Below are 57,671 nucleotides of genomic sequence, written 5' to 3'. Positions count from 1 at the left end.
TTGCAATGTAATGTTTGCACCATTTAACTGCACAGAGCCTGCACTGATACCACTCACATTCACTAGTGAGCCAGCTCGGAGTTGAATATCCCCAAATTTTGTAGTTGGAGTCATGCTCACAGTTGCAAGTTGATTGTTTTCTCCTAGTAACCATTCTCCATTGCTTAATGCCCCTAATTCAACTTTGCCAGAGTCAGCTATCAGTAAACCACCATCTAGAGTGACGTTACCCCCAACTAAAGAGAGTGTATTGCCAGATTTTACCTGTAACCCTGTAGTTGGGGTTGTGATGTTAAGTAGGGAAATTCCGATACGTTTGACATTATTACTATTGCCTGAACCTTCAACCCGAATATCTCCTGAACTTCCCCCCATTTGTAAACCGATGGGTACACTCATTGTCAGCAAAGGTGTACCCGCATCTTGTACAGCATTAAATTCTGTTCCATCAGCAAATTTAATGCTATTGGCTGTCGTTCCCACAAATGAACCACCAATATTCAACTTAGCATTTTGTCCAAAGATAATCCCGGCGGGGTTGATTAAAAATAAGTTGGCATTACCCTGGGTGATGATTTCACCATCAATGTGAGAAATATTACCACCAGTCACCCGACTAAAAATGTTTTGAATATCAGTAGCATTGTCAAATGATGCAGAACTGCCTTTAGGTAGGGAGAATTGACTAAAGCTATGAAATAAATTATTGCCGACACGAGTACCATTGGTGATATTGTAACTATTACTTCCACTTACAGAAGTATTGAGAGTATTATCGTGTATGACTTGCGCGTCAACACTGCTGTTGCAAACGGTAGATAAGCAAATTGCACCAATGAAGCACAGACCAGCAAAACTTACTTTCATTTACTTAGCCGTAATTTTTGACTCTGTGTTTATTCTGCCCAATAGATGTTTTTTTTAGTTCAGTAGTTTTGTAATTTTATTGTGATTTTTACTTAGTTTTTATAAAAACTAGCACAAGTTAATGATGATTTCCCGGAAGTAAGAGATTGATTAGCAACAAGCTCAATTTTGCCTTGGGCGTTACGTCGCCAGCCAGTTGCTTGCACAAGTGTTTCTGGTGATTTTGATATTTGGGTTTGTGCTGGTTTTGTGGTGTGGAATGCAGAGATGTCACGAGTGTCTGACCAAGGGCGATCGCTTCTGATTTCCTGCGTCGGATTTTGCGGTATCCCACCTCTACCTGTGGCGACAAAACTACTATCAGTATTACCAGAACAACTACTGGCTATTTGCTGAGATGGATCAGTAAAATTCGCTGGTAATGTAACTAAACCAGAATTGGGATCAACACCAATGTTATTAATTTCCACTGTGCCATTGACGTTAAATTCAGAACTAGCAGTAATGTCATTGGTCAGGTCAACTCTTGGAGCCAGGGTATTACGGAACTCTAGACCAATAATTCCTTGAGTTGTAATAGCAATATTGCCACCCTTTCCTTGTACGGCATTGGCAATAATATCACTATTTTCTAATCCCACCAGGATGGGTGCATTAACACTAATATTACCCCCATTTCCATTACCTTGGGCTGTTGCAGTAATTTGGCTACTCTCACGCAGTAGTAACAAATTTCCAACTTCTAAGTTGATATTACCGCCATTGCCAGATGCTGTCTTGGCATCGATTACCGCTTGATGTTTTAATTGGATAGTATTGGCAGTGATATTGATACTCCCACCATTGCCACTACCTTGATTGGTCACACTCAAAGTTCCACCATTCTTTAATGATAGGTAGGGTGTTGTAATGCTCACTGTACCTGCATCAGCAGTGAGATTATTATTGGGAATGCCGAATAATTTCTGTAATGCTGGGTTTAGACGCATACTAGAGGAGGCAATGGTGCTTGGATTTGTCTGATTGCGACCACTAACTTGAATAGATTCTGTGGCATTAATCCGAATATCTCCTGCATGACCAACAAAAAACGAACTTGTAGCAATTGCTCCCCCATCCAGTAGTTTTAGCCTAACAGTATCCAGCGTCAAGGTTTTAGCATTGCCAATGTTGAAGGTGGTTGAGCTAATTCTGGTGTTGAGGATGGAATTATTGTTGCCCTGCACAATAGTATCCTGGTTGCGAATCATCACCTCACCACTGGAACCAGTACCGCGCGATACTGAAGATAGTCCGCCACCATTGGATAATAGTAAACTATCGCCACTGACAGAGATATTACCAGCATTACCAGCACCTAATGTACTAGTGTTGATAAAACTACCATTTGAATTGAGGGGCGAGAAGCCAGTTATCTCTAGTTTTGTGGCATCGATCTGAATATTGCCAGTGGCAGATGTTCCATAAGTGATATTACTTAATATTCCTCCCTCCTGAATGCTTAATCGAGGAGTAATGACGCTGATATTCCCGCCAGTACCAGTGCCAAAGTTTTCACTCCGAATCCCACTGAATGCACCCCTCAGATCAATTCCGGCGGATGCTTGAAGATGCAAATTACCACCAGGAAGATTACCGGAATTTTTGGCTAATATCAGTGAGCGATCGCTAAATTGAATCTCTTTACCCCGAACTCGAACAGAACCGGAATTGAAACCACTGACATCCAAAAGAGATTTCTGTATGAGTTGAATGTCAGCAAAACTTTGATCATTCTCATACTTCAATGTATAGCCTAGAGTAGTGGGGACTAAACTAACTAATCCCGTACCGCCCAAACTACCTAATTCTATTTGCCCTTTTTCAGCACTCAAGGTAGCTCCATTGAAACTCAGATTACCACCCACCAGTGCCAGGGTTTTTCCTGGCTGTACTTGTAATTTGGTTGGGCTAGGAACGCGAATTACAGGAGTCTGACTATTAGTAAAATTTAAGGCATATCCTGTACCTTGAACAGTAATATCTGCGGGCATTTGTCCCATTTGCAACCCAACAGGTACACTCATCGTTAACAATGGTGTTGCCGTCGGGTTAACAGCACTAAATTCAATTCCATCGGCAAATTTAATACTATTGGCAGTTGTGGCTATAAATGAACCACCAATATTTAAGCTGGCATCTTTCCCAAAAAGAATCCCGGCTGGGTTGAGTAAAAATAAATTGGCACTATGCTGGGCGTGGATTTCACCATTAATGTTGGAAATATTACCACCAGTCACCCGACTAAAAATATTTTGAATATCAGTAGCATTTTGAAATGATGCAGAATCACCTCTAGGGATAGAGAATTGACTAAAGCTATGAAATAAATTGTTACCGACACGCTCGCCGTTGGTGATGGTGTAAAGATTACTTCCATTTATAGAATTAGTGGAAGTTACAGAAGTATTGAGGGTATTATCTTGAATTACCTGGGCGTGAACACCATTGTTGTCAACAGCAGATAAGCAGATTACACTCAACACAGCAAACCCAACAAAAGTTAATTTCATTAATCCAGTTCTGGTTTTTATTATGTGTCTATAGTTCCCCATCTAGTAAATTTTGTAACAGTAATTAATTTTGAGGTGTAGCAGCACAGGTTAAGGTTGGTGGTATCTGCGGAGGTGATTTAGCGGCAATTAATTCAATTTTGCCTTGGGGATTACGTCGCCAGCCAGTTGCTTGGACAAGTGTTGCGGGTGATTTTGGTGTTTGGACTGGTGATGTTTTTTTGGTATTGAATGCAGAGATGTCGCGGATATCTAACCAAGTGCGATCGCTCCAAACTTGCTGCATCGGATTTTGTGGCACACCACCCCTTCCTGTGGCGACAAAACTACTACCAGTATTGGCATCACAACCACTGGCAATTTGTTTTGATGAATCTGTAATATTTTCTGGTAATTCTACTAAACCAGAGTTGGGATCAACACCAAATTGATGAACATCTACTGTTCCGTTTAAGCCAAATTGCGAACTAGCAGTAATGTCACTTTCACTAGTGAGTTCGTTACGGTATTTCAAACCAAAAATTCCTTGAGTGGTAATGCTAATATTTCCCCCATTGCCTTGAACTGCATTGGCAACAATATCACTGTTTTCTAAGCCAAGAATCACGTCCGAGTTAATCGTTATATTGCCCCCATTACCAATACCACCTGCATTAGTCACAATTGAACTACCATGACGCAAAACTAGATCGTTGGAATTAATCAAAATATTCCCGCCTTCACCTTGAACTGTAGCGGCTGTAATGCTACCACCATTGTCCAGTCGGATAGAATTTGCATTAATTTCTAGTTGTCCCGCATCTCCAATCCCTTGATGATCAACTCCTACAATTGCCTGATTTGTGATTTGTAAGAGGTTGGTGTTGAGGGTGAGTTTACCGATATCACCTGTAATCACATCCGGTAATCCAAATAATTGCCGAATTGGTGGTGCAAGTAATTCTGCCCTCACACCAACGCGGCTAGGAAGACCAGAAATACTACCCACCCCACTCACCTCAACTTTGTCTGAGGCATTAATCACTAAATCACCAGCATTTCCTTGATTGACAGTCGAGACAACTATCCCTCCGCCATCTCGTACCCTCAGTTGAGAAGTTGTGATAGTTAATGAACCTGAATTGCCTTCGTCGAATGTGCCTACTACGATGACACTATCAGCCAAGTTTTGTGAATTTTCTCCGGCTACTTCGATAAAATCAGCTGCATTAATGGTGATGTCCCCTCCTATACCATTTGACCAAGGCGAACTACCAATGACAGCGCCATCTAAAACTTGCAATTTTTTGGTAAGTACTTGAATATCGCCACTTTTCCCAGAACCTCTAGTGATGGTATTCAAGGAACTAGCAAATCCGCTTACTGGTGATATTCCAGTTATTTGAATTAAATCCTGAGTTTCTACAAAAATATTACTTCCCGAACCTTCAGCAAAATTAATGCCATGCAGAGATCCGCCATTTTGAAGGAATACTTGCGAAGCTGAAACTATAATATTACCTCCACTGCCGCCACTGAAATTATCAGCACGCAATAGACTTTGGGGAAATCCTATAGTGCCGATTCCTCGAAGCGTTAAAGCTCCACTCGCATTAATATTGATATTGCCTGAATTGCCACTTCCTTCATTTACTAATAAAGCAGCAGAAGCATCATTCAAACTAATATTTTGTCCGACGAACCCAATAGAACCCGCAGGAGTACCACTTGCATCTGCTAGAGATTGATGAGATAGCTGAATATCACCAAATTGCTGAATATTACTATAGTCAAACCTCCAAATTGGAGAGGCGATGTTTAAATTAACTATCCCATTACTGGCGCTCCCAAGTTCAATATGTCCTGATGGTGCATTTAAAACTCCCCCATCTAAGGCAATTTCTCCCCCGATTAATGCCAAATTATTCCCATTAACATTTAACCCTTCAGGATTGTTGCTGCGATCTGGAGAAGAGACTAAGGGGTGAATCGGAAATGCCAACTGATGCCCAGTGTTCTGGACAGTAATTGCACCAGGGTTGCTTCCCATCTGCAAACCCACAGGTACACTCATAGTCAGCAAAGGAGTACCCGAAGCATTCACAGCACTGAATTCTATGCCATCAGCAAATTTGATACTGTTGGCAGTCGTCGCCACAAAGGAACCACTAATATTTAACGAAGCTTTCTCCCCAAAGATAATCCCGTTGGGATTCATTAAAAATAAACTGACGGGGTTACTGCTATTGAGCGTGCTAATCATCCCATTAATATGAGAAATATTTCCACCCGTTACACGGCTAAATATCGTTGTAATATCTGGAGTATTCTTTAAATCAAAGGTGGCTGTTTTACCTGTTTCTACAGAAAAGTTACTAAAACTGTGGAATAAATTATTACCTTTATTTATGCCATCGGTAATAGTATAGTCATTGCCATTAATGCTGACACTGGTATGAGTTGTGTTATCTTGTATGACCTGAGCCAAGGTTGGTGTTGATAGACCTGATGTTGCGATCGCCGTTGTGAATGCAGCTAAAAGCCACTGTTGATAGTGGCTTGTACTTCCATAGATTAATCTCATACCCAAAACCTAAACTTTGTCGCATGAATCTATAATTCCCATGACAGTATAATTAATAACTAAACTTAATTTTTCTTAACAGCAGTGATAATGACTATCTAGCAAAGAATTTGGTATTACAATGGCTATTTTTTTGAAGTGTAAGGAGAACTATTTTTAACATTAAAACGCGAGCATACGGGATGATTACTGAGAATTTGGACTTGAGCCATGACAAAACCTCCGCTTGTTTTGACTTTAGCATTCTGAGCAACCAAAGTGATTAGTTGGCTACGGCAGCACAAGTTAAATCCGGTTGTGTATAGCCACTGTGAATAGCAACTAACTCAATTTTGCCTTGGGCGTTACGTCGCCAGCCAGTTGCTTGCACAAGTGTTGTGGGTGATTTTGGTGTTTGGGCTTGTGCTGGTTTTGTGGTGTGGAATGCAGAGATGTCACGAGTGTCTGACCAAGTGCGATCGCTACTCAATTCCTCTGTGGGATTTTGCGGCACACCACCCCTTCCTGTAGCGACAAAACTACTACCAGTATTCGCAAAACAACCACTGGCAATTTGTTGAGAAGGATCGGTGACATTAGCTGGTAATTCGACTAAACCAGAATTGGGGTCAACACCAATGTTATTAATTTCCACTGTCCCATTCACCCCAAACTCGGAACTGGCGGTGATGTCATTTTCTGGTGTCAGTTGGGAACGGTATTCTAAACCAATAATTCCCTGAGTGGAGATGTTAATATTACCGCCTTTACCTCGCACAGCATTGGCAGTGATATCGCTGTTTTCTAAGCCGACAATAGTAGGTGAATTAATGGTAATATTACCGCCATTACCCGTACTGCCTGCGGTGGTTGTAATTTTACTGCGATCGCGCATTAGTAGCACATCTCCTACTTGCAAACTGATATCACCACCATTACCCGATTCTGTTTGCGCCTGAATTAAAGCTTGATTTTTCAATTGGATCTGATCAGCAATAATTTGCAGATTTCCGGCATTCCCTGTACCTTGACTAGTAACTGTGACTGTTCCGCCGTCGGTGAGTGTGAGTTTTGGTGTAGTGATACTCACACTACCTGCATTTGCTGATAGTATATTTGGCAACTTAAACAATTGACGTAATTGTGGACTTAAACGCACAACCGAAGAATTGATATTACTGTTATTATTACTACTGCTACCACTAATGGCGATCGCTTCACTAGCATTGATTTGGACATTACCGCCATTACCGATAAAGAATGCAGATGAACCAATAGTGCCACCATTGAGTATTTGCAAAGTCCCTGTATTTAAGATTAAATCTTTGGCATTTCCATTGGCAAATGAAGTAATACTAATGTTGCTGTATAGTCCAAAAGGGTTTTCACCCATGACGGTGGTATTTTGATTGTGAACTATCACCTGACCACTAGAGCCACTACCAAATGTCACTGATGATAATGAACCTCCCCCAGAGATGAGTAAATTATTCCCATTCACTACGATATCTCCAGCCGCTCCTTTTCCATAAGTACTAGTAGCAATGGAGGTTACACCAGTGGGATTGAGGGGTGAAAAACCTGATACTTCTATATCTGCGGCTTGAATCTGAATGTTACCACCGTGAGCAGTTCCATAGGTTAAAGCATTAATTCCTGAACCTTCTTGCATGATCAAGCGGGGAGTAATAACGCTGATATTGGCACTAGATCCAGTTCCCAAAGCTTCCGCACGAATCCAACTACGAATTTTAGCATCGGGTGTAGTGCCAATAATGGCGATCGCTTCTGATGCTTGCAAATTAATTTCCCCCGCCGCCAGATTGCCATAATTCTGCGAGAAAATCAACGAACCATCGGTAAATTTTATATTTCTTCCCCGGAGTTGAACTGCACCGGAGTTAAACCCACTCACATCTAATAGTGACTTCTGCGCTAGTTGAATATCAGCAAAACTTTGTCCTTGCTCATACTCCAACTTATAGCCTTGGGTGATTGGTACTAAACTAACTAATCCTGCTCCTTCCAGACTCCCTAATTCTATTTGACCTTTTGCCGCGCTCAGAGTCGCACCATCCAAACTGATATTTCCACCCACTAATGCCAAAGTTTTTCCTGACGGCACTTGTAATTTTGTAGAGCTAGAATTGGAAATTACAGGAGAAAAAGTATTAAGACTATTTAGGCTATGTCCTGTACCTTGGACTTGTATTGGTGCGGGATAATTACCCATTTGCAACCCAATGGGTACAGTCATTGTTAATAATGGTTTAGCGGCAGTATCCACAGCACTAAACTCTTGCCCATCAGCAAATTTAATACTGTTAGCTGTTGTTGCTACAAATGAACCACCAATATTTAAGCTGGCATTTGCCCCAAAAATAATCCCGGCTGGGTTAATTAAAAATAAGTTGGCACTACCATTGGCAATAATTTTACCATCTATATTGGAAACATTACCACCAGTTACCCGACTAAAAATATTCTGAATATCAGCGTCATTATTAAATGATGCAGAACCATTTGTCGGGATAGAGAATTGACTAAAGCTATGAAATAAATTGTTGCCTACACGAGTGCCATCCTTGATACTGTAACTATTGCCACTACTTTCTACAAGCGTTTTGAGGGTGTTATCGGGAGTTACTTGTGCGTGAACACTATTGTTATAAACAGCAAATAAGCTGATTACACTTAGCACACCAAACCCGACAAAAGTTAATTTCATTGATCCAGTTCTTGTTTCTGATTCTGCAATTTATTGTTCCCAATAGAGTCAGTTTTGTAACGGTAATTAATTTTCGGCTACAGATGCACAGGTTAAGGCTGATTTTATCTGCGAAGAAGATTTAGCAGCAATTAATTCAATTTTGCCTTGGGCATTACGTCGCCAAGAAGTGGCTTGGACAAGTGTTTCTGGTGATTTTGGTGTTTGGGCTTGTGCTGGTTGTGTTTGATGGAATGCAGTCAGATTGCGGGTGTCTGACCAAGGGCGATCGCTCCTCACTTCTTGCATCGGATTTTGCGGTACACCACCCCTACCTGTAGCAACAAAACTACTACCAGTATTGGCATTACAACCACTAGCAATTTTTTGGGAAGGATCAGTGATATTTGTAGGTAATTCTACTAGCACAGAATTGGGATTAACACCAACATTTTTAATTTCCACTGTGCCATTAACACCAAATTGAGAACTTGCAGTGATGTCGTTTTCTGATGTGAGTCCGGGACGATATTCTAAGCCGATAATTCCCTGAGTAGTGATGTTAATATTGCCACCACGACCTTGCACTGCATTGGCGATAATATCACTATTTTCTAACCCAATAATCACAGGTGAGTTAATCGACAAATTACCACCATTACCTGTCCCCGCAGAATTGGCAGAAATTAAGCTATCGTGCCGCATCAGCAGGTAATCTTGCAGATTCAAGTGAATATTTCCCCCGTTACCAGAGGCGGTTGAGGCTGAGATACTACCTTGGTTGTTGAGAAAAATTGAGTTGGCGTTAATTTGTATATCTCCAGCTTTACCTGGGCCATCATTTTTCACCGTGACTAATGCGCCATCCTTAACCCGTAATGATGGGGTGTTAATCGTCAAAGCACCTGCATCACCAGTGGGAATGGCTGGTAGCCCATAAATGGCTTGAAAAACAGGGTCGAGAATTTCCGAGGTGGAAGCAATGCGACTCGATGTGATTGATCCAGGTGCGCGACCACTCACCTCGATAAAATCTGAAGCATTAATCGTCACACTTGCTGCTGAACCCTGACCGAGAGTGCTAGATCCGAGAAATCCTCCGTCTCGAATAATTAATCTGGATGTGTTGACCACGGTGTTATTTGCATTACCCATAAAAAGCGTTGACGAAGTAATTGAGCTGGGTAATTTTGAAATAGGGTGATTGCCAGCAATTTCGATCAGGTCTTTGGTATTGACCTGTACTTTTCCAGTTTGTCCAGACGCTACACTAGAAGAACCAATACTACCCCCATTCCCTATTCTGAGGTTAGTGGTAGAAACAAGAATATCACCTGCATTACTAGAGCTAGTGGTGATTGTGACAATCGAAGAGGGGATAGACGGATTACCAGGGACAAAGCCATTCAAGTCCATCAAGCCTTCAACATTGAAAGTAATATTCCCACTAACTGCTTTGGTAAAGATCGAATGCCAAATTTGCCCCCCATCTGCCAGGGAAAGTTGATTAGCTCCAATCAAAATATCTCCGGATGAACCTGTTCCCAAATTCTCAATTTTGATTATGCTGCCTAGTCTTTGGTCTGAAGTATTACCTGTTAAACTCAAAGACTCTGTGGCGTGGACAGTAATTCCTTGTGATTGTTCCCCCAAGTTTTGCAGCACGACAGCCGAGCCTGCGCTCAAGTTGATGTTTTTTCCTTGGATTTGAATTGAGCCATTGCTACCACTAGCATCTAGCAGAGATTGTTGCCCTAGATGGATATTATTAAATTTCTCAACTTGGGAGTAATCTCCTACCCATCCTGTCCGAGTAGGATTGAGCCTGACTTTACCCTGTTCCACACTCCCTAGTTCTAGATGTCCACCTCCATTGATTGCCACAATACCACCTGAGAAATTCACCTCATTACCTATTAGTGCTAAGGTATTGCCTGCCTTAACTTGTAAACCTGTAGGATTCTGAGTGCGATCTAAAGGTGTAAAAACATCACCAGTTATCCGATGCCCTAAACCCTCGACAGTAATCCCCCCGGAATTTTGACCCATTTGCAAACCCACGGGTACACTCATTGTCAGCAAAGGTTTATCTGCACCTTGCACCGCACTAAATTCTGTGCCATCGGCAAATTTGATGCTATTGGCTGTAGTTGCGACAAATGAACCACCAATATTTAAGCTGGCATTCTTACCAAAAATAATCCCGGCAGGGTTGAGTAAGAATAAGTTGGCACTACCATTGGCACTAATAGAACCATCTATGTTGGAAATATTACCACCAGTCACTCGACCAAATATATTTTGAATATCGGTAGCATGATCAAATGATGCTGAACCACCTGTAGGTACAGAAAATTCACTGAAACTATGAAATAAATTGTTACCGATACGAGTGCCATTGGTGATAGTGTAATTATTACTGCCAGTCACCAAGGTATTTAGGGTGTTATCTTGAGTTACTTGGGCGTGAACACTATTGTTGTCAATAGCAGATATGCAGATTGCACTCAGAACACCAAACCCAACAAATGTTAATTTCATTCACCGATTTCTGATTTTTTGTTACGTATTAATTGTTCCCAAATTAGTATAGTTTATAACATTTATTAGTTTTCAGCTACAGCAGCACAGGTTAAGCCTACTTGCACCTGACTAGGAGATTGATAGGCAAATAACTCAATTTTGCCTAGGGCGTTACGTCGCCAGCCAGTGGCTTCTACTAGAACTTCTGAGGATTTTGGTATTTGTGCTTGTGCTGGTTTTGTGGTGTGGAATGCAGAGATATCGCGGACATCAGACCAAGTGCGATCGCTCCTAATATCCTGTGTCGGATTTTGCGGTATGCCACCTCTGCCTGTGGCGACAAAACTACTACCATTGGTATTATTACAACTACTTGCTATTAGCTGCGATTGATCAGTGACGTTTCCCGGTAATTTCACTAACCCAGAGTTGGGATCAACGCCAATACTACTAACTTCAACTGTGCCGTTTACTCCAAATTGGGAACTGGCGGTAATATCGCTGTCGAGAGTTAGCTGATCACTAAATTTTAGTCCCAAGATACCGCCAGTAGTGATTTGAATATTGCCACCACTTCCCAAGACAGCGTTAGCGGAAATATCGCTGTTTTCTTTTGGTACAGTCACAATCAAGCCTGCATTGATATTGATGTTACCTCCTGTAGACAGGCCGCGAGCATTGGTAGTAATATTACTGCCCTGGCGTAATAACAGGACTTCATTGGCCTGAAGTTGGATATTACCTTGATCGCCTTCATTTACTTCGGAACGCAGACTTGCGCCATTCTTAAGGAAAATTCTGTTGGCGGAAATATTCAGATTACCAGCATCACCATTACCTATATTACTGACGGTTATTTCTCCATCATTGCGAACATTTACCGTATCAGATTTGATATTAATTGACCCCGCCGCAGAGTTAGTTGTTGAAGATGCGGCGATCGCACTATACAGGTAATTACCGTTAACTGTGGTGGGGGAAATTCCTTGGACATCAATCTCTTTCACTTGTAGGTTAATATTACCTGCATTTCCCCGCCCTTGAGTAGAAGCGGTAATCTGTCCACCTTTGGAAACTTGGAGACGATCTGCGGTCAAGTTAATTGTCCCACCAGTACCTATGACATTCTTACCCACAGAAACCGTAATGCCACTGGCTAGTTGACTCAATTGATCCAATACTGGTTCACTGACAATTACTTCTGTAGCTTGAATATTAATATCTCCCGATGTCCCATTTCCAGCTGCGGCACTGCTAATAATTCCCCCGTTGCTGAGTTGTAATCTTCCAGCCGTAATTGTAATGTCTCCAGCCTGACCTCCCCCAGAAGGTTGAAGCGCGGTGGTTACTCCAGAGCGCAAACCACTGGGTGTTCCTCCAGAAATTTCAAAACTCTCATTAGCGCGGATAGAGACATTACCACCATTCCCGGTAGCAATGAGATTATTCAAGCCCAGAGTTTGCCGCAAGTTAAATATACTGCCACTGATCAATCCACCATCAACAGTACGCAAGCGATTGGTTTCAATGATAATATCGCCACCTTGATTGTTTGTTCCCGCCATAATCAAGGTAGTAATATCGGTAGGCACAAAAATACCAGCCGCATTCGGCAGAGGATTAGCCCCGATTACTTCTACATCTGAGGCTCGAATAGTCAAATTTCCGGTTCTGGAGTTGCTACCAAAGGTGGTAGATTGCAACCAAGCTCCATTATTCATGTATAGCTTGCCAGTTTCAATTAATACATCTCCGGCTCGCCCGGTGGCTGGTGGCCCGAATACAGCCCCTACCGAAGTTCCAATTCCTGGATTGAAAATAGGTCTGGGGCTTGAAGCTCCCAACAAATTAATAAATTCCGTGGTTTTGACAACAATACCTTTTCCGACTCCAGACTGGGTAACAGAAGTAATATTTGAGTTTTCTTTAACCGTTAATCCCCGCCCTTGAATTTGGATTGCACCGCCGTTAGTGCCATTAACATTAATCAATGAGCCTTGCTGCAAAGTAATTGTACCCCAGTCAGCCGCAGCCGCAGAACTCCCTAATTGCCATCCTGTTTGATTGTCCATCTTGATGTCAGCATTTCTGACCGCCCACAACTCCACCCGACCATCTGCGGCTCTCAGGGTGGCTTGTGTCATGTCAATTTGACTACCAACCAAAGCCAAAGTTTTGCCAGTAGGAACTTGTAGTGTTCCTTGAACTTGGACAGATCCGGCATCACTTCCCAGTTGCAAACCAATCGGTATCTTCATGGTTAACAAAGGGGATTGAGTTATGTCAGTGCTGAACACATTACCATCATCAAATTTAATCCCATTGGCAGTTGTACCGACAAAAGAACCACCTATTCTCAAACTGGCATTTTTGCCAAAAATAATCCCGGCAGGGTTGAGTAAAAATAAGTTGGCATTACCATTGGCACTGATTCGACCATCAATATGGGAAACCTGACCACCAGTCACCCGGCTAAAAATATTTTCTACAGTAGGATCATTACCGAATGATACGGAGACACCTGTAGGGATAGAGAACTGACTAAAGCTATGAAATAAATTGTTGCCGATGCGAGTGCCTTTTGTAATGCTGTAACTATTAACATCTGTGTTGAGAGTCCCATCAGGAGTTACTTGGGCGTGAACACTATTGTTATAAACAACGGATATGCAAAAGACACTCAGCAAACCAAACCCAGCAAAATTTACTTTCATTAGTCAGTTTTTGTGTTTATTACGTATATATTGTTCCCAGTTGGGTAAGTTTTGTAACGGGAATTAATTTTTGGCAACAGCAGCACAGGTTAAGGCTGATGGTATCGGTGAATTAGTATTAGCTGCAACAAGCTCAATTTTGCCTTGGGCGTTACGTCGCCAGCCAGTCGCTTGCACTAATACTTCTGGAGACTTTGATATTTGGGCTTGTGTTGGTTGTGTGGTGTGGAGTGCAGAGATATCACGAGTATCTGACCAGGTGCGATCGCTCCAAAGTTGTTGCGTCGGATTTTGTGGTATTCCACCCCTACCCGTAGCGACAAAACTACTACCATTCGTATTAGAACAACCACTTGCTATTTGCTGTGATGAATCACTCACATTTGCTGGTAATTCCACTAAACCAGAGTTGGGGTCAATACCAACATTATTTACTTGTACCGTACCATTTACCCCAAACTCGGAACTGGCGGTGATATTGTTTTCTGCTGTCAGTTGGGAACTGTATTCTAAACCAATAATTCCTTGAGTGGTGATGTTAATATTACCGCCTTTACCTTGAAAAGCATTAGCAGTGATATCGCTATTTTCTAAGCCGACAATGATAGGTGAATTAATGGTAATATTACCGCCATTACCTGTACTGCCTGCGGTGGTTGTAATTTTACTGCGATCGCGCATCAGTAGTACATCTCCTACTTGCAAACTGATATCACCACCATTACCCGATTCTGTTTGCGCCTGAATCAAAGCTTGATTTTTCAACTGGATCTGATCGGCAGTAATTTTCAGATTTCCCGCATTCCCAGTACCTTGACTAGTAACTGTGACTGTTCCACCATCTGTAAGTGTGAGTTTTGGTGTCGTAATACTCACACTCCCTGCATTTGCTGTGAGGATATCTGGCAAACCGAACAATTGACGTATTTGCGGACTTAAACGCACAACAGCAGAGCGAATGTTACTATTATAACTAATACCACGACCACTAATGGCGATCAACTCACTAGCAGTGATTTGGACATTGCCACCATTACCAACAAATAACGCAGATGAACCAATTACTCCACCATTTAATATTTGCAAGTTTCTAGTATCTAATCTCAAATCTTGGGAATTGCCGTTAGCAAAGGCAGTCATACCAATAAAACTAGCAAGCCCAAAAGGATTCTCACCAATGACGCTGGTATTTTGATTACGAATCATAATCTGACCAGTAGAACCGCTACCAAATGATACCGACGATAATGGAGATCCTCCAGAGACTAATAAATTATTCCCATTAACCGAGATATCTCCCGCAGATCCTTTTCCAAAAGTGCTAGTGTTAATGGCTGTGACTCCAGTGGGATTGAGGGGTGAAAAACCTGATAATTCTATATCTCCTGCTTGAATCTGGATGTTACCACCCTTAGCTGTTCCAAAAGTTAAAGTACCTATTCCTGAACCTTCTTGGAGCGTCAAACGGGGGGCAATTATATTGATATTGGCACTAGATCCAGTTCTCAAAGATTCCGCACGAATACCACTGCGAATTTTTACATCGGGTGTGGTGCCAATAATAGCGATCGCTTCTGATGCTTGCAAATTAATTTCACCCGCCGCCAGATTGCCGTAATTCTGGGACAAAATCAACGAACCATCGGTAAATTTGATATTTCTTCCCTGGAGTTGAACTGCACCGGAGTTAAACCCACTCACATCTAATAGTGACTTCTGCACTAGTTGAATATCAGCAAAACTTTGTCCCTGTTCATACTTCAATTTATAACCCTGTGTAATTGGTACTAAACTCACTACTCCTGCTCCTCCCAGACTACCTAGTTCTATTTGACCTTTTGCTGCATTCAGAGTCGCACCATCTAAACTGATATTTCCACCCACCAATGCTAAGGTTTTTCCTGGCTGTACTTGTAATTTTGTCAAGCTAGGATTGGGAATTACAGGGGAAAAACTATTGGTTATATCTAAGCTATGTCCTGTACCTTGGAGTTGTATCGATGCAGGATTCTGCCCCATTTGCAAACCAATGGGGACATTCATTGTTAATAATGATTTAGCAGCAGTATCCACAGCACTAAATTCTGACCCATCAGCAAATTTAATACTATTGGCTGTTGTCGCTACAAATGAACCACCAATATTTAAGCTGGCATTTTTACCAAAAATAATCCCGGCTGGGTTGAGTAAGAATAAGTTAGCACTACCATTGGCACTTATTCGACCATCTATATTGGAAATATTACCACCAGTCACTCGACTAAAAATGTTTTGAATATCAGTTGCATTATCAAATGATGCAAAGCCATTACTAGGAATAGAGAATTGACTGAAACTATGAAATAAATTATTGCCGACCCTAGTGCCGCCAGTAATGTTGTAACTACTACTTCCAGACACAGCAGTGCCGAGAGTACTATCGGGTGTCACTTGTGCCTGAACATGGCTGTTACCAATACCCAAGATGTAGACTGCACCAATTAAACCAAAGTTAGCAAAAGTTACTTTCATCATCCAAAGTTGTAATTATCTACCTTGTGTCTAGTCTTCCCAAGATAAATTTTGCTATTTGGGTGGCTGTGTAATTTTATGGTGAGTTTTTTCAGCTTTTATGAACAGCAGCACAAGTTAATGATGGTGCTAAATTTACAGAAGATATATCGGCAATTAATTCAATTTTGCCGTTGGTGTTACGTCGCCAGCCAGTCGCTTGCACAAGTGTTTCTGGAAATTTAGAGATTTGGGCTTGTGCGGGTTTTGTGGTGTGGAATGCAGAGATGTCACGCACATCAGACCAGGTGCGATCGCCCCAAAGTTGTTGCGTCGGATTTTGTGGTATTCCACCCCTACCCGTAGCGACAAAACTACTACCATTCGTATTAGAACAACCACTTGCTATTTGCTGTGATGAATCACTCACATTTGCTGGTAATTCCACTAAACCAGAGTTGGGGTCAATACCAACATTATTTACTTGTACCGTACCATTCACCCCAAACTCGGAACTGGCGGTGATATTGTTTTCTGCTGTCAGTTGGGAACTGTATTCTAAACCAATAATTCCTTGAGTGGTGATGTTAATATTACCGCCTTTACCTTGGAAAGCATTAGCAGTGATATCGCTGTTTTCTAAGCCGACAATGATAGGTGAATTAATGGTAATATTACCGCCATTGCCTTTACTACCTGCGGTGGTTGTAATTTGGCTCTGATCGCGCATCAGTAACACATCTTTTACTTGCAGGCTAATATCACCACCATTACCTGATTCTGTTTGCGCTTGAATTAAAGCTTGATTTTTCAACTGGATCTGATCGGCAATAATTTGCAGATTTCCGGCATTCCCAGTACCTTGACTAGTAACTGTGACTGTTCCGCCGTCGGTGAGTGTGAGTTTTGGTGTGGTAATACTGAGACTACCGGCATTCGCTGTGAGTATATCTGGCAAACCAAACAATTGGCTTAATTGTGGACTTAAACGCACAGCAGAAGAATTGATATTACTGTTATTAGCACTACCACGACCACTAATGGCGATCGCCTCACTAGCATTGATTTGGACGTTACCGCCATTACCAACAAATAACGCAGATGAACCAATTACTCCCCCATTTAATACTTGCAAGTTTCCAGTATCTAATCTCAAATCTTTGGCATTGCCATTAGCAAAGGTAGTGATACTCATATTGCTATACACTCCAAAGGGATTTTCACCCATGACGGTGGTATTTTTGTTGCGAATTATGACCTTACCAGTGGAGCCACTACCAAATGTTATTGATACTAAGGATGCTCCGCCAGACATTAGTAAATTATTCCCATTCACCACGATATCTCCAGCCGCTCCTTTTCCAAAAGTGCCAGTGGTAATGGCTGTGACTCCCGTGGGATTCAGGGGTGAAAAACCTGATAACTCTATATCTCCTGCTTGAATCTGGGTGTTACCACCCTTAGCTGTTCCATAAGTTAAATTACTGATTCCTGAACCTTCTTGGAGCGTTAAACGGGGACTAATAATACTGATATTTGCACTATCTCCAGTTCCCAAAGCATCAGCACGAATCCAACTGGGAATTTTTGCATCAGGTGTGGTACCAATAAGTGCGATCGCTGCTGATGCTTGTAAGTTAATATCTCCACTAGGAAGATTGCCGTAATTCTGGGACAAAATCAACGAACCATCGGTAAATTTGATATTTCTTCCCTGGAGTTGAACTGCACCGGAGTTAAACCCACTCACATCTAATAGTGACTTCTGCACTAGTTGAATATCAGCAAAACTTTGTCCCTGTTCATACTTCAATTTATAACCCTGTGTAATCGGTACTAAACTCACTACCCCTGCTCCTCCCAGACTCCCTAGTTCTATTTGACCTTTTGCTGCACTCAGAGTCGCACCATTCAAACTGATATTTCCACCTACTAACGCTAAGGTTTTTCCTGACTGTACTTGTAATTTTGTGGAGCTAGAATTGGGAATTACAGGGGAAAAACTATCGGTTGCATCTAAGCTATGTCCTGTCCCTTGGACTTGTATCGATACGGGATGATTACCCATTTGCAACCCAATGGGTACAGTCATGGTTAATAATGGTTTAGCGGTAGTATCCACAGCACTAAACTCTGACCCATCAGCAAATTTAATACTATTAGCCGTAGTTCCGATGAAGGAACCACCAATATTTAAGCTGGCATTTTTGCCAAAAATAATCCCAGATGGGTTGAGTAAAAATAAGTTGGCACTACCATTGGCTTGAATTAAACCATCAATATAGGAAACATTACCGCCTGTGACACGGCTAAATATATTTTGGATATCTGCGGCATTGTTAAAGACTGCGGAACCATTACTGGGAACTGAGAATTGGCTGAAGCTATGAAATAAATTATTACCGACACGAGCGCCATTAGTGATGCTGTAATGATTACTCCCACTCACAGCAGTATTGAGAGTCCCATCAGGAGTGACTTGTGCCTGAACACCACGAGCGCAAACGGTAGAGATGCCGATCGCACCAACAACGGCAAACCCAATAAAAGCTAATTTCATGAGAATATATTTTAATCTTGTATTTTATTCTGTATAAATTCTTCCCTTTTTTGTAGCTTATCTAACATTGAGTCTTTTAAGTAAATTAATTTTGAGGTATTGCTGCACAGGTTAATGCGGTTTGTCCCTGACTAGGAGATTGATCAGCAATTAATTCAATTTTGCCTTGGGCATTACGTCGCCAAGAGGTAGCTTGGACAAGAGGCTGTGGTGGTTTTGGTATTTGGGCTTGTGCAGGTTGTGTTTTGTGAAATGCAGAGATGTCACGAGTATCAGACCAAGTGCGATCGCCCCAAATCTGCTGTGTGGGATTTTGCGGTATGCCACCTCTACCTGTGGCGACAAAACTACTACCACTGGTATCTGCACAACCACTAGCAATTTGCTGCGATGAGTCAGTAATATTTGCAGGTAATTCCACTAAACCAGAATTGGGATCAACACTGACATTGTTAATATCGACTGTACCGTTCACACCAAATTGCGAACTGGCGCTGATGTCGTTTTCTGGAGTGAGTTGATTACGGAATTTTAGCCCAAATATACCTTGAGTAGTAATGTTAATGTTCCCACCACGACCACGGACAGCGTTGGCAATAATATCACTATTACCAGTGCCGATGATCAAGGGGGTATTGATAGTAATGTTACCACCATTGCCTGTAGTGCCAGCTTCGGCGTTGAGGAGACTGCGATCGCTCACTCGCAACAATTCAGACAGATTTAACACTAAGTTACCGCCATCACTAGAGACTGTAGAGGCGTTGATTTGAGCATTTTCCTTGAGAATCAATGATCGCCCGGTAATCTCAACCGTCCCACCATTACCAGTTCCGGTACTGCGACTGGTAATTTGTGCGCCAGTTTGCAAGTTAATGCGATCGCCTGCGGTAATATTTAAGTTACCCGCTTTTCCTGATTGGGATGAGGCGGTGGAAACAATCGCATTGTCAATCAAATCTAAAGTCCCAGTGTTAAATTTCACCGTACCACTGTCACCACTACCCGAAGATTGACTACTAATGGTGCTTTGATTGAGTGCGATCGCCGAAGCTTTAACATCAATTGCGCCTGCATTACCAATACCTGCGGTGTTACTGGAGATGATACTTTGATTGCTGAGTTGTAAAGTGCCTGTATCCAGTGTAATTTCACCACCCTTACCACTACCACTGGTACTGGCTGAGATTATACCATTGTTAAGTTCTACGGTGTTAGTTGCCTGAAGCTTGATATTTCCCGCATCGCCACTTTCAGATAAGGATTGACTAGTAATGTTGCTTTGATTGAGTGCGATCGCTTTAGCTATGACATCGATTGCACCTGCATTACCAATACCTGTGGTGTTACTGGATATAATACTTTGATTGTTGAGTCGTAAATTACCTGTATTGAGTGCAATTTCACCACCCTTACCACTACCACTGGTACTAGCTGAGATTGTACCATTGTTAAGTTCTACGGTGTTAGCTGCCTGAAGCTTGATATTTCCCGCATCGCCACTTTCAGATAAGGATTGACTAGTAATGTTGCTTTGATTAAGTGCGATCGCGTTAGCTTTGACATCAATTGCACCGGCATTACCAATACCTGTGGTGTTGCTGGAGATGATACTTTGATTGTTGAGTTGTAAAGTACCTGTATTCAGGGCAATTTCTCCACCCTTGCCACTACCACTTGTATTAGCTGAGATTTTACCATTGTCAAGTTCTACAGTGTTAGGCACATTAAATATAATATCTCCCGCATTGCCACTGGCAGATGTTGAGGAGTTAATGGAACTGCCATTGAGGAAGGAGAGGCGATTTGTGGTGACATTGACATCTCCAGCTTGTCCAGTACTTTTTGTAGTGGTGAAAATTTGACTGTTATTCAATGTCGTTAAACCAGGACTGGTGAGGGTGACATTACCGGCGGAGTCCCTACCTTTGGTATCGCTTTCAATTAGGGTGTTAGTTAGAGTAAGGTTCCCCGCACTACTAATGTTGACATCACCTGATCGCCCTTTGCCATCAGCCGGAATGTTGATTGTGCCTGTTAATGCGGTTCTGATGGTGATTGGTTTACTTGTTTGGATGGCCAGATCAGCGATCGCCAAATCGCCCTGTCCCAAAATCGACACCATCCCTGCCTCAGCAGCAGAAGATGTTGTTACTACTGTCAATCCAGATATCTGGTTTAGAGCATCTAATCTTACAGAACCACCATTGTTTGCAGTTCCTTGGGGCGCAACGCTAAAACTATACAAGTTACTGCCGTTGCCCAAAATATCCCCGTTTTGTGCAGTCAGGGCGATATCACCACCCTGACCGCTATTCCCTACTGCTGAGTATGAGAATGAGTTTAAATTGCTCTGGTTAGAGAGGTTGCCATTGATTGCTGTCAGGGTGATATCGCCGCCATTACCACTATTACCCGTTAAGGAGTAGGACAGGGATGACAACTCGGCTTGGTTAGAGAGGTTGCCATTGATTGCAGTGAGAGTGATATCGCCGCCATTGCTACCATTCCTCGCCGTTGATTCCATTCGGCCCTGGCTGGAGAGGTTGCCATTGGTTGCAGTGAGGGCGATATCGCCGCCATTACCACTCTTCCCGAATATTGAGCTGGAAAAAGACAATAAACTGCGCTGGCTGGAGAGGTTGCCATTGGTCGTGGAAAGAATTATCTTGCCGCCATTGCCACTTGTACCATAAAAGGTCAACAGGGATGAAGATGCGCCATTGACAGAAAGATTGCCGTTAGTGGTAGTGAGGGTAATATCGCCGCCATTCCCTCCTTGATCGAGTCCAAATACTGATGAATCTAGACCGCCATTGACAGAAAGATTGCCGTTAGTGGTAGTGAGGGTAATATCGCCGCCACTCCCACTTGTAAGGAATGAAAGAGAAGATGAGTTCACATTGCCATTAATCGAGATATTGCCATTAGCGAACAGCTTGATATCGCCACCATTGCCACTATTCCCAAAATACAACAAAGCCGAGGAATCTAAGTTTCCTGTGACAATATCCCCAGCAGCATTCAGGGTAATTGCACCACCATTTCCCCCTGTTGTATTTGATGTCTTGATACTGCTTACCCTAATACTTCCCGGTGGCAAACCTGCCACTGTCCCCGTCGTGAAGCCTAATTGTGGCAAATTCGATGTCGGTACTGATGCCACCCCTGCCCGCAAAATCGCCGCCGGCTCAGTTGTGAGTATCAGATAATCCGGGTCAGTGCTGGGAACGCTCACATCAGGGCCGGTAATCACAATATTACCCCCCTCAATGCTCCCTGTGGCTTCCACCTTCAATGCCACCCCTGTGTAATCACCAAACACTACATCCCCATTGGCATAAATTATCGGGTCAAACAAACTCACAAACTTCCCTGGAGTCCCTGCTAAAGTCTCAAATGAGAGATTACCACCACTCAGGAAATGTGCATCTCCAGAAATATTCCCGTTGCTGATCAAACTCAAATTCCCCCCACTTTGAAGGGCGGCTACTGGATGATTCAATGCCAGGATATCAATGTTTTGATTTCCTTGAATTGTTAAGTTTCTGCCTGCTTGGGCAAGAAATGGAGTTGTGGCATGATCCCTAATTTTCACAGTATCTTGGGCTTTGAGGCTTAAATCTCTCCCTGCTACCAGTTCTCCCTGTAAGTCTAGGCTACCTGCTTCTAGTGTTAAATCTTGTCCGGTGGTGAGATGACTCTCGACTCGAATCGGTGCGGAATTCTGCCCCATTTGTAAGCCAATTGGTACACTCATGGTTAACAATGGTGTATTACTGGGATTTGTGGCACTAAATTCTGTACCATCGGCAAACTTTATACTATTGGCTGTTGTAGCGATAAATGAACCGCCAATATTTAAGCTGGCATTTGACCCAAAAATCATCCCGGATGGGTTGAGTAAGAATAAGTTGGCACTACCATTGGCTTGAATTAAACCATCAATATAGGAAACATGACCGCCCGTGACACGACTAAATATATTTTGGATGTCTGCGGCATTGTTAAAGACTGCGGAACCATTACTGGGAACGGAGAATTGGCTGAAGCTATGAAATAAATTATTGCCGATACGGGTGCCATTGGTGATGCTGTAATGATTACTCCCACTTACAGCAGTGTTGAGAGTCCCATCAGGAGTTACCTGAGCGTTTACACTACTGTTGCAAATAGCAGATGTCACAATTGCACCAATTAAGCCCAAACCAGCAATAGTTATTTTCATTAATCTATTTCTTGTGTTCTATTCCATATTTATCTTTCCCCAGACAATAATCTTTTTAACAGTAGTTAATTTTCGGCTACAGCTGCACAGGTTAAGGCTGATGGTATCGGTGAATTAGTATTAGCTGCAACAAGCTCAATTTTGCCTTGGGCGTTACGTCGCCAGCCAGTTGCTTGCACCAGTACTTCTGGTGATTTTGGCATTTGGGCTTGTACTGATTGTGTTTTATGGAATGCAGATATATCGCGGATGTCTGACCAGGTGCGATCGCTATTCAACCCTTGTGTCGGATTTTGTGGTATTCCACCTCTGCCAACGGCAACAAAACTACTACTAGTATTAGCATTGCAACCACTAGCAATTTGCTGAGATGGATCAGTGACATTTCCGGGTAATTCCACTAAACCCGAATTGGGATCAACACCAACATTATTAATTTCCACTGTGCCATTCAAATTAAACGCAGAACTGGCTGTAATATCATTGGTTAAATCTTCTCTTGGAGTCAGAGTATCGCGGAATTTTAGACCGATAATGCCTTGAGTTGTAATGGCAATATTACCGCCCTTTCCTTGCACGGCATTGGCAATAATGTCACTGTTTTCTAGCCCTACAATTACTGGTGCATTAATACTAATATTGCCACCATTGCCACTACCACCGGCTTCTGCACTAATAAAGCCACCATCACGCATTAGTAATAAATCTCGCAGTTGCAGGTTAATGTTTCCGCCTTCGCCTGCTTTTGTCGAGGCTAAAAGGTTTCCACCATTTTTAAGTGTGAGGGTGTTTGCATTAATTTCCAGATTACCTGCTGTCCCAGAGCCAGTATTTTGAACAAAAATTGTCGCACCATCAGAAACGTTAACAATGGGGGCGTTAATAGTAGTGTTGCCGGCATTGGCACGGGAAATTATACTAAAAGCACCAACAGGCAGAACAGCAGTACCAACATAACTGGGGGTTTCGCCAGGTTTTATACCACTCACATCAATTGATTCTGAGGCATTGATAGTCAGTGAACCTGCATTGCCTAAAATTATGCTAGAAGCCGATACTCTCCCACCATCTTGAACAGATAATTTACGGGTGTCAATGTTCAAATTGCCTGCATCACCAGGCCCAAAGGTAGCGGCCGAAACTAAAGTAAAATAACTACCTTTTGGCGCACCTGCACCTAATACCTGGATTGTATCTGCTTTGATATTTAGATCACCGCCCTTACCTGAAGAATAAGGTCTAGCTGCTATATTAGCTCCGGCTGAAACAGATAAATCTTGAGTGGAAATAGCAATATCCCCGCCCTTTCCCTTACCAAAAGAAGCAGCTAGTATTTGACTGACGGCTCGAAAAGCAAGCGGATCGCCTGATGCAAACCCATTGATATCTATTGCATCACTATTGATGATAATGTTACCCCCAGAGCCGGTACTAAATGTGCGGTTTAAGATGTAACCGCCTTGATCAATATTTAACTTCGGGGTATTAACGATGATCTGCCCCGCCGCCGCAGAAGATACGGTGTCATTAACTAAACTGCTAGAACTTATAAACCTAGGGGATTTACCGCTAATATTCAGTGATTCTGTAGCATTTACAACAATATCACCAGCAGCTTGGTTACTTCGATTTTGGACTAACACCAAAGAACCATCACGGATACTTACTTGTTTCCCTTGAATGTTTACAGAGCCGCCATTTCCTCGGCTGAGATCGCGTGTAGATGCTAAAGCGCGTTGGGTAAGGGTAATATCACCAAAACTCGTTATGTTGGGATAACTCAGGGTAAATCCTTGGGAAGTGGAATTGAGAGTAACGTTAGCGTTACTGATGCTACCCAATTCTATTTTTCCTCCCGGTGCAGAAAGTAAACCGCCATCCAAGGCAATATTCCCACCCACTAATGCTAGGGTTTTGCCAGATTGTACTTGTAATCCTCTGGTGCCAATATTGAGTCCAGATATTGAAGATGATGCAAGAAAATTGGCATTGTGTCCGGCTCCTTGAACGGTAATCGCTCCTGGATTACTACCAAGTTGCAAACCAACAGGGACACTCATCGTTAATAAAGCTGGCGATGTGGTATTTGTGGCGCTAAACTTCAACCCATCGGCAAATACTATGCTATCGGCAGTTGTGCCGACAAAAGAACCACTGATGCTTAACTTAGCATTAGCTCCAAATACAATCCCGGCTGGATTTAGCAAGAATAAATTAGCACTACCTTGGGTGCTGATTGTGCCATCGATATTCGATACACTACCACCTGTAACACGAGCAAAGATATTTTGGACAGTAGTGGGATTATTGAATACAACAGAGCCACCTGTAGGTATGGAAAATTGGCTAAAGCTATGAAATAAATTATTGCCGACAAGAGTGCCATTAGTGATGGTGTAATTACCATTCACATCCGTCTTGAGAGTGTTATCGGAAACTACTTGGGCGTGAACACTACTGTTATAAACAGCAGCTATACAGATTGCACCGAGAAAGCCAAATCTACCAAAAGCTAATGTCATGAACCCAGTTCTTGTTTTTGATTCCGTGTTTATTGTTCCCAATGCAGTCAGATCAATTCACTTGATGGATATATAGATATAGCAGTCCTATTTGAGAGATGAACAAAAGAGACAAGGGAGACAAGGTAGACCCGAATTTCTCACGTATGGGTAGCGGGTGTGGAGAGAGGGGAGTGTGGGGGGAAAGATTTTTTCACCATCCTCCCACACTTCCCGGATTTCTCACACCCCTGGATTTCTCACAAGAGAGAAATCCAGGGTAGAGAGATGTTTGTATATCATAGGACTTACGCAGTGAGACGAAAAACCAAGGGTTTTGGGAAGGGTGTAAGAGTTTATGGGTATAGAGGTGTATGTGTCCAAAACTCTTACACCCCATACCCTTTAACCCTTACACCCAGTCTCCGCAGAAAATTTTTGTGCGTAAGTCCTGAATCTATATGCGTCAATCTTGATGGCTATTAAAATAGCGAATACTGCATAGAGAAGTACAATCCGTTTTCTTGGAGCGATCGCTTGTCGCCCTCAACAGAGATAATTGGAATACCCCAATCTAAACGGGCTGAGAAGTTATTCCCTTGTTTCCATAACAACCCAAACCCAGCACCGACTAAGGTATTGGTGGAGGGATTGTCACCTTTACTATTCCAGCCTTGGCCGACATCAACAAATGGTGCTAGTTGTAAGACTCCTTGGATTTTTTTCGCCCGCACAATGGGAAAGCGAAATTCTGAGGAAAACAAGAAGCCGTTATCTGTGAGTAATGTATCTTGGCGATAACCCCGCACGCTTAACTGTCCACCTAATCCAAATTGCTCTAAAGGTACTAAGTTATTGGCGGCTAGTTGTAAATCAGCCCTAGTTAAAAACAAGGTATCTGGAGCAAATTGTCTTACCCACTGTGCTTGTCCTCGCCAACTAAAGAAGCGGCTATCGGGAGCCTCTTCACTCACACTTGCTCCCAACCAATCAACTCCCAAACTAAATTGCGATCGCGCGGCGAAAACTTGTGTGTTGCTGCGCTGGGTATACTCTTGGGTGAAGCGCAAGGCAGAAATTTTCGTTCTGCCATTATCATCGGCTCCAGGAGATAAGGGAAAGCCACCTATATTATCTAAACCAATGATTGTTTGACTTTCTTGGCGGGAGAATGATACCCCTACAGCTAACTCTTGAGTGGGCTTTTGCAGTAATGGTTGACGAAATCCGAATTCGTAGGCGGTGCTATTTGACTGAATATCTAGAACGCTGAAAGGGTCTTCTATAACGTTGTTCCAGCCTTGGTTAACACTAAAAGATACAGCGCCGTTGTGGGCATTCACAGGCAATGTGTAACTAGCGGCAATTGTATTACTACCATTGGTATTGGTATAGCCCACATTCAAGGTATCCCCTAAACCTAATAGATTGGCCTCTTGGATATCTATACCCCGGCGGAAACTACCAACACTAGGCGATCGCCCATTATCCAAGCTGAGTGAGCCTGTGAAGGTGTCGGCTTCTTGAACTTCGACACGTAAGATATTGCGTCCGGGAGTTGTACCGGTTTGCAATTCCGCAGAGAGATTTTTAATGCGTGGATCGAGTCGGAGTAGTTGCAGTTTTTCCAGTAATCGCGGCACATTCAGGGGTTTTCCTGCACCTAGACGAATGCGATCGCGAATGTAGTTGCTATTCAATCGTCGATTACCCACGATTTTGATTTCTTGCAAACTACCTTCTACTACCTGAATTGTCACAACTCCTGCATCTAGTGTTTGGGGTGAAATTAAAGCCCCAGTGGTGACGTAGCCTTTATCGGTGTAGAACTTGCTGATGGCTTCTTTGACTTGTAATAACTCTGCAAAAGATGCTTCGCGCCCAATAAAAGGATCTGTAATCGGCGCAAAATCTTTTGGTGTAAATACTGTGCTACCAATAACTTCAATGCGTTCCACCCGGAATTTAACATTAGGATCATCCTCTCCTGTCGTTGGCTGATCAGGTAATTCCACAGGCGGAAGTAATGGCTCTTTTTCTGATGGCTGTGGTAGCGCATCTGATGGTAAGGGCGTAACCGGAATTTCTTCTATCCTTCCTGGTGGTAAACCTTGCTGGTTGGTTGTTTGGGCGTATACCTGATGATAATTACACAATACTGCGGCAATAACAAACCCGAATGTAAAAGGTTTTAGTATTGTTATGCGCGGCTTACAAATCATTTGATGCTTGTGTGTATGGCTAATTATAAATTTTGTCTTCACACTAAATACCCACGCATAAATATTGAGTCATTTTTCTCGGCAATTATCAAAGTTACTTTTATATTTCAACTGATCAAAGTTGCCTTGCTTCAGTGATGTAAGGAGTATCATATATATATAAGATTACGCTTTATTTTTTACAAATGTACCCAGTGTAAATACTGTTTTTTCTTGATGAAGAAATTTGATTCCGCATGATTACAGATAATCATCAGAAGAACTCTTATCGCGGTATTCCAGCATAACTTTTGTGATCCCGAACAACCCCTTTTAATCTGCCATGTCACAGACTGACTTGAGTTTTATCCTGGGAGTATGGTACATTTAGAATGAGGTTATTTGCTGTAAAAATTGGTTATGGTTATTTTGGCTAAAATTAACGTTTAACCATCAAACTATTAAAGATATCAATACAATTTATCGAATTCTTAGCCAGTCATTCAAAAAACATTGTTATTGATTAGCTATTTTTTAACAGAGATTAACCTAAAATTAACTTCTAGACTGCTGATAAAAAATAGTTACTCTTCAATGAAGGGTAAACTATCTTACTTACCGGGTTAATCTCTAAATTAGAAATAATACTAAAATTTATTAAAATAGTAAAAAAAATATAAACATCTAGTGTTTAAGAGTTTAATTATAGTAATGTTTATATTGATAAAATCAAAATCCAAAGTTATTAAATTAATATAAAAAACCAGAATTATTGCTGGAAAAAGTTTTGAACTTAGGATTAATGATTATAAAAAAATATTAACTTCTGCAACAGGCATATATGAGCAAAGCCAATGGTAAAACAAGTTTGTTGCAAAAACAATTATGGCAGCGCGAAAGACGAGCGATCGCATTTTTATCTTGTTTGAACTATCGCTCTGGAGAATTATCTAGCTACCTGCAAAGCATTGCCTGTGGAGTCAGCGAGTTATTAGAAATTGATTGGTCAGTCGTGACTGTTTGCCAAAAAGGATTTGAGAAAGTACTAGCCAGTAGTATGGATATGGGCGAGGGTGAGCATGTCTATTCACTACATGGTTTACTCACCGGCACAGTCATCGAAATTGGTCGCCCTTTGGCGGTAGAAGATGCAGTCAAAAATCCAGAGTATGGGCAGATTCCCGAAGGTTACTGTGCTTATTTAGGCATACCTTTAAAAACAGCAGAAGGAAAAGTCATTGGTACAATCTGCTCTTTTCACCGCCAGCACAGAGAATTTACACCAGAAGAAATTCAAGTAGCCGAAGTATTTGCCGAACGTGCAGCTACAGCTATAGATAATTATTATCTCTACCAACAACAGTGTGAATTTAATCAAATTTTAGAATCAGAAGTAGAAAAACGTACCATTGAACTGCGAACCGCCCAAGCTAAACTCGTAGAACAAGAACGCCTCGCAGCAATTGGTGAATTTGCTGCCATGATTGTCCATGAAATTCGCAATCCTTTGACAACAATGCTCATGGGATTAAAGTATTTCCAAAAGACTAATTTAAACCCAGCCGCACAAGAGCGATTATCGTTAGCATTAGGTGAAGCTTCTCGCTTAGAAAATCTGTTGAGTGAAATTTTGCTTTATGCGAAACCTCAAGTGTTGCAACTGGATGAGTTAGAGATAAATGACTTGATTCGAGAGTTGCTGAAATTAATTTGGGAAATGCCAGAAGCCTTAGAACGGGAAATCAAATTTATCCCTAGCCCAAACCCAATCAAAGTTTTAGGGGATCAAGACAAGCTCAAACAAGTATTTATTAATATTGTGCGTAATGCTTGTGAGGCAGTGTCTCCTGGAGATGTGATTATTTGGGAAGTCAAAAATTCATCTTTAGATCAAGTTAGCATTAATGTTTGTAATGGTGGCGAGCCAATACCAGCCGAAATTCTTGCACAACTAACGCAGCCGTTCTTTTCTACTAAATCTAACGGAACTGGTTTGGGATTAGCCATTTCTAAACGCATTGTTCATGCTCATGGTGGAGAATTATCTATTCATTCTGATGCGGTATCTGGTACTACTGTTACAGTGCAATTACCTGTAGCAACGGTACGGAAAACGGGTGGAAATTAAGTCAAAAGTTAAAAGTTAAAAGTCAAAAATTCTCTGATTTTTGACTTCCTCGTAGGGGTGTAGGTGTTCAAAATTCTGATACCCCATCTCAACAACTCAATTTGTGTCAGTCCTCAGAGTCATTTCATACTTTGGTGATGTGGTTTATGATTACGCAAGGGTGGGGAAGTCAATAACCCCTACACCTGAAAATCTTACGTAAGTCTTATTTTTAAGTATCTAGTTTGAGGTGAGGACAATTGGTGCAACAACCAGAACTGCGGCAAAATTCGCCGATGCGATCAATTGGGCGCGTGTTGAAGAGTTTAGGCAATTACCGTTGGATTTCTGTGGGAGCTTTGATTAGTGTCTTACTATTAACAGTTGCCAATGCTGTGACACCGCAATTATTTCGTTGGGGAATTGATCAAGGTATTGCACCGCGTAACTTACAAATAGTACTTTATAGTGCAGCTTGGATGGTAGTAGCTGCGATCGCACGGGGTTTATTTAACTTTGGTCAAAGCTATTTAGCTGAAGCTGCATCTCAAGGTGTGGCTTATGATTTACGCAACAAGATTTTCAGCAAAATTCAAAATTTAAGTTTTAGCTATCATGATCAGTCGCAGACTTCTCAATTATTAACCCGTGTCACCAATGACATTGAGCAAATCCGCACTTTTGTGGGGACTAGCTTGATTCAGGTGATTGGGGGATTAGTGACATTGGTAAGTATTGCCGTGATTTTGCTAGTGATGAATTGGCAACTGGCTTTAATTACCTTGTCGGTAGTGCCGATATCTGCATGGTTAATGGCAAGGTTTGTGAATCGGAATAACCGACTGTTTGGGCAAATCCAACAGCAATTGGGTAATTTGAATGCGGTTTTGCAAGAGAATTTGTTAGGGATACGGGTAGTGAAAGCCTTTGTGCGTGAGTCGGCGGAAAAGTCGCGTTACACCACCTTAAATGATGCCCTCGTCAGCGCAAATATGCAGACGATTATGGCTATTCGTAATACATTTCCGTTTATCTTTTTACTGAGTAATTTGGTGACACTGGCAGTCTTTGGCTATGGAGGTATGCTGGTAATTGGTGATAGCTTTTCGATTGGGGAATTAGTAGCATTTAACTCATACTTAGTGTTAATTTTTCAACCCATATTATTAATTGGGTTTGCTGCCCCAGCGATCGCCCAAGCCGCAGCCTCGGCTACACGAGTGTTTGAAATAGTTGATGCGGCTGTGGAAATCCGCGATCACCCGAATGCGATGTTATTTGATACTTGCGGTGGCCGCATTACCTTTGAAAACGTTTCCTTTCGCTATCCGGGAGCCACCACAGAAGCTCTAAAAAATGTATCTTTTGAAACTAAGCCCAAAGAACTGATCGCGGTTCTAGGAATGACAGGTTCTGGCAAAAGCACAATTATGAACTTGATTCCCCGCTTTTATGATGTGACTGGGGGAGCGATTCGCATTGATGGGCGGGATGTGCGAGATTTTACACTCCAAAGTTTGCGATCGCATATTGGCATAGTCTTTCAAGAAAGCACCTTATTCTCTGGAACCATCCACGATAATATTACCTACGCTAAACCAAATAGCAGTTTAGAACAAGTAATAGAAGTGGCGAAAACTGCCCAGATTCATGATTTTATTATCAGCTTGCCCGATGGCTACAACACAATTGTCGGCGAACGGGGTGTGGGTTTATCTGGTGGACAAAAACAACGGATTGCGATCGCCCGTACCTTACTCACCGATTACAGTATTCTGATTTTGGATGATAGTACCTCTGCGGTGGATGCTAAAACAGCCACCCAAATTCAAGCCGAACTAGATAATTTAATGCAGCAAAAAGCTTGTGTCACCTTTGTGGTAGCCCAACGCATTAGTACAGTCAAAAATGCTGATCGCATTTTATTAATCGATCAAGGTCAATTGGTAGCCCAAGGAACCCATGAAGAATTGATGCGAATTAGTCCACTTTATGGGGCAATTCTCGAATCTCAAATTCAACATCATCAAGTAAAATCTTGATTTATAGCGTTTCTGATTCTAGTGAAGTACAAGCAAGAATAATTAACCGCAGATGGACACAGATGGACGCTGATAAATTTGTACCTCAGTAGACTAAGAAAGGCTATATCGCACCAAGCAGAGTAACAATTTTACCTCCTGCCTCAACCGCGTAGCGGTAAGTCAAAAGGCAAAAGTAAAAAGGCAAAAATCAAGAATACTTTTGACTTTTGGTTTTTTACTTTTGACTTCTCCGGCTTTGCCGGATTGCCTTCTACTACAGCATAATTAAACCCAGCCTGACACCAGCCGTCACCGCTTCGGTACGGGAAGAAACAGCCAGCTTTTGAAAGATGGATGAAACATGAAATTTCACTGTATGTTCGGAAATTTGTAGACGTTTTGCGATCGCTTTATTACCCAACCCAGAACCTAGCATTCCCAAAACCTCAATTTCTCTGGGTGTCAAAGTTTGCACAGGGTTAGCCACAACTTTTTCACGGATGGGGAGTAATTCTAAATAATCTGGGTGCAGTACTATCAAACCCGATGCGATCGCTTCGATCGCCGCAGTGATTTCCGCTTCTGTGCTAGTACTGGGTAATATTCCCCGCACACCAGAACGTAAGCTATTTTCTAGGTCAAGACTCTCGATATCTTCTGTAATCAGTAGAATTTGTTGTTCTGATATCAGTTGCAATTTTGTCCAAGTTGATGAAAGATTACTGCTGAAATCTAACAGCAATACATCTGGTTGGAGTTGTTCAAATTCCTTGGTGAATGTCTCTAAATCTGATGTTGTTCCCACTACAGTTAGTTGGGGATGTTGATTGATCAGTGATGACAAACCCACCTGCACCACCACAGAAGCAGCAATGACCACCACTCGGATCATGTCGCCTCCACAGAGGTTTTCTGGGCAATGTCAACAATAAATTGCTTTCTCCTCCGTCGCACTTGTAATGGTATAGACTCTTGGTTGTGATGCAGATATTTAGCCAAGTCATTAGGTCGAGTAAATAACCGTCCTGCAACCCCAATTAACACATCGCCAATTTGTAAACCAACAGTTTCTGCCACACTACCAGGAACTATAGATAATACCAATAAACCGAGACTGAGCCTGTCTAAAACCACAGGTTGCAATGTGACTCCAAGTTGCCAACGAGGACTACCACTCAGAAAGCGGGTAACCTTGTGGCTGGGAATCGCCACCGCCAAACCGTTGACAATCATGGTATTAATCCCAACAACTCGCCCCAGACAATCAGCCAAACATCCACCAGAATTACCAGGATAAAGCTGTAAATCTGCGATGACGGCTGATTGATGATTGCTGTGAACCATCCCCATTGTGAATGCACCATCATCACCTAAAGGATTACCCACAGCCAAAACCAATTCACCAACTCGCAATGTATCAGAATTACCGATGGTAGCAGGATGTAAGTTAGTTGCAGTAATTTTGAGTGCGGCTAAATCTTGCTGGGGGTCAAAGTGCGATCGCACAGCCGCAAATACCCGACCATCAGATAATTCTACAGTTGGCTGCTGACTGGTCGCTACATGAGCATTCGTAATAATCAACCCGTCTGCTTGCCAAATCACCCCAGAACCAACTCCCAACCCACCGCTTTTAACTTTGACTGTGCTTTGACGCAGTTTAGCGGCAACTACGGACAGTTCATCATTGAATTGTGTCATCATATTTGCTTGGAATTATGAGAAATTACTTACTCAACGGTACGTTCGCCAACCACAATATCTAACTCAACTAATGTCCCACCCCGGACAAGCTGCACTTTAATGAGTTTACCAATGCGATCGCTATTATTTAGGAGTGCCAAGACATCGCCTGTATCACTTACGGCGACATTATCCAACCTTACCAACACATCCCCCAGCAATACACCTGCATTGTCAGCCGGACTAGATGATTCCACATTGACAACAATTACCCCCGTTGTCGTTGGTAAATTCAGAAGATTTTTCAAGTTATGCGGTAAGCGTACAGGCTGCATACCTACACCCAAATAACCGCGAGAAATGTGTCCTTTAGTAAGTAATTGATTGACTACACGCTCAATTGTACTAGCCGGAATTGTCAAAGCTGTACCACGCCTTCCAGATGTATTCATTCCCACCACGTAACCAGCCGCATCAACTAGCGCCCCGCCAGCAAAACCAGGGTAAAGCGTGATATCTGGGCGAATAAATTGGTCAATATTGCCACCACTCATACTCCGCCAAGCCCCACTAACTACACTCACCGCCCCCATTGCCGCCCGTATATCACCTTCGCTACTTCTGGCTAATCCCAAAACTAAATGACCAACTTTGAGTTTTGTGATATCACCAATTTGTGCAACTGGAATTGCTGAATTTTGTAGTTGAAAAACAGCTATATCAGTACTAGGGTCATGACCGAGAAATGACAATGGTACAGTGTTTCCATCTGCAAGAGTCGCAGTGATTTCGTCATAACGCCCCAGAGATTCATCAGAAGTCACAATAATATTATTACGCCAGTGAATACCACTGGAGGAAAGACGTTTACCAGCATTAACAGCAACTACAGCATTTCCAGCCTGTTCTACAATGTCCGCTAAACTGTTGGAAAAATCTTGCAATGAAGACATAAAATTATTCGCCAATATTTTGTGATGCTTCTATCTTGTCGCTTTATATCCAGCAATAGCATCGGAAAAATGGGGAGAATGTCACCTAGAAAAATGGCTAGTACAAACAAGGTAAAAGGCAAAAGTCAAAAGGAAAAAGAAAGAAGGTCACTGAGCGTACTTGTACTAAGCGACTTGCCTTGGGCGTTCGCGCAGCTTCTCCGTCAGGAGAAGTCGAAGTGTGGTCTGTTTATTTATGCCGACCTGTACTAGTTAAACATGATATGAAAAATATACTGATTATCATTTTCGTTAGCTAATACGTAGCTAGATTAACTAGGTTGTCAATCAGCCAAAAATGAACTAAGGTAGGACTGAATTTTTATAAGGTAAATTAATATAAACTTTTCCGAAATTTAGTCTTAATAATTGGTAACTGCTGAATGTAAGTCATTGATTTGGCGGATAAATAGCAGATTCGCCGTTTATGATTTACAGCAACTGATTGAAAAAATTAATGAGTAATGAATAATGAGTAATGAGTCAAAAATTTACTTATTAATAACTACTTATTACTCATTACTTAATACTCAGTTGTAAAAACATCTATATATGCAACAAAGCTTAATAAAGTATTTAGGAAATATCCTGTAAAAGAGCTTGAAGAAATAGCATAATCGTTATTAAAAGGAAGTATCATTTAGCCCTGCTAGTTCTGTGGATAATTGTGATTGATTTGTGTAACCACTAAGGCTAAAATTACAGGTTTTAAGTTTTGTGACTCACTATTATAGATGCTGGACGAACATATCCAAAAACTAGTAGAAAAGTCAATAAAAATTATTTCTAGAGGATATGTTGATTGCATGAATTAGCATAGCGATCGCGTAGTTTTTTTGAAGGAGAATATCTTATATGGCGCGTAAGAAAAAATCATCAGGTTTTCAATTTCAGCATTCAATTGACACAAGATGTCCTATTTGTTGTATTTTGCCACCTCACATGCTAGAGCATGTCGCTGTGAATGGTAATCCGCAGCAACGTTCTTGGGCGTTTCATACGTTAAACGTTTCCGCGCAGTTCCGTGGGCGACGGAATGTTGTCGGGAATATTTTCTTCTCTCCTTCTCCGGGTGAGAAGCGACGCACTATCTACGATGCGAAAAATGGACAGCAACTTCCCGGTACTTTAGTACGTAGTGAAGGTGATCCGCCAAGCATTGATGAAGCAGTGAATGAAGCTTATGATGCTGCTGGTGCTACTTATGACTTGTATTATGAAGTATTTGAACGCAACTCGATTGATGATAAGGGTTTGCGGTTAGACTCTAGCGTTCATTATGGTGTCAAATATGACAACGCCTTTTGGAACGGGGATCAAATGGTCTATGGTGATGGCGATGGCGAACTGTTCCAACGCTTCACAAAATGTATTGATATTATTGGGCATGAGTTAACACATGGAGTAACTCAATACGAAGCTGGTTTGCAATATTATGGTGAACCAGGGGCTTTGAACGAATCCTTTTCAGATGTTTTTGGTTCCTTGGTCAAACAAAGATTAAAAAATCAAACAGCCGACCAAGCAGACTGGATTATTGGTGAAGGTCTTTTAGCGCCCGGTGTGAAAGGTATTGGTATTCGCTCGATGAAAGCCCCAGGAACCGCCTATGATGATCCTGTGTTGGGCAAAGATCCGCAACCAGCACACATGCGGAATAAGTTTATGGGTTGGGAAGATAACGCGGGTGTGCATATCAATTCTGGTATTCCCAACTATGCCTTTTATTTAGCCGCAGTGGAAATTGGCGGTTATGCTTGGGAAAAAGCCGGGAAAATCTGGTACATTGCTTTACGCGATCGCTTGCGTAACCAAGCACAATTTAAAACCGCCGCTAATGTCACCATCCAAGTAGCGGGAGAACTCTACGGTACAGATAGTCTAGAACAAAAAGCTGTACAGAATGCTTGGCAAAAAGTAGGAGTAATTTAAGCAGAATTCAGGAGTCAGAAGCCAGAATACAGAACGGACTGTGCAGATAGTAAGACGAAAAATTAAGGTTTCTCGATAGGGTGTAAGAGTATAGGGTGTAAGGGTGTAAGTGTTCAAAACCCTTACACCCTATACCCATTCACCCCTACACCCAGTCTCAACAGACAATCTTCTTGCGTCACTCCTGTTCTGACTTCTTTTCATTGTTGCTAAACTGGGGGAAGATAGTTTCTTCTCCCAGCTTTTATATACAACGGAGAGCAAAACAATGCGGATCACATTTGAACGCACAGGTGGCTTTGCTGGAATAACAAAGAAAACAACCCTAGACACCAACAATCTTCCACCAAAGGAAGCTAAAGAACTACCATTATTAGTCCAAGCGGCGGATTTATTTCGCTTACCTGCACAAATTCCCTCGCCAAATCCCCAGAGCGATCGCTTTCAGTATAGGTTAACTGTAGAAGATAACGATAAACAGCACACAGTCATTGTTAGTGAAGCAGCCTTACCCGGAACTTTAAGACCTTTAATTGAATGGCTCAATCATTTGGCTATTCAGAGGGGGTAGGATTAGGGGGACAAGGGGGACAAGGGAGACACGGTTGACAAGGGAGATAGAGGTTTGTTGAGTTAATCAAAAATATTCAATTTGTTTTTTAGACTAACGAAAAAATCATTACTCAGCACTCAGCACTCAGCACTTAGCACTTAGCACTTTTACAAAACTTCCCAAGCAGTACCTTGATAACCATAGTCAAAAATTTCTGGATGCAAAATTTCTGCGAGAATTTCTAAGGAATCAACTAATCTGGGGCCGGGACGGTTAAAGTAAGAATTCCCATCAGTAATATAAACTCTACTTGTTTGGCTGGCATGGAGTTTTTGCCATTCTGAACGTTGAATTAGTAACTCAGCTTCTTGGCGAGTGCGAATTAAATCAAAGCCACAAGGCATAAATACAATCACATCTGGATTACTGGCGATGAATGTTTGCCATTCCAAAGTTGCAGAAGGTTTACCGGGATGGCTAAATAGCGATTGTCCACCTGCAAAGTTGACTAATTCTGGAATCCAATTAGCTCCTGTCATCAAAGGATCTGTCCACTCGATACAAGCAACTTTGGGCAGTTCGTTGAGTGCTAACCCTTGGATTTTTTGTTGGACGATTTTAACTCTGGCTTCTAAGTTTTCCAGTAATTTTACTGAGTCCACATCAAAGATATGAGCAACTTGTTCAATATCAGTCCAAACATCTTGTAGAAGATTAGGTTGTAAAGAAATAATTTTTGGCGAAGTTGAGATGAAATTACTAACAGCTTTTTCCACTTCTGGTAAGCTGACGGCACAAACATCACATTGGTCTTGGGTGAGAATGTGAGTCGGTTGTAACTGTTCTAAAACATCGGTTTTGATGTGATAAATACTCAATGCTGATTGCAATAAATCATTGACTTTAGTGTGAATGTCGCCGCTAGGAACATCAATATTAAAGCGTGCTTCTGTGCATACAGGAACATTTTGAATATGTGGCGGATAATCACATTCATGCGATCGCCCTACAATTGCATCAGTTAACCCCAGTGTGGCTAAAATCTCTGTTGCACTTGGTATTAAAGAGACAATTCTGAGATTGCTATTAGTCATTGTTTTATTTCCCGAATATCTGCTACCAGTTAAATTTTTACAAACTTCAAATAATTAAGTATCTTTCTGTAGGAGAATGCCGCAAGTTATGAGCCTCATAATTAACTGGGCAAATTGACTATTTGATAAAGTTAAAGTGCCATAAATCAAAATATTCTTATACCTAATTATCTTTCATTTTAGGAGATATCGTCTTCAGGAGTGATGCTATTCTCTTGCCTTCTATGGTATTAGTTATGAGACATCAATCATCAAGTTGCTAATAAAAAGCATTTTGTAACTGTATGAGCTGGTTAATAGCATAGTAGCTATATGGAAATGATCTCTGCAAATCATAAAATTTTTAACAAACAGTCATTCCGTACGTAGTTATATACCGGAGGATTGCCAAAGTTGCATAACTAATAATAATGTAATTTTAGTAATAAGTATTGCACTGTACCTAAAGAGTTTAATGAAAAAAAATATACTATCCTGTTCTGAAAAATCCTCTGGAGTATTTGTAGTTATAAAAGATAGTTTTGTTTTTGTGATAACTCCCTCAGACATGGTAATTACTTAACAGGTGTAGTTAGATGCAGTTAGCAGTGGTTAATGATGGTCAAGCAGAGATTGTGCCGATTAGAGACAACGAACAGCGTAAGCAAATTCAATCCTTAGTGCAGTTAGCCAGGAGTCAGACATTCCAAACTGGCAATCTCCAGGCAACACTCCAAGAAATTACAGAGGTAGCAGCAAAAACACTGTTGGTTGAGCGAGTGGGTGTATGGTTATACACTGCGGACAACACTGCTATAGAGTGTAGTAATTTGTATGATGTGCGGAAAAACATACATATATCAGGTCAGACTTTATTAAAAGCTAGTTATCCTAATTATTTTCAAAGTTTGGAAATGGAACGTAGTCTGGCTGTAAATGATGCGATTAACGATAAGAGAACCCAAGAATTAGCTGCATCTTATTTAAAAATACTTGGCATTACATCATTCTTGGATGCGCCTATTTGGTTAGGAGGACGTGTAGTGGGAGTAGTTTGTCATGAACACTGTGGTGAAATGCGCCAATGGACTGTTGAAGAAGAAAATTTTGCTAGTTCAATTGCCGATTTTGTAGCTTTAGCAATAGAAGCCAGCGATCGCCACATTGTACAAGAAGCTCTGAGCAAAAGTGAAGCACAATTTCGCGCTATTTTTGAGCGTTCATCAATTGGGATTGGAATTGCAGATATCAAAGCCCAAATAGTAGATATTAATCCGGCGCTATCTCAAATGCTGGGATATAGCCGGGAAGAACTTTACGGGAAGTATTTTATTGATTATATTTCCCCCCAAAAAGGAGATTTAGAGCTATATAAACAACTCGTAGCAGGAATGTGCGATCGCATTGAAATCGAAAAACACTTCCGCCACAAAAATGGTCAGTTAGTGTGGACGAAACTTTCGATTTCGATGATTCCTGGGAGTAATGGAACACCAGAGTTTTTTTTAGCAATTATTGAAGACATTACAGAACGCAAACAAACAGAATTAAAACTGCGTGCGTCTCAAGCAGCCGCAGAAGCAGGTAATCGTGCCAAAAACGAATTTTTAGCGACAATGAGCCATGAATTGCGAACTCCTTTAAATGCAATTATGGGCTTATCACAATTATTACAACAAGATATGGTTGGCTCTTTAAATGAGAAACAACAAGAATATGTTAGTTGTATCTATAGTAGCGGCGAACATTTATTAGCAATCATCAACGATATTCTGGATTTATCAAAAGTAGAATCAGGCAAAGAAGAATTACATTTATCAACTGTATCGGTCTTAGATTTATGTAATTATGCCCTTTCGACAGTACGTGACCAAGCTCAAGAAAAAGGTTTAAAACTAATCAGCAAAATTGACCCAGAAGCAGAAATTTGTCGAGTTGATATTCGGCGCTGCAAACAAATGCTAATTAACTTAATGACCAATGCAATTAAATTTACACCAGCAGGTCAGGTAAGTTTAGAAATCAAAAAAGTTCCTGAAGGTATTACATTTACTGTTGCTGATACTGGTATTGGTATAGATAATAGTCAATTTCATTTGCTGTTTGAACCATTTAAACAGCTAGATAGTCAACTAAATCGTCAGTATGAAGGTACAGGACTAGGATTAGCTTTAACACGTAAATTAGCGCGATTACATGGGGGAGATGTCACCGTCGAATCAAAATTAGGAGAAGGTAGCCGCTTTACTTTATTTATTCCAGAACCAGCAGATTTAATCACAGAGATAGATATGAGCGATGAAGATAGTAATCAGTTATCTTTGTCAGCCAGTCCATTAGGTCAAAAACGCATTTTAATTGCCGAACCAGAAGAGAATATTGGGATATTTTTACAAGACTATCTACAAATCATTGGCTACCAGGTGGAATGGATCAATAATCAAGAGCAAATTTTAGCAACTATCAAAATTTTTCAGCCAAGTTTACTTTTACTAGATACGCAATTTTTGGCAAATCATAGTTTTAGATTAATGCCAGCTTTAAAGCAAAAATCTCAATTGCTCAATATGGCTGTGGTATTTATGGGCGTTCAGGGAAATGATTGGCCAGAATTAAATAATCTACCACTAGAAAAGTATGACTATCTTGTCAAGCCAATTCGGATTATGCAGCTTGAATCGATTTTGCTGCGATATTTAGGCAGTTGAGGCTAATCCTGGGTGATTTGCGCTTGTTCAACACAAATGACTAATGATGAAAAAATATTCAAATTGAATGTCTAAAATTTCACAGTAAAATTATACTCAATTTGTCCAGGATAAATTGTTCAGTGTAGCCGAAAAACAGGCTGTTTTTGGCTTTTTAGAAGAAAAATATTGCTATAACTAGTGTTTAAGCTCTGGGTGTAGTCCGTAGATGGAATTGCGGGTTTCTAAAAAGACCTTTCTAGCCTCAGTGTGAGGATCATAGAAAATATTGACTCTTGGCTAAGGAATAAATGAAAAATTGCTACTGACAATCCACTGAGTGAGCGAAGTAAACTAGAAGGAATCTTATGAGTCCTTTGGTACAAAACCAACCTATGTCGCTAAAAATAGATCGTGGATTGTTTAAATATGACTTTATAGATCATCACGCAGTCTTATGCGTTACTGTGGATGCGGACGTGAAAGACATTCGGAAGCGTTATTTGCAAATTGCGCGGCGGTTGCATCCAGATAGTAATGCTTCTGCTACGCCTGGGGAAAAGAAGTTGGCTAGTGAATTATTATCTAAGTTGGTGAACCCAGCTTATGAAGCACTATCTAACGATCGCACCCGCACAGAATATATGGTAATTTTGTCCCAAATGGGTAAGCGTTTGGTGCAAGAGTCAAGCTCGATAGAACTTACCACTGATTTAGGCAGACAATTGGCAGCTACACCCAATATTGATCATGCCTATAAAACTGCGATCGCTAAAATTGCTGAAACTCAATTTACTTCCTTACAGCAAGTCATCCCTATCGTTGCTCAAATTAGCGAGTTGAACTTGGTTTATTTAATGCGGAGTGCTGGTAAAGCGTTCTCTAACCAAGCGTCTGCACAAAAATCTCCCGCACCAACAGCTAACACAGCCTCAAATACAGCTGCTGCACCCCCACCACCAGCGCCACCCAAAGAAGACGCAGCCGTCGAACAATATATTCGGCGGGCGCAAACTTTAATTGATAAAAACCAATTTGCTCAAGCCAAGGTCGAATTGCAAGACGCGCTGAAACTGTCTCCCAAGAGTAGCCGTTGTCATAGCATGATTGGCTTGGTCTATTTAAAGCAAAATCAACTCAAAATGGCCAAGATTCATTTTGACAATGCTTTAAAATTAGACCCGAATGACCAAACAGCGAGCGCATGGAAACCTAAAATAGATAAAGCTTTGGGTCAACAATCCGGTGGTTCTAAAGCAACTCCATCTGCCAAAACTGGGACACAACCAGATAAATCAGGCGGTGGAGGTTTATTTGGCGGTTTGTTTGGTGGGAATAAAAAATAATGGTGTATCAACCAGCAGCGGGAGCAAGGGATTTATTACCTTTAGATGTAGCTCAAAAACGCTGGATTGAAGATAGGTTACAACAAGTGTTCCATCGTTGGGGATATCACAAGATTATTACCTCAACGCTGGAACGGATGGACACCTTGATGGCGGGGGAAGCAATTCAACGCCAGATGGTGATTCAACTGCAAAATTCTGAAGATGAAGAACTAGGGTTGCGTCCAGAATTGACAGCTTCGATTGCGCGTGCTGTAGTGTCGCGCATGGAAGGTGTCACTTATCCGCAACGACTTTATTATCATGCCAATGTCTTCCGGCGCATTTGGGAAAACCGCCACAATCGTCAGCAAGAGTTTTATCAAGCTGGTGTGGAACTTTTAGGCGTTGGTGGATTACGAGCTAATGCTGAAGTATTGCTATTAGTAGGTGATTGTTTAGACGCGCTTGGTTTGCGAGATTGGCAAATAGTTTTAGGCGAAGCGGGAATTACTCGCTCGCTTTTACAGGCTTTTCCGGCTAATGTACAAGCAAAAGTACGTCAGGCGATCGCTCACCTTGACCGCGTGACTATCGATACTTTGCCCTTGAGCGAGGATTTACGCGATCGCGCCAGAATCATGCTCGACCTGCGCGGTAAAAGTCAAGATGTATTACAAAAAGTCAGTAGCCTGGGTTTGGATGCAGAACAGCAAGCTGCTGTCAATCATCTGAAATCGCTGGTAGGGTTACTGGAATCAGAAAGAAAGTTTCCCATCATCTTGGATCTGAGTTTGATCCAAACCATTGACTATTACACAGGTATTGTCTTTGAAATTGTCCACAACAGCGATTATCCAGCCACAGTTTTAGGGCGGGGTGGTCGCTATGACCAACTTTTAGGACTGTATCATCCCCAAGGCGAAAACATCCCCGGAATTGGGTTTGTTCTCAATATTGAGGATTTACACCAAGTTCTGTTATCGAGCCAGCAATTACCCCAAGATATCCCCGCTAGTAACTGGTTAGTAGTACCAGAAACCGAAAGTGCGGAAGCCGCGGCTTTTGCTTATGCTCAAAAACTCCGTGATTCTACTCACCTAGTCATAGTCGAAATGGAATTGGGGGGAAAAGATGCACAAGCTATTCGTCAGTATGCCAGCGATCTCCAAATTGCTCAAATCGCTTGGATTAAAGCCGATGGCTCACCCACAATAGAAAGTATTAGTCAATAATCATTTGTCATTTGTCCTTTGTCATTTGTAAATAAAAATAGCCAATGACCAATGACCAATAACCAATAACCAATAACCATTGACTTGATCACTAAAGAGAGGGAATCTATCAAATGCCACATTCAATTGTGACTGACGTTTGTGAAGGTGTTGCTGACTGCGTAGAAGCTTGTCCTGTAGCCTGCATCCATGAAGGGCCAGGCAAAAATGTGAAAGGAACCGGTTGGTACTGGATTGATTTTTCTACCTGTATTGATTGTGGAATATGTTTCCAAGTCTGCCCAGTAAAAGGTGCGATCGTTCAAGAAGAACGACCTGATTTGCAGAAAACACCTTGATAAAATCAGGCAGGGAGCAGAGGGAAAAAATCTCCCCCTTGCACCCTGCTCACAAGTGTAGGCTTTTAACAGAGTGATGAGTAGCGACTTTCAAATCACGATTTAATCAGAGTTCCATCACCCTCACACCCTAAATCAATTTCATCGAGACTGTTCAGCAGACTTTTAATTTTTAATCTTACGTATAAAAAGTTTATATAGTTTTGATATCTTCTTCATCACATCTGATAAAATACCTAGTTGATTACCTCAGTTAGCATCATTAGCTAAATCTGACACATCAGTAAATATTTGTATTTATCTGAAAGAAAGATATTGAAATTCATGAAACAACTAAGTAGTCTTCCTAGTGTTAAGTTTTTAACGTCTAGTATAGCTACCTTAGCTATTAGCTTGATTTCAAGTCAAAGTGCAACAGCCGCAACGATCGCGCTTGGCTTTACGAAGCTAACAGGGGTTACAGGTGGTTCTCCGGCAAACACCGCAGTTCTACGGGCGGAAATTCCGGCCATTAGCTTTGGTAAGATTGCTTCTATCGTAATTAAAGATATCAGTGATAGTAATGCTGGTTCTCCTGGGAATGTCACTGGGTTTGATTTAGATGCCATTAAACTGAGCTACACTGCTGTTGACAATGCAGCAGATGTGAATACCATCTCAGCATTAGACTTGTTTGATTTTAGTCCGACAGGAACTGTCCTCACCCCCGGAAGCCAGCGTCCGCCTGCATCATCAGCATTGTTTGGGACTACAGGTGGTAATGTCAATAATGCAGTGGCTACCCTGGGAAATTTTGATGCTAACTCCACTACTGACCCTACAAAAATTTTTGGATTTTTCAGCTTAGGGAATAATGGCCAAGTTGCATTTAAACTCAAAAGTCCGATTACTACAAATAGTCCGCTATATATTTACCTCGGCGAAGTCGGCGACAATGGTGAGTTAGCAACTGGGGAAATCATTGTCTCACAACCAGCACCTCCCGTTCCTGAACCGAGTAGTCTAGCTGTACTATCATTGGCGGGGATATATTTGGCAGTACGTTACCGACGCAAAAATGGATAGAGGATAGGTGATAGGTGACAGGTTATAGGTGAGAGGTTATAGTTCCGACTCGGAATTTATTCCGAGTCTCATAGTGCAAGTTCTCTAAAGAGGACTCAAATAGAAATTCATTTCAGTCTACTTCAGTAGACTTTGGCTATGAGCCTGGAACTTTAGTTCTAGGCGGGGATGGCTGGAAAATAAAAATTTTCGACTTGTGTTTACACCTTAGCCGACAAGGAGAGAATTTGGGGTAGAGGTCAAAACGTTATTCAACGAACTCAAGTTAAAATTTATGCGATCGCGTAGCATCATAAGATTAAACTAATTCAAGGATTGTATGTCAGGTTCAGTTGATTACTCTGCCCCAATACTCGAAGTTACAAATGTCCATGCTGGTTACATCAAAGATGTGGATATTTTGCAAGGTGTGAATTTTCGGGTAGAAGTTGGAGAATTGGTGACGGTAATTGGCCCCAATGGTGCGGGAAAGTCAACCTTGGCAAAAACTATTTTTGGGTTGTTAACACCCCATACAGGCACAATTACCTTTAAGGGCGAGAATATTGCTGGACTAAAGTCAAATCAAATTGTCAAAAAAGGCTTGTGCTATGTACCCCAAATTGCCAATGTTTTTCCTTCTTTGAGTGTGGAAGAGAATTTAGAAATGGGGGCGTTTGTGAGTAATGCGCCACTGAAGCCTGTAAAAGATAAAATATTTGCGATGTTTCCCAAATTGAGCGATCGCCGCAAGCAACGGGCTGGTACACTCTCTGGAGGAGAACGGCAAATGCTGGCAATGGGTAAAGCGTTAATGTTAGAACCCAGTTTATTACTACTGGATGAACCTTCGGCGGCTTTGTCCCCAATTCTCGTTACCCAAGTATTTGAGCAGATTAAACAAATTAATCAAAGTGGTACTGCGATCGTACTGGTAGAACAAAATGCGCGTAAAGCCCTAGAAATGGCACATCGTGGTTATGTACTGGAGTCTGGACGGGATGCGATTTCTGGCCCTGGTCAAGAATTATTAACAGACCCGAAAGTGGGTGAATTGTATTTGGGTGCGGGAAAAGGTCATTAACAATGATAGGACTTACGTACAATGGGCTGTTAAGAATGGGTGTATGGGTGTGAGGGTGTAAGGTTTATTTTTCCTCTTACTGCATCAGTTCTAAAATAATTCAGGATTGGGAATTTTTTTGAGAGATTTTGCGGATATTGCATTTATTTGAGCAAGCGGGAGTTTATGATTTGGGGTGCATAGTAAAAATCAAATCCTAAATAAATGCAAATATCTCAAAAATGGTTGACAAAAAAAGCTCATCAATCAGTGCTTTTTTTGTTGGTCGGAGGATTATTATTTAGAGCCATAATTGCTTTTTGGCTTTACCCTACCTTTGATGAAGCGTACTACTATATTTACAGTTTACATCTCGACTGGAGCTATTTTGATCATCCGGCGATAGTTGCCCTGACGACTGGTTTTGGAACTTGGTTAACGGGAGAAGTTTCACAATTTACCATTCGTTTAGGCGCGATACTTTGCTATACAGGTAGTTTGATATTTTTATATTTAACGAGTCAAAGAATATTTTCTGTCAAGGCGGCTGTGTTTACTTTGGCCATTGCTACCATCAGCCCCATTTTTCAAGTGGGTTTTGGTGTATTAAGTTTACCAGACAGTCCCTTAATCTTGTTTTGGTCGGCTAGTTTATATTGTGCGGTGGCTGAGTTTCTCCGCAGGTCTTTGTATGTTCCCAGTTACCGTTTAGCCATTTTGGGAATTTTGGTCGGGTTAGCTTGTAATAGTAAATATCATGGGTTTATTTTAGGACTAGGGTTAGTTGGTTTTTGTGCGACTAGTCCACCGCATCGGGTTGTAGTGCGATCGCCTTGGGCATGGTTCAGTTTAGGATTATTTATGATCACCATCTCCCCGATTGTGTTCTGGAATATGCAGCATAATTGGGTATCTTTTAGTTTTCAATCAGCAAGAGCCGTACCTCAAAGTGGCTACAATTTACTAAATGTATTATTAGTTGCCTTAGCTCAAGTAGCTTATTTATTTCCCACCATAGGGTTCCCTTTATGGCATATTAGTTTACAGCCAATTATTAGAAAAATTCAGCAAATTTTGGCGCAAAAATCATTAACTTATCAAGATGATTTTTATCCCGCTAAACTCTTAATTTTCTGGCTATCTCTACCTTTAATATTAGGCTTCACTTTGATTGGAGGATATCGGCAAATTTTACCCGCTTGGGCAATGCCGGGATTTTGGGGAATTACTTTATTATTAGGACAACAAGTTGTAATTTGGGAGCAGAAATCATCACGCTGGGTGCGACGCTGGCTATTAGGTTCAGGAATGATAATTGCTAGTATTATGCTGATTTTATTACTGCAATTAACCATCGGCATATTCCAAAAACCTAGCCAGTATGCTTTATTGGGTGGATTTTTACCTGTTAAGTATGACCCTTCTACAGAATTAATTGATGTTCAACAACTACGAGATAAATTTCGTGAATCAACAATTTTGAAAAATGCGCTGCAAAATTCTAGTTTTATATTTACTAATCGCTATTATGTAGCAGGCCCGATTGCGATGGCGTTGCAACCTTTAGCAGAAATTCCGATTACTTGTTTTGATATTGGCAATGATAACCGTGGCTTTGCTTTTTGGTCTACGGCGGAACAATGGGTAGGTAAAGACGCGCTATATATTACCACTGCACCGTTTAATTTGAGACAAGATTTAATGGCTAGTTATCGCCATCATTTTCGCAGCGTGGAAGAAATTGAACAAATAGTATTGCGTCGGGGTGGAGAGGTGGTGAATGTTGTTTATGTTTATCAAGCCAAGACGTTGCTAAAACCATATCATCGTAGTTATGGGATTTGACTCAGGATTTAAACGCCAAGGTCGTCTGTTGAGACTGGGTGCAAGGGTTTACGGGTGTAAGAGCTTTGAGATACCTATACTTCTACACTTCTTTCTTAAACCATTGATTAGCAGTTGTGACGCAAATACCTACTAACAAGAAAGCCAAAGCACAAAACAAACCGCTATTTATCGGTGTGATTTTTGCAGCTTGGGGAAATAACCAGCCAAATAAACTCATGGCTAAAGCAAACCCACCAAAGTAAGTCCCTATACCCAAGCCTCCCAAATTGGCAGGCATTAATTCCAAAGCTAAAGGAATTACACCATTGATAATGGTACTAAAACTTGGTACTAACAAAATAATTAGCGGTAAGATAGCACCTGTAAAAGCGATCGCTAATATGGAAATAATTGTGGTAACTACACCCACTAGCATTGCCTGACTATTACCGAGTTTGACTGCAAAAACTCCGGCTGGTAGGGCAGAGATGGCGATCGCCAGCCCAATGTAAACTAGTAGCATGTCAATATTTTGCCCAGAAAATTGTAACTTGAGCAATTGCGTTAAGGTGTTCATTAATAGCCTTGTACCCCAGGCGACACCAATACCAGTGGCAAAAATTAAACTCAATGTGAGATAAGGTAATTTGACAGTTGTGGTTTCCTGCTGAAGATTTGGTGTGTCGGGAGGGTTCAACCAACGTAATAGCCAAGCCACTGCCAACATCACAAAAGAAGCAATTGTAAAGGCGAAAACTGCCCCAAAACTCAGAATATATTGACTTGCTATGGGTCGAAACGCCCCAATTGTACCCCCAACCACAGTCACAATGCTCACGGCTGATGGTAACTGGGGTGGTGTGGCATATTTCCACAATAAAGCCATAGCCGGACTGCGAAATATAGTCATAGCTAATGCCCAGGCTACCAGAGTTAGCGGTAAAAGCGATCGCATAATTGCCGTTGGCTGGACAAAAGTTACCATACATGGTATTGCAATGAACAGGGTTGATGAAAGAATCACACCCACAGAGATGAAGGGAAAACGACTTCCTACCCAACGCTGAGATTTATCGGAAAGTCCACCCATCACAGGTTCTAAGACTGCACTCAAAGCATTTTCAACAACTAGCAAACCAGCCGCCAAAGATGCAGAAAAACCAAACTGCGTCAGTAGTTGGGGCAAATATGAATTGTAAATTAACCAAGCTAGGCTAATTGACCCTTGTACGGCTGCTAACGCTAATACTTGCAACCATAAAACCTGGGCAGGCGATCGCACAATACTCATAACAGAGAAAGGGGAAGTAATTTATATTACCTCCCCCCGGATTTTTTCTGTTTAATTGACAGATGATTCTTAATATTCAGGAACCGAAGAATCAACTTCTCGACTCCATGCGTTGATCCCGCCTTTGACATTTGTACCAACAATTCCCGCGTCTTTGAGGATGCTGAGGGCTTTGGCAGAACGACCGCCCATCTTACAATGAGCAATCAAGCGGTGTCCGTTGAGGATTTCTTTTACCTTAGCTACACCATGACCGCTTTCAATATCTGGTAGTGGTACTAATACCGAACCAGGAATTTTCGCAATGTCATATTCGTGAGGGTTACGCACATCCAACAAGACAAAATCTTTAGCACCACTATCTAGCAATGCTTTTAATTCTGTCACAGTCATTTCGGCAATTTCTTGCTGTTGTTTGGCTTCTTCCGCCTTGGCTTGGGTAATACCGCAGAACTGCTCGTAGTCTATCAGCTTTTCAATCACTGGGCGGATGGGGTTAGGACGCAGTTTCAACTCCCGGAATTTCATATCCAGAGCGTTGTATAGCAATAATCTACCGCTTAAAGTATTACTATTACCGAGAATAATTTTGACAGTTTCCGTGGCTTGAATGACACCAATCATTCCGGGTAAAATGCCCAAAACGCCGCCTTCTGCACAGGAAGGAACCATCCCTGGTGGTGGTGGTTCGGGATACAAGTCGCGGTAGTTCGGCCCACCTTCGTAGTTAAATACCGTTGCTTGACCTTCAAACCGGAAAATCGAACCGTAAACATTGGGCTTGTTCAGCAATACACAAGCATCATTGACTAGATATCTCGTGGGGAAGTTATCAGTGCCATCCACCACGATATCGTAAGGACGAACAATATCGAGGGCGTTTTCGGAACTCAGCCGAGTTTCGTATAAATCAACCTGACAATAAGGGTTAATTTCGTGAATGCGGTTTTTAGCTGATTCAATTTTGGGTTTACCTACCCAAGAAGTACCGTGAATTACTTGACGTTGTAGGTTAGAAGTATCAACAACATCAAAATCCACAATACCAATACGGCCGATACCAGCTGCGGCTAAATATAACAGCAGTGGAGAACCTAAACCACCTGTACCGATACATAATACACTGGCGGCTTTTAAGCGTTTTTGACCTTCGACACCGACTTCTGGCAAAATCAAGTGGCGAGAGTATCGTTCGTAGTCGTCTTTAGTTAGCTGGATTTCATCCAGGTTGGGATTTAACATAGCAGTTGTGCTGTGGACGAACGGATCATTAATCCTATCGAAAAATGATGTGTTTATTTAACTTAAGTAGCTGAATTTATCAAGAAGAATTCAGAACTCAGGAGTCAGAATTCAGAATGAATTTTGTCCAACTGGTGAAAAAATTGGTTGAATTGAGTCTGTGACTTCACCTATGCAGGAATGAAGTATTCTGAATTCTTTATTCTGGCTACTGTTTTATGGTATCGATTGTCTCTCGTTGAAACTGATGCTGGTCATCTAAACTCCAACTAAGGAGTTCGCCAGCTTGGCCATTTTGAACGGAAACTATTATATACGAGTATGCAGGCCAAGCATACTGGCGATCGCATTCGGAAGGAATTGCGGGGTTATCAGGGTGGGAGTGATAAATGCCAATTATGTTTAATGATTTATCCCGCGCTGATTTTTGTATTTGTAACATATCTTGGGGTGCGATCGCATATCTGCTGGTTTCGTTGCGTTCTGTGTGAGGGGCGAAATTCGCTGACTCAGCACTCCAGGCGTTTTCTGTGGGGATAATTTCGACGACAGTTTTAATCTGATTTTCTAGATAACCCAGGATAATTCCGCAGCATTCGTTGGGGTAGGTGCTTTCGGCGTGGCTGCGGATCATTTGGATGTGTTGTGGTAGAAGTTTAATAACTGCTGTATTCAAAAGTTCCGACTCTGCTTGTCAATAAAGGATATTAAAAGTTGCTTGACTTCCACTACACTGCTAATCAGGCGATCGTAATCAGATGGGGTGAGCATATCTAACTCATAACAAAGCAGCAGATAATACTCCACTTCAATCGCTGCATCCTTCGCCAACACCAGCAAGTTGATTTGTTCGGTTTTATCATCGCGATCGCATCCTTGGGCTATTTTAATCGGAATTGCGGCACAGGCTAACCGAATTTGCTGTGTTAAACCCAATAATTCCGCTTCGGGAAAGGTTCTGGTAATTTCATAAATAGCAACTGTGAGTTCATGGGCTTTTTCCCATACGGGAATTTCTCGAAAGTCTGTCATTTTCTAATTAATCTCATCTAAATAAATAGGGTGAGCAACGCCCACCCTCATAGTTTCTACTCTTTTTTAGCTCAAGTCTAACCACTCAGCAACGCAAATTAATTCAAGTCTGTGTTTCAGAATTCATTAATCATGAGAAGACAGTGCTGTAGACGGGATTTAATCAAACTACAAATTTGACTTTTCCTGTTGCGACATCATAACTACCGCCAGCAATTTTTAATTTGTTTTCTTTGATCAGTTGTTTTAAAATTGTTGAGCTTTCTTCTAACCTTCTGACTTGATATTTCACATTAGAAATCACAGAATTATCTTCTAAGTTTCCTGTCTTGTCTCTCACCAGTTCTACAGAAGGTTTAATTTCTTCTACAAAAATTCCAATTCTACCAGGAAGGGGGTCGCCTTTGACTGCTGCTGAGACTGCACCACATTTTGTATGCCCTAAAACAACTATTAATGGCGCACCTAATACCGCCGTGGCAAATTCTAGACTTCCCACACCTTCTTGACTGACAACATTCCCGGCTAACCGAACTACAAATAAGTCTCCTAATCCTTGATCAAATACAATTTCTGCTGGCACTCTAGAATCTGCACAGCCTAATATAGCTGCAAATGGATATTGACCAAGGGCAGTTTCTTGTAAACGCAATTTTGATTGATTTGGATTCATGCGTTTATCTTCTACAAATCTTTGATTACCTTCTATCAACCTTTTTAAAGCCTCTTGAGGGTCTTTTAGTTGAGGTTTTATATCCGGTTTAGCGGGTTGTTGAGCAATAGCTTGTTCTTCTTGCCAAGCTACACTAGTAGCGGCACTTGCACCAACAGCAACACTACCTATACCTGCTAATTTCAAAAAATTTCGTCGCCCAACAAATCCATTAATTCTGCTCATGAATCTACCTCACTCCCAACAGTAAATTTTTGCTAAGTTTCTGTTTTCCAAACCAAGTTAAATCGTTCTACCAAAAGACGCGATCACTCTAAAGCATATTTTGTCTTTTAAGTAAAGATAATTTTGTTGATTTAACTTAGAAGTTTCTAATGTTTATCATTTACTGAAATATATCAGAGTGGTGTATTTTTACTACACATAATTTGCATAGCAGAATAATATGGTGAAGTATGGATTTAATCTATGGTTAATTTTTCTATGTCCACAAGACTTAAGTCACAAATTAGTGTATAGAAGACATAAACAGCATTGATCGCACTTGGAATTATTGGTGAACGACAAAATCCCCAACTTCTGGAAAAAGTCGGGGATCTGAAGCGGTATAATGTCCACAAATCAAATAGAATTGCTATATCTACCTGATAATTTAAGTAATTATATTCACCTTGCCAGTATCGATATCGTAGCAAGCACCAACTATTTGGAGTTTGCTGGCTTTTAGTAATTGAGTTAATATTGGCGAACTGTGTTGTAATTTTTTTGACTGATACTGCACATTGGCAATGACCGCATCAGTGGGATTCAAGTTGGTTAATGCTGGTTTAATACTTTCAGCTATGTCGCTAATCATACCGGGCATTGGGTCGTTTTTCATGGCTGCGGCGACAGCACCACATTTTGTATGACCCAACACCACAATCAATTGTGTACCAAGGACGGCTGTAGTATATTCCAAACTACCGATAGTCATGTCACTAGCGACGTTACCAGCAACGCGCACCACAAATAAATCTCCTAGTCCTTGGTCGAAAATAATTTCTGTGGGAACTCTAGAGTCAGCACAACCTAAAATAGCAGCAAAAGGGTACTGTGCTTTGGCTACTAATTTTAAACGTGCCAATGATTGATGGGGATATTGGCGTTTGTATTGGATAAAGCGTTGATTCCCATCCAGCAAAAGTTTGAGAGCCTGACTAGGATTGACTGGATTTGGATTAGCTGGATGAACATCAGCGATCGCAGTTTTTGGGATATTACCTATTAAGCTACCACCAATAGTTGTCGCTGCGATCGCTAAACTACCTGTCCCGGCAAATTTCAAAAAGTTACGGCGACCAATAAATCCATTAATTCTTGTCATTAATCTACCTGACAACACTTTCGCTGTTAACAGGAAGATATCAATTTTAGGCAATTGGAAGAGTACCTTCTGAGACGGTTTTCTCGTTATTTAACCCAGAAGCGATCGCATTCATCAAATCAGCTACACTATTGCCAAAACTAACGCAATGCTATCAGACGCTGACGGATGTTATTCATCTGTGATTGGCGGGTTTGTTGTACAGGATGATGTTCACTGAGTTTTGAACGGTCTTTGGCATATTCTACTTCTAATTCTCCTAGTTTTGACTCTAGGGCATTGGTCGTAGCAACCACAACTTCAGTTTGATAACTCTGGGACTGTAATTGTTCAAGACGTTGTGCTAAATTTGCTTTTTCTGCAATCACTTGAGTAAATTGTGGTGCATCTTGTGTATATATAGATGCTAAAAGTGCTTGTTTTACTTCCAGTTGGGCAATTTGCTGCGTCAAGTTTGTTACTAATACTTCATCAGTAGATTTTGATTCGATCTGTCTTGTAGCGATCGCACCAACAGATAATAAACTCACAGCACAAGCAATCAAAATTATCTGCTTTCGGTTCATAACTTTTGATATTGGTTAAAATGCTCTGCCTACACGACGCTAATCAACCACAATAAGTTTCTGCTAAAATCTCATATCAATTCACGAATAATTGAGAACTGTCAAAACTGAACAGGGTGCATGATGCAAGACGTAATTACTCACGCTACCCAGAAATAATTCCGCAAGTCCACTTTTAGCACAACGACCAATAACTATGACATCAATATGGCAATTTTTAGCCACTTCACAAATCATGCGACCAGGATCACCTAATTCTTGGGTAAATTCTGCGGCTATCCCTTTGGCGATCGCTTGATTGGTTAATAATGTTAAAAACTCAATACCTTGTTGCTTCAATTTTCCCCATTCTCCTAAATAATATTCTATATTCTGGCTCTGGGATGATGTATAAGTACTATGTATTTCTGTGATTGAAGTATTGAGAAATTCATCATTTAAAGGAGAAATTACTTGCAGTATCATTAACTCAGCATTAGTTAAATTTGCTAATGATAAAGCTTGTTCAAAAACATGATGACCAATTTCTGTATTATGAACAGCTACTAAAATTTTCTTGAACATAGATTTAAAATTGTTTGTCATTGATTTCTTGGTTATTAAGTTGAAAAAGTATAGGTGTAGGTTAAGTGGAGGAACGGAACTCAACATTCACGCATACTTTGTTGGGTTACGCGATCGCTACACCCAACCTACTATTCTCTTAACTGAACCGTATTGGGTTATGAGGTTAAAAAAGCAAAAATTGTATAGGTATAGGTTGTTGAAAAAATCAAATATGATTGATGCTGATGATTTAAAAAAATAAAAATGGCAGAACTGTAGAAGTAGAGACGTTGTATGTAAAGTCTCTACTTCATGTGAGATTAGGCAGTGGGGAGAGTAGGAACAATATTATGAAATTCTGACAGCTACAGACTTCATTCTTGTTCTTCCGCCTTGGCAATTTCTAACAATGTCTTGAGTACCGAGTCAGGGTTGAGACTGATAGAATCAATTCCCTGTTCAACTAAGAAGCGGGCAAATTCTGGATAGTCGCTTGGTGCTTGACCACAAATCCCAATTTTGCGACCATATTGCTTAACAGTGGCGATCGCATTAACAATAGTTCTCTTCACTGCTTCATCCCGTTCATCAAATAAATGGGCGACTAATTCCGAATCTCGATCAAGTCCCAAGGTCAATTGCGTTAAATCGTTGGAACCAATGGAGAAACCATCAAAGATTTCACTAAATTTATCTGCTAATAGAACGTTACTCGGTAATTCACACATCACATAAACTTGCAGTCCATTTTCCCCGCGCACTAAACCATGTTGTGCCATTTCTGCTAAAACGCGCTTTCCTTCTTGGGGAGTCCGACAGAAAGGAATCATCAGAATGACGTTAGTCAAACCCATTTCATCCCTTACCCGCTTCATCGCTTGACATTCTAGGGCGAAACCTTCACGGTAACGAGGATCGTAATAACGCGAAGCACCACGCCAACCAATCATCGGGTTTTCTTCTTTGGGTTCAAATTGCTTACCACCCAAGAGATTGGCGTATTCGTTACTCTTGAAATCTGATAGCCGCACAATCACAGGTTTCGGATAAAAAGCAGCTGCGATCGTGCCAATACCTTGGGCTAGTTTATCAACAAAGAATTTGGTTTTATCTTCGTATTGGGCAGTTAACTCAGTAATTTTGTATCTTGCCAATTCATCTTCTAACTGATCAAAGTGAATCAAGGCCATTGGATGGGCTTTAATGTGGTTGTTAATAATAAATTCCATCCTGGCTAATCCCACACCATCATTAGGAATTGCAGTTAAACCCAAAGCTTCTTCAGGATTAGCCAAATTCATCATGATTTGGGTACGTGTGCGGGGCAAGTTTTCTAAAGGTAATTCTTGGACTTCGTAAGGTAATAAACCTTGATAAACTTTTCCTGTTTCACCTTCAGCACAACTGACAGTAATTTCTTGCCCAGTTTTTAACACAGTTGTGGCATTTCCGCTACCAACAAGCGCCGGGATTCCCATTTCTCTGGCGATAATCGCTGCGTGACAAGTCCTACCGCCAGAATTAGTAACAATGGCACTCGCCCGTTTCATAATTGGTTCCCAATCAGGGTCAGTGCGGTTAGTAACTAGTACTTCTCCTGGTTGAAATTGGTTAATTTGGCGAACATCTAAAATAACTCTGGCTTTACCTTGGCCAATCATTTCACCAACGCTGCGACCTGTTAGCAGTACCTCTCCCTTTTCTTTGAGTTGATATTGTTTGAGAACATTTTTAATTTTTTGCGATTGGACGGTTTCTGGACGGGCTTGCACAATAAATAATTCATTGGTCAAACCATCTTTCGCCCATTCAATATCCATCGGCGTGTAAGTTCCCCGCACTTGGGAATAATGTTCTTCAATAACGCAAGCCCAGTTTGCTAATTGGAGAATTTCTTGATCATTGAGGGCGTATTGATTTCTTTCGGCGCTGGGGACGGAAATATTTTTAGTTAATTTCAAGCCTTCTAGGTCATAGACCATTTTGATTTCTTTCGTACCTAGACGCTTTTGAATAATTGGTTGATAACCTTGTTTGAGAGTTGGTTTAAACACCAAATATTCATCGGGGTTGACTGCACCTTGGACAACGTTTTCACCTAAACCATAGGCGGCGGTAATTAAAGCGGCATCTTTAAAACCTGTTTCGGTATCAATAGAAAACATTACACCAGACACCGCCAAATCAGAACGCACCATTTTTTGTACGCCCACTGATAAGGCAATATTAAAATGATCAAAGCCTTTAATTTGGCGATAGGAAATCGCACGGTCAGTAAAAATCGAGGCAAAACACTTATGGCAAGATTCTAGAAGTGCTTGCAGTCCGTGGACATTTAAATAAGTTTCTTGTTGACCAGCAAAACTAGCATCAGGTAAATCTTCGGCGGTGGCGCTAGAACGCACAGCAACATCAGTATCAGCACCGTATTCTTGGCAAAGATTTTGATAAAATTGAGCGATCGCATCCTGTAAATCTGCCGGAAATGGAGTTTGCAACATCAACATTCGTGCTTTTTTACCGCATTGCCGCAGATTCTGTACATTCTCCACATTTAAATCGGCAAATATCTCTCTGAGTTGTGCTTCTATTCCAGCCGCAGAAATAAAGTAACGGTAAGCAAAAGCAGTTGTCGCAAAGCCTGTTGGTACTTTGACTCCCTTACGCCGCAATTGCTGAATCATTTCTCCTAAAGAAGCATTTTTACCGCCAACTAACGGGATATCTGCAATTCCTACATTTCTTAAAGGTAAAACTAAAGCTTGTTCTTGATCTGCCGAGAGAGATGTTGCTGAATCTAACAATGTGTCTAGCATAATAGAGTTTCCATAACAGATAATGATATCTAAGAACCTCTTACTGTCTGCTTATTAGCAAGTTTCATCGCAACACATTCAATCTTAAAACTGATAAATTCAATTAATACTCAAAATCTGGTATTTTGAGCTTTATTTCCCTCAGTGTTGCTGACGAAAATCGTGATCAATAATTGGCTCTTAGCTCTCACACTGTTATTTATAGAAAGATAATTTGAGGAAGTTGTGAGGATAAAGTAACTCATCGGTAAATTCTGGTTACCTAATTCCGAGAGAAGGCTCCCGCCATAATCTTTGATTTGGCGGCGAGATGAATCGAGTGCTAAAAACGAAACACCCCAAAACTCCCTCAAACCGCAGGTTTGACAAGG

General features: G+C 41.4%; 36 protein-coding genes (1 of these 36 running past the window's edge). 11 read left to right on the top strand and 25 right to left on the bottom strand.

All coding sequences use genetic code 11. The features are described 5' to 3' along the window. The 11 genes from H6G79_RS09480 to H6G79_RS09430 all read right to left on the bottom strand — a co-directional run. Positions 1 to 867, bottom strand: the beginning of a protein-coding gene (locus H6G79_RS09480) for an S-layer family protein (protein ID WP_190592892.1). It extends 1,611 nt beyond the left edge of the window; 867 of the gene's 2,478 nt are visible here — the first part of the coding sequence; the start codon lies at positions 865 to 867; its stop codon lies off the left edge, out of view. Positions 868 to 959: 92 nt separating this feature from the next. Beyond that, positions 960 to 3,419: an S-layer family protein gene (locus H6G79_RS09475; protein ID WP_190592893.1), complete on the bottom strand. Its 2,460-nt coding sequence runs from the start codon at positions 3,417 to 3,419 to the stop codon at positions 960 to 962. A gap of 64 nt (positions 3,420 to 3,483) precedes the next feature. Then, positions 3,484 to 5,982, bottom strand: a complete 2,499-nt coding sequence (locus tag H6G79_RS09470; protein WP_190592894.1) for an S-layer family protein — start codon at positions 5,980 to 5,982, stop codon at positions 3,484 to 3,486. A gap of 262 nt (positions 5,983 to 6,244) precedes the next feature. Further along, entirely contained in the window at positions 6,245 to 8,689 is a 2,445-nt protein-coding gene (locus tag H6G79_RS09465) for an S-layer family protein (RefSeq protein ID WP_190592895.1), read from the bottom strand. A 66-nt stretch (positions 8,690 to 8,755) separates the two neighbouring features. Continuing rightward, entirely contained in the window at positions 8,756 to 11,209 is a 2,454-nt protein-coding gene (locus H6G79_RS09460) for an S-layer family protein (protein ID WP_190592896.1), read from the bottom strand. 65 nt (positions 11,210 to 11,274) lie between these two features. Beyond that, positions 11,275 to 13,905, bottom strand: coding sequence for an S-layer family protein (locus tag H6G79_RS09455; protein WP_190592897.1), 2,631 nt, complete (start codon positions 13,903 to 13,905; stop codon positions 11,275 to 11,277). Positions 13,906 to 13,968: 63 nt separating this feature from the next. After that, a complete protein-coding gene (locus H6G79_RS09450; protein WP_190592931.1) occupies positions 13,969 to 16,416 on the bottom strand; it encodes an S-layer family protein in 2,448 nt (815 codons plus the stop codon). 91 nt (positions 16,417 to 16,507) lie between these two features. After that, complete coding sequence (locus tag H6G79_RS09445; protein ID WP_190592898.1) at positions 16,508 to 18,955, bottom strand: S-layer family protein; 2,448 nt, start codon at positions 18,953 to 18,955, stop codon at positions 16,508 to 16,510. An 85-nt stretch (positions 18,956 to 19,040) separates the two neighbouring features. Then, positions 19,041 to 23,183 carry a filamentous hemagglutinin N-terminal domain-containing protein gene (locus tag H6G79_RS09440; RefSeq protein ID WP_190592899.1) on the bottom strand — a complete coding sequence of 1,381 codons (4,143 nt, stop codon included), beginning with the start codon at positions 23,181 to 23,183 and terminating at the stop codon, positions 19,041 to 19,043. A 65-nt stretch (positions 23,184 to 23,248) separates the two neighbouring features. Then, the gene (locus tag H6G79_RS09435; RefSeq protein ID WP_190592900.1) at positions 23,249 to 25,705 is read right to left on the bottom strand and encodes an S-layer family protein; all 2,457 of its coding nucleotides are present in this window, start codon (positions 25,703 to 25,705) and stop codon (positions 23,249 to 23,251) included. 461 nt (positions 25,706 to 26,166) lie between these two features. Further along, positions 26,167 to 27,906, bottom strand: a complete 1,740-nt coding sequence (locus H6G79_RS09430) for a ShlB/FhaC/HecB family hemolysin secretion/activation protein (protein ID WP_190592932.1) — start codon at positions 27,904 to 27,906, stop codon at positions 26,167 to 26,169. An 820-nt stretch (positions 27,907 to 28,726) separates the two neighbouring features. Between H6G79_RS09430 and H6G79_RS09425 the strand changes: the two genes are divergently transcribed. Together H6G79_RS09425 and H6G79_RS09420 are read left to right on the top strand one after the other, a co-directional pair. Then, positions 28,727 to 30,013 (top strand): GAF domain-containing sensor histidine kinase, encoded by a 1,287-nt coding sequence (locus tag H6G79_RS09425; RefSeq protein ID WP_190592901.1) that lies wholly within the window; start codon positions 28,727 to 28,729, stop codon positions 30,011 to 30,013. A gap of 275 nt (positions 30,014 to 30,288) precedes the next feature. Beyond that, positions 30,289 to 32,034: an ABC transporter ATP-binding protein gene (locus H6G79_RS09420; RefSeq protein WP_190592933.1), complete on the top strand. Its 1,746-nt coding sequence runs from the start codon at positions 30,289 to 30,291 to the stop codon at positions 32,032 to 32,034. A gap of 256 nt (positions 32,035 to 32,290) precedes the next feature. Here H6G79_RS09420 and H6G79_RS09415 read toward each other — a convergent pair whose 3' ends face one another. From H6G79_RS09415 to H6G79_RS09405, 3 genes are read right to left on the bottom strand one after another with little or no spacing between them, the layout of a single operon-like run. Then, a complete protein-coding gene (locus H6G79_RS09415) occupies positions 32,291 to 32,908 on the bottom strand; it encodes a response regulator transcription factor (RefSeq protein ID WP_190592902.1) in 618 nt (205 codons plus the stop codon). After that, complete coding sequence (locus tag H6G79_RS09410) at positions 32,905 to 33,720, bottom strand: S1C family serine protease (protein ID WP_190592903.1); 816 nt, start codon at positions 33,718 to 33,720, stop codon at positions 32,905 to 32,907. Before H6G79_RS09410 ends, H6G79_RS09415 begins: the two co-directional genes overlap by 4 nt. Positions 33,721 to 33,746: 26 nt before the next feature. Next, positions 33,747 to 34,652, bottom strand: coding sequence for a S1C family serine protease (locus H6G79_RS09405; protein WP_190592904.1), 906 nt, complete (start codon positions 34,650 to 34,652; stop codon positions 33,747 to 33,749). A gap of 894 nt (positions 34,653 to 35,546) precedes the next feature. Between H6G79_RS09405 and H6G79_RS09400 the strand changes: the two genes are divergently transcribed. Together H6G79_RS09400 and H6G79_RS09395 are read left to right on the top strand one after the other, a co-directional pair. Continuing rightward, positions 35,547 to 36,623 (top strand): M4 family metallopeptidase, encoded by a 1,077-nt coding sequence (locus H6G79_RS09400; protein ID WP_190592905.1) that lies wholly within the window; start codon positions 35,547 to 35,549, stop codon positions 36,621 to 36,623. A 268-nt stretch (positions 36,624 to 36,891) separates the two neighbouring features. After that, positions 36,892 to 37,194 (top strand): protealysin inhibitor emfourin, encoded by a 303-nt coding sequence (locus H6G79_RS09395; RefSeq protein ID WP_190592906.1) that lies wholly within the window; start codon positions 36,892 to 36,894, stop codon positions 37,192 to 37,194. A 149-nt stretch (positions 37,195 to 37,343) separates the two neighbouring features. On the opposite strand, the gene H6G79_RS09390 is transcribed toward H6G79_RS09395, so the two are convergent. Beyond that, entirely contained in the window at positions 37,344 to 38,270 is a 927-nt protein-coding gene (locus H6G79_RS09390) for a cobalamin-binding protein (protein WP_190592907.1), read from the bottom strand. Positions 38,271 to 38,845: 575 nt separating this feature from the next. On the opposite strand from H6G79_RS09390, the gene H6G79_RS09385 reads away from it, so the two are divergent. The 7 genes from H6G79_RS09385 to H6G79_RS09355 all read left to right on the top strand — a co-directional run bounded on the left by H6G79_RS09385 (position 38,846) and on the right by H6G79_RS09355 (position 47,786). Next, on the top strand, positions 38,846 to 40,957 hold the full coding sequence (locus tag H6G79_RS09385; RefSeq protein WP_190592908.1) for an ATP-binding protein: 2,112 nt from the start codon (positions 38,846 to 38,848) through the stop codon (positions 40,955 to 40,957). A 374-nt stretch (positions 40,958 to 41,331) separates the two neighbouring features. Further along, positions 41,332 to 42,282, top strand: coding sequence for a J domain-containing protein (locus H6G79_RS09380; RefSeq protein WP_190592934.1), 951 nt, complete (start codon positions 41,332 to 41,334; stop codon positions 42,280 to 42,282). Next, the gene (locus tag H6G79_RS09375; RefSeq protein ID WP_190592909.1) at positions 42,282 to 43,496 is read left to right on the top strand and encodes an ATP phosphoribosyltransferase regulatory subunit; all 1,215 of its coding nucleotides are present in this window, start codon (positions 42,282 to 42,284) and stop codon (positions 43,494 to 43,496) included. The genes H6G79_RS09380 and H6G79_RS09375 overlap by 1 nt, the downstream gene beginning before the upstream one ends. Positions 43,497 to 43,609: 113 nt before the next feature. Next, complete coding sequence (locus tag H6G79_RS09370; RefSeq protein WP_190592910.1) at positions 43,610 to 43,834, top strand: ferredoxin family protein; 225 nt, start codon at positions 43,610 to 43,612, stop codon at positions 43,832 to 43,834. A gap of 324 nt (positions 43,835 to 44,158) precedes the next feature. Further along, a complete protein-coding gene (locus tag H6G79_RS09365; RefSeq protein ID WP_190592911.1) occupies positions 44,159 to 44,899 on the top strand; it encodes a PEP-CTERM sorting domain-containing protein in 741 nt (246 codons plus the stop codon). A gap of 319 nt (positions 44,900 to 45,218) precedes the next feature. After that, on the top strand, positions 45,219 to 45,962 hold the full coding sequence (locus H6G79_RS09360; RefSeq protein WP_190592912.1) for an ABC transporter ATP-binding protein: 744 nt from the start codon (positions 45,219 to 45,221) through the stop codon (positions 45,960 to 45,962). 204 nt (positions 45,963 to 46,166) lie between these two features. Further along, entirely contained in the window at positions 46,167 to 47,786 is a 1,620-nt protein-coding gene (locus H6G79_RS09355; protein ID WP_190592913.1) for a glycosyltransferase family 39 protein, read from the top strand. An 82-nt stretch (positions 47,787 to 47,868) separates the two neighbouring features. Here the strand turns inward: H6G79_RS09355 and H6G79_RS09350 are convergent, their stop codons facing one another. The 10 genes from H6G79_RS09350 to H6G79_RS36515 form a co-directional block, all read right to left on the bottom strand. Continuing rightward, a complete protein-coding gene (locus tag H6G79_RS09350; RefSeq protein WP_190592914.1) occupies positions 47,869 to 49,059 on the bottom strand; it encodes an MFS transporter in 1,191 nt (396 codons plus the stop codon). Positions 49,060 to 49,128: 69 nt separating this feature from the next. Then, a complete protein-coding gene (moeB, locus tag H6G79_RS09345; protein WP_190592915.1) occupies positions 49,129 to 50,301 on the bottom strand; it encodes a molybdopterin-synthase adenylyltransferase MoeB in 1,173 nt (390 codons plus the stop codon). Positions 50,302 to 50,509: 208 nt separating this feature from the next. Continuing rightward, positions 50,510 to 50,977 carry a Mov34/MPN/PAD-1 family protein gene (locus H6G79_RS09340; RefSeq protein ID WP_190592916.1) on the bottom strand — a complete coding sequence of 156 codons (468 nt, stop codon included), beginning with the start codon at positions 50,975 to 50,977 and terminating at the stop codon, positions 50,510 to 50,512. Beyond that, the gene (locus H6G79_RS09335; protein WP_190592917.1) at positions 50,974 to 51,333 is read right to left on the bottom strand and encodes a four helix bundle protein; all 360 of its coding nucleotides are present in this window, start codon (positions 51,331 to 51,333) and stop codon (positions 50,974 to 50,976) included. Before H6G79_RS09335 ends, H6G79_RS09340 begins: the two co-directional genes overlap by 4 nt. Positions 51,334 to 51,496: 163 nt before the next feature. Next, complete coding sequence (locus tag H6G79_RS09330) at positions 51,497 to 52,231, bottom strand: carbonic anhydrase (RefSeq protein ID WP_190592918.1); 735 nt, start codon at positions 52,229 to 52,231, stop codon at positions 51,497 to 51,499. A 427-nt stretch (positions 52,232 to 52,658) separates the two neighbouring features. Next, positions 52,659 to 53,372: a carbonic anhydrase gene (locus H6G79_RS09325; protein ID WP_190592919.1), complete on the bottom strand. Its 714-nt coding sequence runs from the start codon at positions 53,370 to 53,372 to the stop codon at positions 52,659 to 52,661. A 140-nt stretch (positions 53,373 to 53,512) separates the two neighbouring features. Beyond that, on the bottom strand, positions 53,513 to 53,938 hold the full coding sequence (locus H6G79_RS09320; RefSeq protein ID WP_190592920.1) for a hypothetical protein: 426 nt from the start codon (positions 53,936 to 53,938) through the stop codon (positions 53,513 to 53,515). An 81-nt stretch (positions 53,939 to 54,019) separates the two neighbouring features. Then, positions 54,020 to 54,502 carry a universal stress protein gene (locus H6G79_RS09315; protein ID WP_190592921.1) on the bottom strand — a complete coding sequence of 161 codons (483 nt, stop codon included), beginning with the start codon at positions 54,500 to 54,502 and terminating at the stop codon, positions 54,020 to 54,022. A gap of 356 nt (positions 54,503 to 54,858) precedes the next feature. Then, on the bottom strand, positions 54,859 to 57,300 hold the full coding sequence (gene ppsA, locus H6G79_RS09310; RefSeq protein WP_190592922.1) for a phosphoenolpyruvate synthase: 2,442 nt from the start codon (positions 57,298 to 57,300) through the stop codon (positions 54,859 to 54,861). 110 nt (positions 57,301 to 57,410) lie between these two features. Then, positions 57,411 to 57,671, bottom strand: a 261-nt coding sequence (locus H6G79_RS36515) for a hypothetical protein (protein ID WP_206758058.1), incomplete at its 5' end; no start/stop codon positions are given.

Origin of the sequence: Anabaena sp. FACHB-83, from assembly GCF_014697485.1 — a bacterium.
In the GTDB taxonomy this organism is placed as follows: domain Bacteria; phylum Cyanobacteriota; class Cyanobacteriia; order Cyanobacteriales; family Nostocaceae; genus Nostoc_B.
Note: the sequence above shows the minus strand (reverse complement) of the source record. Positions and strands in the feature narration are given on the sequence as shown.

Coding starts and splice junctions, on each gene's coding strand:
- H6G79_RS09475 (WP_190592893.1), bottom strand. CDS start 3,419: ATGAAATTAACTTTTGTTGGGTTTGCTGTGTTGAGTGTAATCTGCTTA.
- H6G79_RS09470 (WP_190592894.1), bottom strand. CDS start 5,982: ATGAGATTAATCTATGGAAGTACAAGCCACTATCAACAGTGGCTTTTA.
- H6G79_RS09465 (WP_190592895.1), bottom strand. CDS start 8,689: ATGAAATTAACTTTTGTCGGGTTTGGTGTGCTAAGTGTAATCAGCTTA.
- H6G79_RS09460 (WP_190592896.1), bottom strand. CDS start 11,209: ATGAAATTAACATTTGTTGGGTTTGGTGTTCTGAGTGCAATCTGCATA.
- H6G79_RS09455 (WP_190592897.1), bottom strand. CDS start 13,905: ATGAAAGTAAATTTTGCTGGGTTTGGTTTGCTGAGTGTCTTTTGCATA.
- H6G79_RS09450 (WP_190592931.1), bottom strand. CDS start 16,416: ATGAAAGTAACTTTTGCTAACTTTGGTTTAATTGGTGCAGTCTACATC.
- H6G79_RS09445 (WP_190592898.1), bottom strand. CDS start 18,955: ATGAAATTAGCTTTTATTGGGTTTGCCGTTGTTGGTGCGATCGGCATC.
- H6G79_RS09440 (WP_190592899.1), bottom strand. CDS start 23,183: ATGAAAATAACTATTGCTGGTTTGGGCTTAATTGGTGCAATTGTGACA.
- H6G79_RS09435 (WP_190592900.1), bottom strand. CDS start 25,705: ATGACATTAGCTTTTGGTAGATTTGGCTTTCTCGGTGCAATCTGTATA.
- H6G79_RS09430 (WP_190592932.1), bottom strand. CDS start 27,906: ATGATTTGTAAGCCGCGCATAACAATACTAAAACCTTTTACATTCGGG.
- H6G79_RS09425 (WP_190592901.1), top strand. CDS start 28,727: ATGAGCAAAGCCAATGGTAAAACAAGTTTGTTGCAAAAACAATTATGG.
- H6G79_RS09420 (WP_190592933.1), top strand. CDS start 30,289: ATGCGATCAATTGGGCGCGTGTTGAAGAGTTTAGGCAATTACCGTTGG.
- H6G79_RS09415 (WP_190592902.1), bottom strand. CDS start 32,908: ATGATCCGAGTGGTGGTCATTGCTGCTTCTGTGGTGGTGCAGGTGGGT.
- H6G79_RS09410 (WP_190592903.1), bottom strand. CDS start 33,720: ATGATGACACAATTCAATGATGAACTGTCCGTAGTTGCCGCTAAACTG.
- H6G79_RS09405 (WP_190592904.1), bottom strand. CDS start 34,652: ATGTCTTCATTGCAAGATTTTTCCAACAGTTTAGCGGACATTGTAGAA.
- H6G79_RS09400 (WP_190592905.1), top strand. CDS start 35,547: ATGGCGCGTAAGAAAAAATCATCAGGTTTTCAATTTCAGCATTCAATT.
- H6G79_RS09395 (WP_190592906.1), top strand. CDS start 36,892: ATGCGGATCACATTTGAACGCACAGGTGGCTTTGCTGGAATAACAAAG.
- H6G79_RS09390 (WP_190592907.1), bottom strand. CDS start 38,270: ATGACTAATAGCAATCTCAGAATTGTCTCTTTAATACCAAGTGCAACA.
- H6G79_RS09385 (WP_190592908.1), top strand. CDS start 38,846: ATGCAGTTAGCAGTGGTTAATGATGGTCAAGCAGAGATTGTGCCGATT.
- H6G79_RS09380 (WP_190592934.1), top strand. CDS start 41,332: ATGTCGCTAAAAATAGATCGTGGATTGTTTAAATATGACTTTATAGAT.
- H6G79_RS09375 (WP_190592909.1), top strand. CDS start 42,282: ATGGTGTATCAACCAGCAGCGGGAGCAAGGGATTTATTACCTTTAGAT.
- H6G79_RS09370 (WP_190592910.1), top strand. CDS start 43,610: ATGCCACATTCAATTGTGACTGACGTTTGTGAAGGTGTTGCTGACTGC.
- H6G79_RS09365 (WP_190592911.1), top strand. CDS start 44,159: ATGAAACAACTAAGTAGTCTTCCTAGTGTTAAGTTTTTAACGTCTAGT.
- H6G79_RS09360 (WP_190592912.1), top strand. CDS start 45,219: ATGTCAGGTTCAGTTGATTACTCTGCCCCAATACTCGAAGTTACAAAT.
- H6G79_RS09355 (WP_190592913.1), top strand. CDS start 46,167: ATGCAAATATCTCAAAAATGGTTGACAAAAAAAGCTCATCAATCAGTG.
- H6G79_RS09350 (WP_190592914.1), bottom strand. CDS start 49,059: ATGAGTATTGTGCGATCGCCTGCCCAGGTTTTATGGTTGCAAGTATTA.
- moeB (WP_190592915.1), bottom strand. CDS start 50,301: ATGTTAAATCCCAACCTGGATGAAATCCAGCTAACTAAAGACGACTAC.
- H6G79_RS09335 (WP_190592917.1), bottom strand. CDS start 51,333: ATGACAGACTTTCGAGAAATTCCCGTATGGGAAAAAGCCCATGAACTC.
- H6G79_RS09330 (WP_190592918.1), bottom strand. CDS start 52,231: ATGAGCAGAATTAATGGATTTGTTGGGCGACGAAATTTTTTGAAATTA.
- H6G79_RS09325 (WP_190592919.1), bottom strand. CDS start 53,372: ATGACAAGAATTAATGGATTTATTGGTCGCCGTAACTTTTTGAAATTT.
- H6G79_RS09320 (WP_190592920.1), bottom strand. CDS start 53,938: ATGAACCGAAAGCAGATAATTTTGATTGCTTGTGCTGTGAGTTTATTA.
- H6G79_RS09315 (WP_190592921.1), bottom strand. CDS start 54,502: ATGTTCAAGAAAATTTTAGTAGCTGTTCATAATACAGAAATTGGTCAT.
- ppsA (WP_190592922.1), bottom strand. CDS start 57,300: ATGCTAGACACATTGTTAGATTCAGCAACATCTCTCTCGGCAGATCAA.